Below are 57,671 nucleotides of genomic sequence, written 5' to 3' on the forward strand. Positions count from 1 at the left end.
GCGGCAACCGGGGCGGGGCCCTGCTCACCGCCGTCGCGGCGCTGCTCGCCCTGGTCGCGCTGCTGGTCGGCGTGCCCGCACTCCTGCTCTACGGCACCCAGGCCGTCGCCGCGATGGGCGAGGTCGCGCCGGACGGCGTCGGGCAGGCGCTGACCAGCCCCGACGACGGGCGGCTCTTCCTCTGGCTGCTGGTCGCGGTCGGCTGGCTGGGCTGGCTCTGCTTCGCCGTCTCCGTCCTGCTGGAGATCCCGGCCCAGCTGCGCGGGCGGATCGCCCGGCGGATCCCGGCCTTCGGCTGGAGCCAGCGGCTCGCGGCCGGCCTGGTCGGCGCGGTGATCGCGCTGCTGCCGGTGGCCGGCTCGTCCTTCGCCGCCACCCCCGACCGGGCCCAGGCCACCGCCGCCCCGGCCCAGTTGACCGTCGGAGCGCAGCGCGCCGCCCTGCCGGCCGCCCCGGCCGCGCCGGCCCTCGCGCCCGCCGCCGACCAGCACCCCACCTACACCGTCCGGGACAGCCGGCCCGCCGACAGCCTCTGGTCCATCGCCGAGCGCCAACTCGGCTCCGGAGAACGGTGGGTGGAGATCGCCAAGCTCAACGACGGCCGGGTGATGGACGGTTCGGGCCTCCGCTTCGACGCGGAGCGGCCGATCCAGCCCGGCTGGGAGCTGCTGATGCCGGGCGACGCCAAGGCCGACGCGGCCAAGGCGCCGGCCCCCGCTCCCGCCCCGGTCCCGGTTCCCGCCCCGGCGCCGGGTGCGCCGGGCACCTCGCAGCCGGGTGGCGGCGGGCACGGCACGGTGACGGTGGCGGCCGGGGACAGCCTGTCGGCCATCGCCCAGCGGGAGTTGGGGGACGCCGAGGCCTGGCCGCAGCTATTCGAGGCGAACAAGGGCGCCCAGGCGCCGGACGGGGAACGGCTCACCGACCCGGACGTGGTGGTGCCGGGGATGGTGCTGACGCTCCCGGGGGCACCGGCACCCGCTCCGGTGCCGGCTCCGGTGCCGCCCGCTCCGGCTCCGGTGCCGCCCGCTCCTGCTCCTGCGCCCGCACCACCTTCGGCCCCCGCACCTTCGGCGCCCGCCACCCAGGCACCCGCCCCCGCACCTTCGGCCCCCGCCACGCAGGCGCCCGCGCCCGCCTCGTCGGCCCCCGCCGGCCACGCCCCCGACCCCGCCGCGCACGCCGAGGCGGCCCCGAGCGACGACTACACCGTCGCCCTCGCCGCCTCCACCGTCGGCGTGCTGCTGGCCGCGATGATGGTCGGCACCGTCGCCCACAAGCGCGGCACCCAGCTGCGCGCCCGCCGTCCCCGGCACCGCATCGCCCTGCCCGCCGCGCCGGCCGCCGCCTTCGAGGCCGAGCTGCGGGCCCGCCAGGACGACCGCGGCCTCGACCTGCTCGACCGCGCCCTGCGCACCATGGCCCGCAACACCGTCCGGGGCGGCAAGCGCCTGCCCGCCATCGTCGCCGCCCGGGTCACCCCCGGCCACACCGTCGAGCTCCACCTCTCCGGCCCCGCCACCCCGATCGCGCCGTTCCGCGCCGCGCACGCCCCCAACGTCTGGTGGTGCGCCGCCGACTCCAGCGACCTGCTCTCGCCCGCCCAGGCCCGCAAGTGCGCCGCCCCCTACCCGGCCCTGGTCACCCTCGGCACCGCGCCCGACGGCTCGGTCGTCCTCGCCGACCTGGAGACCGTCCGGCTGCTCCACCTCTCCGGCCACCCGGACGACGCCCGCGACGTGCTGCGCACCCTGGCCCTCGAACTCGCCCACAGCCCGCTCGCCGACCGGCTGCACCTGCACCTGGTCGACCTCGCCGAGGAACTGCCGATCAGCGGACCGGCCGCCGAACGGGTCCACCGCCACCCCAGCCTGGAGGCCGCGCTCGCCGCCCTCGGCCCGCGCACCGCCAAGGCCCGCGCCACCCTGGTCGCCGCCGAGGCGGCCAGCCCCCGGGACGCGCGCAGCCGGGGCCAGGCCGACGAGTCGTGGATCCCCGAGATCGTGCTCTGCGCCCACCAGCCCGGCGGCGACATCCCCGCCGAGCTCGGCCGCCTGCTCGACGCCCGCCCCCGGACCTGCGTCGCCGTGATCACCCGCGCGCCCGAGCGCGGCACCGGCCCGGTCGCCCGCTGGACCCTGCCCAGCACCGGTCAGGCCACCATCCCCGGCCTGCACCTCACCCTGGAGCTGCAGCGCCTGACCGGCCAGCAGTGCGAGCAGGTCTCCGAGCTGCTCCGGGCCGCCGACGACACCACCCAGCACCCCGCCCCCGCCTGGACCCTGGACGGCCCCGGTACCGACCTCGAACCGGCCGAACTCCCCAGCCCCGTACCGGTCCTGGCGGCGGTCGGTGCCGCCGGCGCCGACCCGGACGGGTTCGCGGACGGGTTCGCGGGCGGGTTCGCGGGCGGGTTCGCGGGTGAGCCGGCGGACGGCTTCGCGGGCGCTGCGCTGGGTGGGACCGGTGCGGCGGTCGGGGACGGTGGCGACGGCGCGGCCGACGCGGCCGGGCCGCGGCTGCTCGCCCGGGTCATCGGCACCGGCGCCAGCCCGTTCGCGGGCACCGACCCGGCGGCGACCGCCGCGGGCGGTCCCGCGTCCCGCTTCCTCGCCAACGGCCTCGGCCGACAGGCCGCCGCCCCGGCGATTCCCGCCGTGCCGGTGGTGCCCGCGATGCCGGTCGGCCCGACCGGCCCGGCGGGGCGGTCGGGGCCGGCCGACCCGGAGGCCGGTGCGGGGCCCGGTACCGCGGAGCTCGGTGCCGCGGAGCTCGGTGCCGCTGAGCCTGGCATCCGGGCGGCGGACCTGGACGAGACCACGCAGAACCTCCGTCTCCCGGCCGCCGGGACCGACGTCGTCGCGCCCGTCCAGCCCGTCCAGCCGGTGCCGCCGACCGAGCCCGCCCCCGCCCCCGCGGGCCCGCCCGCGTACGAGCCCGCACCGACGCACGACCCCGCGCCCGCGGTCACCGGCGGCGACCCCCGCGTCCCCGCCCGTCCCCAGCCGCCCGCGGAACCGTCCCCCGAGCGGGCCGCCGAGCGCACCGCCGAGCCGGCCCCCGGCCCCGCCGCCACCGCACCGGTGGCCCGCACCACGCCCGTCCGCAGCGACAGCGACGACCTGCTCGCCATCCTCCGCTCGCCCGAGGCGCACGCCGTCCGCACCGCTCCCCGGATCCGGCTGCTCGGCCCGGTCGACGTGGCCGGCGCCGCCGGCACCGCCGAACCGGCCGCCCTGCACCGGCTCACCGAACTCGCCGCCTACCTCGCCCTGCGTCCCGGCGCCGACCACAACGCCCTCGACCACGACCTCCACCCCGGCGCGGCCCACCTCGACCCGCACCCCACCGCCGCCGACGCCAAGAGCCCGCTCCCGGCCAAACTCGCCGACCTGGCCGCCTGGTTCGGCAGCTCGGCCGAGGGCCGGGCCTTCCTGCCCACCGACACCCCCGACGGCTACACCTTCGCCCCGACCGTCACCTGCGACTGGGACGAGTTCCGCAGCCTCTACCGCCGCGGCATGCGCAGCACCAGCGCCACCGCCGACGCGGCCCTCGCCCACGCCCTCGCCCTGGTCCGCGGCGCCCCGTTCGCCGAGGCCCCGCCCGCCGCCTACGGCTGGGCCGAGGCCGAACGCCAGGACATGATCGCCGCGATCGTCGACACCGCCCACGAACTCGCCGCCCGCCGCCTCCAGTACGGAGACCACCGCAGCGCCGAGGCCGCCGTCTTCCGCGGCCTGGCCGTCGCCCCGAACGTCGAGCTCCTCCACCGCGACCTCTTCTACGCCTACGCCTCCGCCGGGGCGCGCGACCAACTCCTGCGCGCCGTCAACCGCCTCGACGCCCTCAGCCGCCGCACCGGCCGCGAGCTCGACGCCGACACCGTCGCCCTCCTGCGCGACCTCCTCTCCGGAGCGTGACCGGGTATCAGGGAGGAGGTCCGCGACCCGATGCGCGAGGTCGGCTGAGGACGCGTAGGAACACGCGAATCCGGGTCTGGACGCGCACTCGTGTAGGCACCCCGGACCTCGTGAACGCCAGGCAGGTCGTCAAGGTCACCCTCAGGGCGATCGGCGACGCACTGGCGGCGGGAGACCCCGGTACGACTGGCGGACTTCGGCACCTTCAGGGTCCGCGACCTGGCGGAACGGCCTGCCGAGAACCCGGAGACCGGGGAGTCCGTCACCGTCCCGGGTCAGCCGAGCGGTCACGTTCGCCGCTGCTCAGGCGCTCAGGCAGAAGGTCAACGACGATGCGTCCGAGTAGGAGCTTCGCAGCTGCACGACCAGGACCGTCGGCCCACGACAGCCTGATCACGGCCGCCCTCGTCGAGCCGCCCTCGCCGCCGCCCTCGTCGTCTGACAGCGCATCGGGAAGGCATCCGAACGGGTCGGCTGACCGCCGGCGCACTGCCCAAGAAGGCCAGGGACAGTGCGCCGCGTCGACGGTCTCGTCCTACGCGTCCTCTCCGGTGTAGAGCGGCTCGCCGTCGCTGGTCCGTCCGGCGCCGAGAACGTGCCGTCCCATCTCTTCGTCCAGTGCGCCAGTGGGCTCGTCGCAGAAGCCGACCGGTGGGGAATCGACCTTGAGTTGGGCGGGTTCGGCGGCCACCGCCGCCGTCTGGCGTTGCACCGGCTTCGTGTGGTCCATCGCGTCAGGCATGAGGCTCTCCTTGTGTCAGGGATGCGACCCGCGACGGTATCGTTATTGATGATGAGCAGTCAGCCGATCGCCTGACTCTCTGCTGCCGGTGCGCACATCATGCGGTTCTGGCGTTCGTGCAGGAAGCACTGCGTTCCCCCGTCGGGCGCCGTCCACGGGGACGGTTCCGGCTCAGCCTTCCGGGGAGCGGTGACGCTGGGTGTCGGCCTCGGTGAGGGGGCGGCGCGCATCGCAACGAGATGGCGGCTGTCGGTAGCTGTTCGGCGAAGGTCCGCCGTCGTCGTCCGTGACCCCGCGGACCCGCGGGCGCAGCACCACCCGCCGTCCCGCAGCGGAAGGCCGGTGCCGGTGCGTTCACCCTTCGGCCGGGCGGCCCGACGGTGACCGTCGGTGCGGCGGAGGCCGCCTGACCCGGCGCCACGTGGTGACGGCCGATGGCCGGCGACCGGGTACCGGCTGCCGGCCCCGTCCTTGATCACCGCCCCGGCCTGGCTCGGGCGTGCCGGGATCTCGTAGGGTGGCGCACACGGCTGTGGTGACAGGCACCACGGGGCAGGGCAGTCAGACGCCGCTGGGCGGCGGGGCGGGGCGGTGACCAGAGATGGCGGAGACGACGGCTGTCCCCGGCGGTCCCGATCACGTGGCCGACGCGATTCCCCGGGACGCCGTGCCGCCGAACCACGCGCGCAACGCGTACGAGGAGCACCCGCCCGGGCCGGCCGCGCTGTACGAGCCGCCGCCGACGCCGGTGCCCGCGCCGGTACCGGCCCCGGTCCCGGCCCAGCCGTCCGTGCCGGGGGCAGGGCAGACCCCGGGGCCCGGTCCCGCGCCCGTGCCCGCCGCGCCGATGGCGCCGCCGACCGGATGGACCGTCACCGGCATGCCCGCCGTGGCCCCGCCGCCGTCCGCCACACCGCTGCCGTTCCCCGTACCCGGGACCACCCCCGTTCCCGGGACCACCCCCGCGCACGGCATCCCCCTCGGCGCGTCCGGCCCGGGCGGCCTCGGGTCCGCGCCGCGCGGTCGGATCCTGGTCGTCGAGGGCGGCTACGGCACCTCCGGCCGCCGCACCTGGGGACGCGGCGGACCGACCCAGGCACCCGTCCTCTCCGCGATGCTCGCCGCCGTCTCCCCGCAGGTCCTGCTCGCGGCCGACGCCGTCGACGCCGTGCACCTCCCCGGTGCCAGCGACCCGCACACCGTGCTCGCCCACCTCCGGGCCGCCGCCCGGCACCCCGGGCCGCTGCTCGTCCACCTCGGCGGCCACCTGCTCGCCGACAAGCGCGGCGGCCAACTGCACCTCACCCTGCGCGACTCCAAGCCCGGCAGCGTCCGGCAGGACGGCCTCGCCTGGCAGTCCGTCGCAGGCGAGCTGCGGCACCGGCCCGCCGAGTGGCAGACCCTCGTGATCGCCGACCTGAGCGCCGACCAGAACGCCTGGCCGTTCCTCCAGGGCACCGTCTCCCCGCTCGCCGACGGGCTCCCGCTCTGGGCCGTGGTCAGCCCCGACCCGGAACAGATCGGCACCTTCACCCGCGCCCTGATCGAGGCCCTGCACGGCGGCCGCCCCGGCGCCGACGCCGTCCTCGCCCCCGAACAGCTGCGCCAGCAGGTGTACTCGGTGCTGCGGCCGGACGTGATCATCCTGGCCACCCACGCGCCGAACCGCCCGTTCTTCCGCAACACCGCCCGCCGCACGGACGGCGTGGTGGACACCGTCCCCTACGACGGCCCGCTCCCCGCCGCGCTGCTGCCCCGCCCGGCGGCGGCCCGGGACGCGGGGATCCGCGACGCCGGGACGCGCGACGGTGCGCCGCGTGATGCGGTGCCGCGTGATGCGGTGCCGGTGCGGCGACCCCTGGTCACCCTGGACAAGCCCGCGGCGGCGGCGTTCGCCTCGGCGGCGGTCTCCGGGGCGGTCCCGGGCTCGGTCGCGGGTTCGGTCCCGCAGGTGTCCGGGCCGACGCCGGGGTCCGTGGTCGCGGCGGCGGCGTCGTCCGACGGCCCGGTGAACCTGCTCAAGCCCAGCGTCCCGCCCACACCCCCGCCCCCGGCCCGGCCCGTCGACCTGGTCAAGGCCTACGCCTGGCGCCCGACCCTGGACGGCGCGGTCACCCTCACCAAGTCCGCGGCGGCCGCTGCGGCCCCCGAGACGCCGAGTGCCGCGACCCCCGAGGACACCATCCCCGAGGACGCCGTTCCCGAGGACACCGTGCCCGAGGACGCCGTGCCCGAGGACGCCGTGCGGGAGAGCGCGGTGCGGCAGGACGCGATCCCCGAGGACGCGATCCCCGAGGACGCCGCGCGGGAGGAGGCGGTGCCCGAGGACGAGGCTCCCGCCTCGCCCGAGCCGGACGCCTCGCAGCCCCGGGCGGACTACCGCGAGGTGATCGGCCGGATCGTCCGCAGCGCCGACGCCGGGGACCACGCCGCCGCCACCGACCTCGCCTTCGCCCTCGAACTGGAGGCGATCGCCGAACACGGCGCGGTTTCCGAACCGGTCCTCCAGGTGCGTCAGGTCCGCGCCCACGTGTGCCGCCTCGCCGGCAAGACGATCGAGGCGGCGGACATCTACCGCGAGGTCGCGCTGACCCTGCTCCGCTCCCAGGGCCCGGACCACCCCGAGACCCAGCAGGCGGCCACCAACGCCGAAGCCTGTTGGCGGGCGATCCCGGACCGCGCGGAGGCCATCCGCATGGCCCCCGAGATCATCGAGCTGCGCGCCTACCTCCCCGGCCCCGACGGCCGCAAGCTCCGCGCCGCCGAACGCCACCTCGCCCACCTCGCCGCCACCCCCACCCGATCCGACCCCTCCTGACACCCCGCGCCCTGCACGGGAAGTCGGCCGGGCCGACCTCCCGTGCTGCGGGCCGGGCGCCCGCGTGGCCCGGCGTGGGAAGTCGGCGGGTCCGACGTCCTGTGCGGCCGCTGGGCCGGCCGGGTGTGCGCGAGGGGAAGCCGGGCGGGCCGGCTTCCCCTCGGTGGTGGTGCGGCGGTCAGCGGCCCGCGATGGCGTGGACGAACTTGGCTCCGTCGATGGTGCCGAGGCCGCTGGCGAGGTCGTAGCCCTTGGCGGCCTGGTAGCCCGTCACCTTGTCCCAGGAGTTGTCGCCGTCGGTCACGTCGACCAGGCCGCTCCACTGCTGCGGGAGCAGGTTGAGGCCGTAGAGGCGCCAGTTGAGCTGGCCGAGGCGGTGCCCGGCGAGCTGGTCGGCGAGGGCGACGACGCCGGAGAAGATCGGCGTGGCCTCGCTGGTGCCGCCGGTGAGGTGCCAGCCGACGGACGTGGGGTCGTAGGACTCGTACGTCCAGGCGGCGCCGTCCACGGCGGCGCTCATGCTGATGTCCGGCGTGCCGCGGTGGTTGCCGGTGACCCCGGCCACGCCGGTCTGGTACCAGGGCCGCTCGAAGACGCCGGAGACCCCGCCGCCGCCCGCGCCGTACTTGTCGTGCCAGACCTTGTCCGGCGCGGTGCGCTTGCCGGCGTCGTCCAGGCTGAGCTGGGTGCCGCCGATCGAGGTGACCAGCGGGTCGCTGGAGGGCCAGGAGTTGACCCGGTACGGGTACAGGTCCTCGCCGTTCTCCTGGGCGTCGGTCGCGCCGTCGTCGCCGGAGGCGGCGAGCACGGTGACGTCGTGGGCGGCGGCCTCCTTGAAGGCGTACCGCAGGTCGGTGAGCGACTTGAAGTCGCCCTTGGCGAAGCCGGGGAAGGTGTTCTCGGTGGCGCCGAAGCTCTGCGAGATCACGTCGGCCTTGCCGGCCTTGATCAGGGCCTTCTCGGCGTCCATCATCTCGGGCAGACCGGTGGTGCCCTCGGTCTCGGCCACGCCGGTCTCGACCAGGATGATGTGCGCGTCGGGGGCGATGGCGTGGGCGTACTCGACGTCGAGGGTGGTCTCGCCGGCCCAGCCGGTGTGCTCCGGGTTCTTCGGGTCGAACTCCGGGACGTTGCCCCACTTGACCACCTCGACCTGGGTGTCGGGGATGCCCCACTGCTTGTCGAAGACCTCCAGGTCGTGCTGGATGGTCGGGGAGCCGAACGAGTCGACGATGACGATGGTCCGGCCCTTGCCGGTGATGCCCTCCTGGTACAGCGGGTCGAGGTTGTAGGCGGTCCGGTACTGGAGCGGGGAGTAGCAGTGGATGCCGATCTGGCTGACGCACTGTGAGGTGGGCAGCGGCGCGGTGCGTCCGGTGGCGCTGATGTGACCGCTGGAGGCGGGGCGGACGTGCACGCCGGCCAGGCTGCCGGAGGCCGCGGTGGCGCTCACGGTCGGGACGGAGAGCGTGCCGGCGGCGAGGGCGGTGGCCCCGGCGGCGAGCACGGACAGGGCGCGGCGGAGGGTGACGGGGCGGCTGCCCATGGGACTCCTTGGGACGCAGGGCCCGACCTGGTCCGGTCGGGTCGGTCCGGCCATCCCATCGAGTGCCGCATGATCATGCCATAGTCATTTCGTACTGTCGGCATGGTCGCGCCTGGCCACCGGAAAAGGTAAAGGCCGTCCCAGGCGAAAGTAACCCATCGCCGGGGACGGCAATCTGACGTGACGTCAGGAATTCGTGAGTGTGGTCAGCGCGCCCCACCGTTGACGTACAGGGTCTGTCCGCTGACGTAGGAGGCGTCCTCGCTGGCCAGGAAGGCGACCACCGAGGCGATCTCCTCCGGCTGGCCGACCCGCCGCAGCGGCGTCCGGGCGGCGACCTCCGTCTGGTGGTCCTCGGCCGTGGCGCCGACCCGCTCGGCGGTGGCGGCGGTCATCGCGGTGGCGATGTAGCCGGGGGCGACGGCGTTGACGTTGATGTTGAACGGGCCCAGCTCGATCGCCAGGGTGGCGGTCAGCCCCTGGATGCCGGCCTTGGCGGCGGCGTAGTTGGCCTGGCCCCGGTTGCCGAGCGCCGAGCGCGAGCTGAGTGAGACGATCTTGCCGTACTTCTGCGCCACCATGTACTTCTGCGCGACGTGGCTGCAGTTGTAGGCGCTGGTCAGGTTGACCGTCAGCACCGCGTCCCAGTCGGACTTGGGCATCTTGAAGAACAGGTTGTCCCGGGTGATCCCCGCGTTGTTGACCAGGATGTGCACGCCGCCGAGATCCTGCGCCACCTGCGCGAACACGGCCTCCACGGCGTCGTAGTCGGCCACGTCGCAGCCGTACGCGCGCGCGGTGCCGCCCTTGGCGGTGATCTCCTCGACCGTGGCGGCGGCGCGCTCGGCGGTGAGGTCGACCACGGCGACGGCCGCACCCTCCTCCGCCAGCCGCCGCGCGGTGGCCGCGCCGATGCCCTGCGCCGCGCCGGTGACGACGGCGACCTTGCCTGCGAAACGAGTCACTGCAACTGCTCCTTGTGCGATGCGAACGTGGGATGCGGACCTGGCGCCGCGAACAGATGACAGCTGACAGCTGACAGATGATGAAAGTTGAAATCTGTCAGCTGTTAGTTGTCAGTCGTCATCTGTCAGCCGTCGCCTGTCAGCGGTCGTCTGTGAGTTGCCGGACGGCCCCTCAGGCCGATTCCACCAGCACGGCCGTGCCCTGGCCGACGCCCACGCACATGGTCGCCAGGCCGCGGCGGGCGCCGCTGCGGCGCATCCGGTGCAGCAGGGTGGTGAGGATGCGGGCGCCGGAGCCGCCCAGCGGGTGGCCGAGGGCGATGGCGCCGCCGGTCGGGTTGACCAGGTCCGGGTCGATGCCCAACTGGTCGATGCTGGCCAGGACCTGGGCCGCGAACGCCTCGTTGAGCTCGGCCTCCTCCAGCGAGCCGACCGACCAGCCGACCCGGCCGAGCGCCTTGCGGGTGGCCGGCACCGGGCCGACGCCCATCACGTCCGGGTGGACGCCGGCCGAGGCGCCCGCGACGTAGCGGCCGAGCGGCTGGAGCCCGAGGTCGCCGAGCGCCTCCTCGCTGACCAGTACCAGGCCGGCCGCGCCGTCGTTCATCGGCGAGGCGTTGCCCGCCGTCACGGTGCCGCCCGCCCGGAACGCGGGCTTGAGCCGGGCCAGCTTCTCCAGGCTGGTGTCCTCGCGGATGCCCTCGTCCTGGGCGACCGTCACCCCGTCCGGCCGCTCGACCGGGATCAGCTCGGCGTCGAAGTGGCCGTCCTTGCGGGCGGCGGCGGCCAGCTGGTGGCTGCGCAGCGCGAAGGCGTCCTGGCGCTCGCGGGTGATCCCGTACCGGGTGGCGACCTCCTCGGCGGTCTCGCCCATGGACAGGACGCCGTGCAGGTCGGCCATCCGCGGGTTGGTGAGCCGCCAGCCGAGCCGGGTGTCGTAGGTCTCGATCCGGTGCGGCAGCGCCTCGTCCGGGCGGGGGAGGACGAAGGGGGCGCGGGTCATCGACTCGCAGCCGCCGGCCACCACCACGTCGGCCTCGCCGGAGCCGATCGCCCGGGCCGCCATGGTGACGGCCTCCAGGCCGGAGGCGCAGAGCCGGTTGACGGTGGCGCCGGGGACGGTGTCGGGCAGGCCGGCGAGCAGGACGGCCATCCGGGCGGCGTTGCGGTTGTCCTCGCCGGCCTGGTTCGCGGCGCCCCAGTAGACGTCGTCGATCCGGGCGGGGTCGAGGGCGGGCAGGTCGGCGAGCAGGGCGCGCAGCACGGTGGCCGAGAGGTCGTCGGGGCGGACCGTGGCGAGCGCTCCGCGCAGCCGGCCGATGGGTGTGCGGCGGGCTGCGGCGAAGTAGACAGGACGCACGTCGTCGGGCTCCTTATCCGGTGGTGGGGGTTTCTGTCACAGGGTGGGTCAGCAATGGTGCCGCGGGCGTGGCTCGTGCCGGCGGGTGCGGCTCCGGGGCGGCGCGGGCGTGGCGAGGGTCGGGTCAGAAGGCGTTGACGCCGGTGAGCGCGCGCCCGATGAGCAGCTTGTGGATCTGGCTGGTGCCCTCGTAGAGGGTCATCACCCGCGCGTCGCGCAGGTACTTGCCGACCGGGTACTCGTCGATGAACCCGTACCCGCCGAACACCTGGAGCGCGTTGTTGGCGGCCCGGACGGCGGCCTCGCTGGCGTAGAGCTTGGCGACGGAGGACTCGGTGGCGAACGGCAGGCCGCGGTCGATGTGGTCGGCGACCTTCCAGGTGAGCAGCCGGGCGGCCTCGACGTCCACGGCGATGTCGGCGAGCAGTTCCTGCACCAGCTGGTGCGAGGCGATGGGCTTGCCGAACTGCTCGCGCTCGCCCGCGTACCGGACGGCGGCGTCCCGGCAGGCCCGGGCGATGCCGACGCACCCGGCGGCGACCGACATCCGGCCCTTGGCGAGCGCCGCCATCGCCACCGTGAACCCCTTGCCGACCTCGCCGAGCCGAGCGGAGTCGGGCACCCGGACGGCGTCGAAGGCGAGTTCGGCGGTGGCCTGGCCCCGCAGGCCGAGCTTGCCGTGGATCTCGGTGCGGGTGAAGCCGGGCAGCCCGGTGGGGACGAGGAAGGCGGTGACGCCGCGGTGGCCGGCCTCACCGGTGCGGGCGAAGACCAGGGCGACGTCGGCCCAGGTCCCGTTGGTGATGAACATCTTGGCGCCGCTGATCAGCCAGTCTCCGCCGTCCCGGACCGCCCGGGTGGTGAGGTTGGCGGCGTCCGAGCCGGTGCCGGGCTCGGTGAGCGCGAAGCAGCCGAGCGCCTCGCCGGAGGTGAGCCGGGGCAGCCACTCGCGCTTCTGTTCCTCGGTGCCGTGGCTGTTGACCGACTTGGCGACCAGGCCGAGCGAGACCGAGACGATGCCGCGCACGGCCGAGTCGCCCCGGCCGAGTTCCTCCAGGGCCAGGCAGTAGGCGAGGTGGTCGCCGCCGCTGCCGCCGTACTCCTCGGGGAGGGTGAGACCGAGCAGGCCGAGTTTGCCGAGCTTGCCGATGATCGCGCGGTCGACGGACTCGGCGCGGTCCCACTCGGCGGCGTACGGGACGATCTCGCGGTCGGTGAAGGCGGCCGCGAGGTCGCGGAGCGCGGCCTGCTCCTCGGAGAGCTCCAGGTTCATCGACACCCCTTCTGTCACACCCCGCCGGAGCGGCGCCCGATGGCGCGACCGGGCAGCGGTGGGGCCGGTGGCCGAAGCGATCCACCGATAAACTAGCGCTGCAAGTTTTACCGGGACTGTAGCCCCGACCGGCCCACGCTGGGAAGGGGCACCTGCCAGAATCGGTCCCCACCCACCCGACCGGAGGAACCACGACGATGGCCCGCCCGCGCACCCCCCTGCTCAGCCGCGAGCGCATCGTCACGGCCGCGCTCCAGCTCGTCGACGCCGAGGGTCTGGCCGCGCTCTCCACCCGCCGGCTCGCCACCGAGCTGTCGGTCAGCGGGCCCTCGCTCTACAACCACTTCGCCACCAAGGACGAGCTGCTGGACGCGGTGGTGGACGGCGTGATGGGGGAGGTCGACCTGTCGATGTTCGCCCGCGGCCCGGCGGGCGCGGCCGTGCCCTGGCCGGAGGCGCTGCGCGACTGGGCCCGCTCCTACCGGGCCGCCCTGGCCGCGCACCCCAACATCGTCCCGGTGCTCGCCCAGGGCCCCGGGCGGCGGCCGAACGCGCTGCGGCTGGCCGACGCCGTCTTCGGCTGCCTGGTGGAGGCCGGGTGGCCGCGCGGACAGGCCACCCGGATCGGTGCGCTGATGCGGTACTTCGTGGCCGGCTCGGCGCTGGCGTCGTTCGCGGCGGGCTTCCCCGAGGACGCCGGGGTGTACGACGCCACGGACTACCCGCACCTCGGCGAGGCGCACCGGCTGGCCGAGCACCGCGGCGCGATCGACGAGGGCGCGTTCGAGACCGGACTGGAGGCGCTGCTGGAGGGGCTCGCCCTACGGTACGAGCGGACGGTCCGGGGCGCCGGAACCGGCGGGACCGCCGAGGCCACGGGGTCCGTCCGGACCACCGGCGCCGGGACCGGGCGGACCGCCGAGGCCCCGGGGACCGGCCGGACGACCGGCGCCTGAACCGGCGGGACCACCGGCGCCTGAACCGGCCGCGCCACCGGCGCCGACCGTACCGTCCCCGCGGATCACCACGGTTCGCGGGCGACGAAGGCGGGCCGCAGCGAGGGGTCCACCGGGTCGTAGTACCGGTGGTAGACGGGGGTCAGCCCCCCGGAGACGGGCGGCACGATCCAGCTCCAGTCGGCCGGGGTGGGCCGCCCGAGCCGCTTCTCCTGGGCGACGTGCTTGAGGAACCGCTCCGACTCGGTGTGGTGGTCGGCCATCGTCACCCCGGCCTCCTGGAACGAGTGCAGCACCGCCACGTTCAACTCCACCAGCGCCCGGTCGCGCCAGAGCGTGCGGTCGCTGGAGGTGTCCAGGCCGAGCCGCTCGGCGACGGTCGCCAGCATGTCGTACCGGTCGGCGTCGGCGAGGTTGCGGGCGCCGATCTCGGTGCCCATGTACCAGCCGTTGAACGGCGCGGTGGGGTAGCGGACGCCGCCGATCTCCAGCGTCATGTCGCTGATCGCGGGCACCGCGTACCAGCGCAGGCCCAGCTCGGCGAACCAGTCGTGGTCGGGGTGGACGAGCTCGACCTCGAGCGTGCTGCCGTCCGGCAGCTCGTACCACTCGGGGCGTTCCCCGGGGCGTTCCTGGACCAGCAGCGGCAGCACCTCGAACCGCTCCTCGCCGCACTTCCAGCCGAGGTCCCGGGCCCGGGCGGCGAGCCGGGCCCCGGCCGGGTCGCCGATCCAGGCGCCGTCCGGGCCGGGGTGTCCGGCGTAGCGGACCAGCTGCTGGTTGAGGATGCGGGCGGCCGGGCGGCCGGGCCGGTCGGGGGCGAACACCGAGATCACCGGGCGGATCCGCCCGCCGTTGCCGGCCAGCCGCAGGTGCTCGAAGCACTCGGCGGCGATGTCGTCGGCGGCGCCCAGGTGCCGCAGGTCGCGGACGACCAGGCTGCGCCAGTACAGCCGGCCGATGCAGCGCGCCGCGTTGCGCCAGGCGAGCTTGGCGCCGTACGCGAGTTCGGCGGGGGTGTGCTCGTAGGTGCCGGTGCGGTCGATCTCGTCGAGGACGGCCCGCAGTCGCGCGGCCGGGTCCCCGGCGGCGGGCTGCTCGTGGTGGAACTGCCGGACGAAGTCGGCGGCCTGGTCGGGATCGGTGAACGGGACGGCGGCCGCGTCCACGGTGCCGGCCCGTGGCGCGGCGGCCTCCTCCGGCGCGTCCGAGGGCCGGTCCGCCTCGCCGGCCGGGTGCTGGTGCCGGCGCTGGTGCTGGGACTGGTGCTGGTGCGCGAGCGGACCGGTGACGTGCTCGGTCGGCCGCCCGGCGGGCTGCCCGGCGGCCCGGGGGCCCGGGGCGGCGGCGTCCCCGGCGGCGGCCCCGGCGGGGGAACCCACGGCCGCGGAACGCGCGATCCCGGGAAAGGCGGACGCGGGCGGGGGCGTCGGCGCGGGGTGAGCGTGGGCGTACGGGCAGCCGGTGGCCGGTGCTGCCACCACTCTGCGGGCGGTGCGGGCGCGAAGCCGGTTGAAGATCAAGGACTCATCCCTCCTGGCCACCAGGAGTACCGGAGGCGTGCGCGCCGCCGCAGGGAGTGAACGATTCGGCCCCCGCACCGGCGCCGGGGACGCTATGGTGCGGGGGCCGAAGGTCCGACCGTCGGATCAGCCCATGTCCTCCAGGCGGACGCCCTTGGTCTCCTTCATGAACCGTGCCACGAAGAGGATCGACAGCGCCGCGAAGCCCGCGTAGACCAGGTACGTCGCGGACAGGTTCGAGCGCGAGAGCGAGGGGAACGAGACGGTGATCGCCCAGTTGGCGATCCACTGCGCGGAGGCGGCGACGGAGAGCGCGGCGGCGCGGATGCGGTTGGGGAACATCTCGCCGAGCATCACCCAGACGACCACGCCCCAGGACATCGCGAAGAACAGCACGAAGGCGTTGGCGGCGATCAGCGCGACGGTGCCCTGGAGGTCCGGGAGGGTGACGTCGGCGCCGCTGCCGGTGGCGGAGGAGAACGCCCAGCCACAGGCGGCCAGGGCGACGGCCATGCCGGCCGAGCCGATCAGGGCGAGCGGCTTGCGGCCGATCCGGTCCACCAGCAGGATCGCGACCACGGTGCCGAGGATGTTGATGACCGAGCCGATGAAGCTGATCAGCAGCGAGTTGCTCTGGTCGATGCCGACCGACTGCCAGAGGATCGACGAGTAGTAGAAGATCACGTTGATGCCGACCAGCTGCTGGAAGACCGAGAGGCCGATGCCGACCCAGACGATCGGCAGCAGGCCGAAGCGCCCGCCGAGCAGGTCGCGGAAGCGCGGGCGGTGGTCGGAGGCGATCAGGGCCTGGATCTCGGCGATCCGGGCGTCGGTGTCGGAGTCCTTGCCCTCGACCTCGGCGAGCACGCCGCGGGCCTCGTCCAGCCGGCCGGCCGAGATCAGGTAGCGCGGGGACTCCGGGATCATCGAGGAGAGCACGAAGTAGACGACGGCCGGCAGGACGCAGATGCCGAGCATCCACTGCCAGGCCTCCAGGCCGAGCAGGTGGCCGCGGGTGTCGCCGCCGGCGGCGTCCGCCAGCACCCAGTTGACCAGCTGGGAGATCGCGATGCCGAGCACGATGGCGGCCTGCTGGAAGGAGGCCAGCCGGCCGCGGTAGCGGGTCGGCGCCACCTCGGCGATGTAGGTCGGGGCGATCACCGAGGCGATGCCGATGGCCGCGCCGCCGAGGACCCGCCAGCAGGCGAGGTCCCAGGCGGAGAACGGGAGCATCGAGCCGATCGCGCTGACCGCGAAGAGCAGGGCGCCGGCCTTCATCACCTTGATCCGGCCGTACCGGTCGGCGAACCGGCCGGCCAGCGCGGCGCCGACGGCCGAGCCGAGCAGCGCCGAGGAGACGATCAGACCGGTCACGCCGTCGCCGACGCCGAACCGGTCCTGGATCCCGGAGACGGCGCCGTTGATCACGGAGCTGTCGTAGCCGAACAGGAAGCCGCCGAGGGCCGCGGCGGCGGTGATGAAGACGACGAAGCCGAGGCGGTCGGAGGACCTTGCCTCCTCCGCCGCCGGCCCCGTCTTCTGCTGGGTGACGCTCACGATCTTGACTCCTGGTACTCAACGCTGAGCTTGGTAGCCGCTTGGTAGTCGAGATCGTAACCCGGCAATGTTCAAGTGTTGTACGTGGGATGTCCTTCAAATCCCTTTGCTCATTAGTAAGGTGAAAAATCAAATAGGCTCGGCCAGCGACAGCCCGAACCGCCCCTCCTCGTCCGTCCACCAGTGGGACAGCCGCAGGCCGGCCGCGGTCAGCTCCTCGGCGACCCGCTCCCGGCGGAACTTCGCCGACACCTCGGTGCGCAGTTCCTCGCCCGCGTCGAAGTGGACCGGCAGGTCCAGCGCCGGGATCTTCACGGTCTGCGCGCGCAGCGAGCGCAGCCGCATCTCGATCCACTCCTGCTCCTGGTCCCAGAGCGCCACGTGCTCGAACGCGTCCGGGTCGAAGTCGGCGGACAGCTCCCGGTTCAGCACGTTGAGCACGTTCCGGTTGAACTCCGCGGTCACCCCGGCGGCGTCGTCGTAGGCGGCGACCAGCACCTCCGAGTCCTTGACCAGGTCGGTGCCGAGCAGCAGGAAGTCGCCCGGGTCGAGGGCGGCGCGCAGGCCGCGCAGGAAGGCGGCGCGCTCGGCGGGGAGCAGGTTGCCGAGGGTGCCGCCGAGGAAGGCGACCAGGCGCGGCCCGCCGTCCGGGGGCAGTCCGGGCAGTCCGGGCCCGACGGTGAAGTCGGCCAGCACGCCGTGCACGGCCAGCCCCGGGTACTCCTCGGTGAGCGCCTTGCCGGCGGCGGTCAGCGCGCTCTCGCTGACGTCCACCGGGACGTAGGAGTCCAGGGTGCCGAGGTCGCGCAGGGCGTCCAGGAGCAGCCGGGTCTTCTCGGAGGAGCCCGAGCCGAGCTCGACCAGGGTGCGGGCCCGGGTGGCGGCGGCGATCTCGCCGGCCCGGGCGGTCAGGATGGCCCGCTCGGCGCGGGTCGGGTAGTACTCCGGCAGCCGGGTGATCTCCTCGAACAGCTCGCTGCCCCGGGCGTCGTAGAACCACTTCGGCGGCAGCCACTTCGGTTCGGAGGTCAGACCGTGCTGCACGTCGTGGCGCAACGCGCTGCTGAAGTGGTCCGCGGGCAGCAGTCGGGTGAGATCGAACGTGCTCATGGCAGATGGGTCCTCGGTTCAAAAAGTGAAGGATTGAGCGGGGAGAGGCTCGCAGTGACGGGGCTCGGTGTCAGGACTCGGTGGCGGGGCTCGGCGGGCTCGGTCGCGGGCTCAGAGGCGGCTCGGTCGCGGGCTCAGAGGCGCCGGACCGTGACGCCGTCCGGTCCGGCCAGCAGCAGCGAGCGGTCCGGGACGGCGTTCCAGTCCGGGTGGTCGTCGTACGGCTCGGAGGCGACCACGACGCCGAGGCCCGGCAGGGTCCGGTGGTGCAGGGTGTCGCCCCAGGCGGTCGCGGCCAGCGCGCGGCCGTCCGTCAGCAGCAGGTTGAGCCGCCCGGTGGTGCGCGCGGCCACGTCCGCGACCGTGCCGGCCAGCGCCTCGCCGAGGCCGGCGCCCGCCCGGAGCCGGTGCAGCGCCAGGCCCCAGAGCAGCGCCGAGTCGGTGCGCGCCACCAGCTCCAGCAACTCGGTCGGCGGCAGCAGCCCGGCCAGGGTGTCCAGCTTCTCCGGCCAGCCGGACACCGCGCCGTTGTGGCTGAACAGCCAGCGTCCCGCGGCGAACGGCGCGGCCGCCTCCTCGCCCGCCGCGCAGCCCTCGGTGGCCGAGCGGACGGCCGCCAGCAGCGCCCGGGTGCGGATCACCCGGGCGAGGTCGGCGAAGGTGGCGTCCGCCCAGACCGGCCCGGCCCGCCGGTGGCGGGCCGGCACCTCGTCGCCGTCCGCGTACCAGCCGAGGCCGAAGCCGTCCGCGTTGACCGTGCCGTACTGCTGGCTGCGCGGCGCCCAGGACTGCCGGTAGAGCCCGAACGGCGGCTCGACCAGCAGCTCCTGCGGCTCCACCGGCTCGCCCAGGTAGGCGAGGTGGCGGCACATCAGCCGGCCTCCACGTCGGCGGCGGTGCGGAACCCGGCGAAGATCTGCCGCCGGATCGGGTAGTCCCAGTTGCGGAAGGTGCCCCGGCAGGCGACCGGGGCGACGGCGAAGCAGCCACCGCGCAGCACCTTGTACTCGGGCCCGAAGAAGACCTCCGAGTACTCCTTGTATGGCCAGGCCCGGAAGCCCGGGTAGGGGCGGAAGTCGCTGGCCGTCCACTCCCACACGTCGCCCATCAACTGCCGTACGCCGTACGGGGATTCGCCGCCGGGGTAGCTGCCGGCCGGGGCCGGGCGGAGGTGGCGCTGGCCGAGGTTGGCCTGCTCGGGCCCGGGCGTCGCGTCGCCCCACGGGTAGCGGCGGGAGCGGCCCGAGGCCGGGTCGTGCCGGGCGGCCTTCTCCCACTCCGCCTCGGTCGGCAGCCGCCGCCCGGCCCACCGGGCGTACGCGTCGGCCTCGTACCAGCTGACGTGCAGCACCGGCTCGTCGGCCGGGACGGGCTCCAGCACGCCGAACCGGCGGCGGAGCCACTGGCCGCCCTCGCGCCGCCAGAACAGCGGGGCGGTCAGCCCGGCCTGCTGCCGGTGCGCCCAGCCCTCGGCCGTCCACCAGCGCGGGTCGTCGTAGCCGCCGTCGGCGATGAAGTGCTGGTAGGCGCCGTTGGTGACGGGCGTGGTGTCCAGCCGGAAGGCCGGCAGCTCGACCCGGTGCGCCGGGCGCTCGTTGTCCAGCGCCCAGGGCTCGGTGTCGGTGCCCATGGTGAACGGGCCCGCGGGGACGAGCACGTCGGCGGGCAGCGCGGCCGCGTCCGCCGGGGCGGGCGGCGGCGGGGGAGCGGCCAGGGCCGGCTTGCCCTTGCGGAGCTGATGGGTGATCAGCATCGTCTCGTCGTGCTGCTGTTCGTGCTGGGCGATCATCCCGAAGGCGAACCCGGCGTCCAGCAGCGGGGCGCCCTCCAGCGGGCTGGCCCCGAGCAGGTCGAGCACCCGGCCGCGCACCTCGTGGGCGTACGCGCGGGCCTCGGGCGGCGGCAGCAGCGGCAGGCTGGGCCGCTCGGCGCGCGGGTGCTCGAACGCGTCGTACAGCGGGTCGATCTCCGGGTGCATCGGGTCCCGGCCGCCGACGTTGCGCAGCAGCCAGAGCTCCTCCTGGTTGCCGATGTGCGCGAGGTCCCAGACCAGCGGGGACATCAGCGGGGAGTGCTGGGCGGTGAGGTCGTGGTCCTCGACGCAGTCGGTGAGCGCGGCGGTCCGGGCGCGGGCGGCCAGCAGCTCGGCGGCGATCGTCTCGCGCAGCGTCTCCAGGGGGAGGGTGTCGAGCCGCGGGGTGTCGAGCCGCCGGGTGTCGCGTGGCGGGGTGTCGCCCGGGTGCTGCTGGTCCGGGGTCGCGGGGGTCGCGGTGGGGGCGCCGGCCGGGCGGGCGTCGTCGATCATGGTGCGGCCTCCTCCGGGGGAGTGCGTCGGGTGCCGGAGCGCAGTGCGTCCAGCTGGTCGTCGGCCGGGCAGCGGCCGCGCGCGGGGTAGCGCTCGGCGAACTCGGCGACGGCGGTGCGCAGCCGCTCGGCGCCGGGCAGGCGGCCCAGCGCGGCGTCGGCGGCGGCGAAGCAGGCGAGGGCGGCGCGGCGCAGTTCGGGGTCGGCGACCGCCAGCGTGGCGGCGCGGCGCCAGGCCTCGCTGCGCGGCGGGCGCGGGCCGTCGGCGCACTCCAGCGGCTCCAGCGCGGCCAGCGCGGCGTCGGCGGCCACCGGGTCGTCCAGCAGCGCGGTGACCAGGGCGGCCGGGACGATCCAGCCGTCGCCGGGCTGGGCGTCGATCATCCGCAGCTCCAGGTGGCCGCGCGGGCGGACCGGCGGGAACAGCGTGGTGCGGTGGTAGTCCAGGTCCGCCAGGGTGGGCGGGCGCTCGCCGGCGCCGCGCAGCCAGTCGGCGAAGGTCAGCCCGGCCGGCGCGGTCCACGGCCGCCCGTCGGGGCGGCGGATGCAGAGCACCTCGGCGTCGAGCACGTACCGGCTCCAGGCCTCGCGCGGATCGCCGTGGTCCGGGGCGGGGGCGAGTGTCCGGGTGGGGTCCATCCGGGACCAGACGGTCTGCCGGGTGGACCGGTGGCCGGTCGGCTTCCCGTCCAGCAACGGGGAGTTGGCGAAGGCGGCGACCAGCACCGGACCGAGCCGGTGGGTCAGCTGCCAGCGTCGGGCCAGCGTGTGCGGGCTGCTCGCGGTGCCGTTCCTCCCGGCACCCGGACCGGCGCCCGGACCGGCGCCCGGACCGGTATCGCGTCCGGCGTCCAGCCCGGCGTCCAGGCAGACCTGGACGGAGGCGGTGCCGGTCATCATGATCCGGCCCCAGGGACCGGCCGAGTTGAAGAACCGTTCCATCGCCAGGTAGCGCGGGTGGTCCAGCACCATCCGGCGCGGACGCGCCAGCGGATCGGTGCCGGTGCCGGTGAGTCGCAGGCCCTGGGCGGCGAAGGCGGCCCGCAGGGCGGCGAGATCGCGTCGGGTGTCGTCGACGCAGGCGACGAGTCCTTCGGCGGGCGGGGAGCTGAGCTCGACCTGTCCGCCGGGTTCGAGGGTGAGGCGGGCCCCGGAGGGGAGCGACGTCCCGTCCGGACCGCCGAGGGGCAGTGCGTCCAGTGCGGCGTGCAACCGCTCCGGTAGGACGGGGGTGCCGGGACATCGGTCGTCGTGGACGAACCACTCGACCTCGACGCCGACCAGCCGGGGCGGGCCGATCTTGAAGCAGACGCCGGACATGTGGCTGCGCGCGGCCGACTCGGTCAGCGGCGTGACCCCGCCGGACGGCGGATCCGTGCTGGGTCGGGCGGTCGGACTGGTCGGTCGAACGGGTATCACCGGACTCACCATCCTCGGGATCACGATTGCGGCCCGGTCTACCTTGCCCAGTCTGCTACGGACCATGCCGGGGCGCTCCGCAAACATCTGGTGAAGAGGAGTCTTCGCAGGTCAGGGGCGGTTCAAACGGGTGACACCCGGGGCTCGGCCCGGCGCAGCCGCTCCAGCACGGTCGCCAGCACCGGGGTCGGCAGCGCGTAGTTGAGCCGCAGCGAACCGCGTCCGCCCGGCCCGAAGTCGGCCCCGTCCGAGGCCTCCAGACCGCACCGCTCCAGCAGCGCCGCCCGCGCCCCGTCCGGCGGCAGACCGAGCGCGGCGGCATCCACCCAGAGCAGGTAGGAGGCCTCGGGCACGGACCGCACGGCGCCGCCGAGCAGACCGGTCAACCGGTCCCGCGCGGCCGCCAGGTGCGCCAGCAGCGCGTCCAGCCACGGGCCGCCCTCCCGCAGCGCCGCCTGCTGGACCACCTGCTCCAGCAGCCCGCCCTCCCACAGCCCGTACCCGGCCATCACCCCGACCAGCCGCTCGCGCAGCGCGGCGTCCGGGACGAGCGCGAAGCAGCTCGGGATGCCGGAGGCGTTGAAGGTCTTGCCGACCGAGTTGAGCGTGACCGTCCGCTCCCGGTCCCGGCCCGCCACCGCGACCGCCACCGGATGCCGGTGACCGGGGTGGGTGAGGTCGCCGTGCACCTCGTCCGAGACCAGCACCGCGCCGGCCCGCGCCACCACCTCGGCGAGCGCGGACACCTCCGCCTCGGACCACACCCGCCCGGACGGGTTGTGCGGACTGCTCAGCAGCACCGCGCCGTCCCGGCACCCGGCGAACGCCGCCACCGGCAGCCGGTGACCCGCGGCGTCCCGGACCAGCGGCACCTCCCGGAACGGCAGGCCGGCCGCCCGGCAGAGCTGGGCGAAGCCGCCCCACTCGGGCGTCGGGAACAGCACCTCGCCGGCCGGGCGCACCGCCTCCAGCAGCAGCCGGACGGCCGTCCGCGGCCCGAACGGGAGCAGCAGCACCCAGGACGGGTCCACCTCCACGCCGTGCCGGTCCCGGTACCACCGCGCCACCAGCTCCCGCCCGGCCGGATCGCACACCGTGTACCCGTACGCGCGGTGCCGCGCCCGCCGCGCCAGCGCCCGTGCCACGGCCGGCGGCCCCGGCAGGTCCATGTCGGCCAGGCCCATCGGGATCACCCCGCCCGCCCCGCCGCCGGCCCGGGCCCACTTGCCGCTCCCGGTGCCGCCGCGGTCGAAGGGCCGGTCGAAGAGCCGGTCGTAGGGCCCGCCGGATCCGGGGCGCGGCCCGTTCGGCGCGGTCGTCATGGCGGGCCTCCCGGGGCGTCGCGTCGGTCGGGGGATCGGCGGTCCGCAGCCACCATAGGGCGCGTCCCACGAGGCGGGCAGGCAAAGCGCGGACGCCGGGCGGGGCCGTACGCTGCGGGGCGGGTGCGACCGGCGGCGACGCACGGGAAGGGCGGGACGCATGACGACCACGGCACACGACGAGGCGGCCGGGCGCGGGCGGACGGGCGAGGACGAGGTCACCCTCTTCGTGGCCCGCCGGGTGGAACCCGGGTACGAGGAGGCGTTCGAGGCCTGGGCGAAGGAGATCCTCGCCGCGGCCGCCGCGCACGAGGGCAACCTCGGCACCGGACTGTTGCGCCCGGCCGGCCCGGACGACCCCTGGCACCTGCTGCTGCACTTCCGCGACGGCGGGGCGTTCGGCTCCTGGCAGGCGTCCCCGGCCCGGGCGGCCTGCTTCGCGGCGGCGGACGGCCACCACCACGAGGTGCACCGGCACGAGATCCTCGGCATGGAGGGCTGGTTCGCCACCACCAAGGCGGCCGAGCCGAGGGGCCGCCCGCCCGTGCGCTGGAAGATGGCCGTCGCCTCGACGCTCGCGATCGCCCCGCTCACCGTCACCGCGAGCGTCCTGCTCAACCCGCACCTGGCCGGCCTGCCGACGGCCGTCCGGCCGCTCGTCACCGCGCCGCTCATCAGCGCGCTGATGACGTACGCGGCGCTGCCGGTGGTCACCCGGCTGCTGCGGCGGTGGCTGTTCCGCCGGTGACGGACGACGGACAACTGGCGGCGAACAGCCTGACGACTGACAGATGACAGATAACAGCGAACAACTAACAGATGTTGAAATCTGTCAGCTGTCAGTCGTTCGCCGTCAGGTACGCCGCGAGCCCCCGCCGGCCGCGCCGCATCAGCACGGCGTGGTTGGCGCGGAAGAGCGGGTGCAGGGGGAGGGCGAGGCGGCGCAGCAGGGGTTTGCCGGGGCGGGTGTCCTCCTCGAAGAGCACCCGGCTGCCGGTGCCGTCCGCGCTGACCGTCCAACGGGACCAGCCGGTGAGGTCCCCGGACATGGCGGCCTCCAGGACGCCGGCCGCTGGGTCCCGCCGCACCGTCTCCAGCCCGATCACCAGCTGGTACGGCAACAGCGCCCGCACCAGCACTTCGCCGCTGTCGGAACCGGTGCCCGTCTGCCGGACCGCGCGGATCTCGGGCCACCAGAGCGGGTACCGGCGCACGTCCTCGAGCGCCGCGTACACGGCGGCCGGTGGCGCGGGCAGGCGCCAGGTGTCGCGGAACCGGTAGTGGTTGGGGTCCACGCCCCGCACCCTACTCCGGCTCGGCCAGGGTGAAGGCCGTGTTGACCAGCGCGACGTGGCTGAACGCCTGCGGGGTGTTGCCGAGTTGGCGGCGGGCGCGCGGGTCCCACTGCTCGGAGAGCAGGCCGAGGTCGTTGGCGAGCCCGACCACCCGGGTGAACAGGTCGTGCGCCTCGGACCGCCGCCCGGTGGCGGCGAGCGCGTCGGCGAGCCAGAACGAGCAGGCCAGGAAGGCGCCTTCGCCGCCGGGCAGGCCGTCGGTGCGCTGGTGGGCCTGGTACCGGCGGACCAGGCCGCCGTGGTCGAGGCCGTCCCGGACGGCGTCGACGGTGCGGATCACCCGGGGGTCGTCCGGCGGCAGGAAGCCGCTCTTGACCACGAACAGGGTGGCCGCGTCGAGCCCCTGCCCGCCGTAGTGCTGGACGAAGACGCCGCGCCGCCGGTCGTAGCCGTGCGCGCAGACGTCGGCGTGGACGGCGTCGCGCATCGCCCGCCAGCGGTCGACGGGGGCGGGCAGGCCGGTGGCCTCGGCGAGCCGGACGGCGCGGTCGGCGGCGACCCAGGACATCACCTTGGAGTGCACGAAGTGCCGCCGCCCGCCGCGGACTTCCCACAGTCCTTCGTCGGGTTCCCGCCAGTGCCGCTCCAGGTACGCCATGAGGGTGCGGAGCAGGGTCCAGACGTGCCGTTCCATCGGCAGGCCGGCCAGCAGGGCGAGGTGCAGGGTGTCCACCACCTCGCCGTAGACGTCGAGTTGGAGCTGGTCGACGGCGGCGTTGCCGAACCGCACCGGCCGGGAGCCTTCGTAGCCGGGCAGCCAGTCGGCGACGGTCTCGCCGAGGACGCGCTCGCCGGCGACGCCGTACACGGTCTGCAGGTCGCCGGGGTCGCCGGCGATGGCGCGCAGCAGCCAGCGGCGCCAGGCGGCGGCCTCCTCGCGGAAGCCGCCGCGGAGCAGGGCGGAGAGCGTCATCGAGGAGTCGCGCAGCCAGCAGAACCGGTAGTCCCAGTTGCGCATCCCGCCGATCCGCTCGGGCAGTGAGGCGGTGGGCGCGGCGACGATCCCGCCGGTGGGCGCGTAGGCGAGCGCCTTGAGGGTGATCAGCGAGCGCAGCACGGCGTCCCGCCACTCGCCGCGGTAGCGGCAGCCGCCCGCCCAGCGCTCCCAGTCGCGGAGGGCGGCGAGTAACGCCTCCTCGGGGTCGGTGCGCGGGGTGGTGGGCAGGTGGGAGGGCTGCCAGGTGAGCACGAAGGCGACCCGGCGGCCGGCGGTGACGGTGAAGTCGGAGGCGGTGACGCCGTCCACGCCGTAGGTGTGCACCCCGGGCGGGACGCGCAGCCAGGCGGAGTCGGGTCCGGCGACCGCGACCCGGTGGCGGCCGGTGCGGCGGACCCAGGGTTCGATCCGGCCGTAGTTGAAGCGCAGCCGCAGTTCGCCGCGGACCGGGACGGTGCCGTCGAGGCCCTCGACGATCCGGATCAGCTGCGGGGTGCGTCGGCCGTCCTGCCCGCGCTGCGGCATGAAGTCGGTGACCCGGACCGAGCCGCCGGGGGTGTGCCAGTCGGTTTCGAGGACGAGGCTGTCGCCGCGGTAGCGGCGGGTGGCGCACCGCGTGCCGCCGACCGGGGCGAGCCGCCAGGCGCCGTGCTGCCGGTCGCCGAGCAGGCCGGCGAAGCAGCTGGGGGAGTCGAACCGCGGCAGGCACAGCCAGTCGACCGATCCGTCCCGGCCGACCAGGGCGGCGGTCTGCAGGTCACCGATCAGGGCGTAGTCCTCGATGCGTCCGGCCATCAGCTCCATTCTCGGCCGACACCGCATCCTCGGCAGAACTCGTCAGAACTCGGTAGAGCTCGGCGGAACCCGGTAGAACTCTGCAGAAAACAGCAGAAACCATCAGAACTCGGCAGGATGGGGCAGAAGGTCACCAGGTCCCCCGGGGACCAGCGGCCCGCGCCCCCGGCGCACCGGCGCGGTCACGTCCCGCCGGCACCCCCACCCCACCCCCCGTCGGAGCGGAGCCGAGGCCTCCGGAGGATGGGAGAACTCCGCTTGCATGCGTTCGGCGTGCAAGGGAGGATCTTTTGTGCTTGTAGTCTCAGCAGTCGCAGCCGTCCCTCCGGACAGCTGGCTTCCCGGAACCGGAGCGAAGGAGTCCTCAGGATGCGGCGACCGAACTGGGTACCGGAAGGCACGGACCTGGACAAACCGAACGCCGCGCGGGTCTACGACTACTACCTCGGAGGTTCGCACAACTTCGAGGTCGACCGGGAGATGGCCCGCAAGGCGATCGCCCTCTGGCCGGAGCTGCCCCAGATCATGCGCTCCAACCGTGCCTTCCTGCGCCGCGCCGTGCAGTTCGTCGCCGAACGGGGCATCACCCGCTTCCTGGACATCGGCTCCGGCATCCCCACCTTCGGCGCCGTGCACGAGATCGCCCGCGAGATCCGCCCCGAGGCCGAGGTGGTCTACATCGACCGCGACCCGGTGGCCGTGGCGCACAGCCGGCTGCTGCTGCAGGACGACCCGAAGAGCTCCGTCGTCCAGGCCGACCTGCGCGACGTCGACGACCTGCTGGCCCGCCCCGAGGTGACCGCCCTGCTGGCGGCCGGCGAGCCGGTGGCCGTGCTGCTGGTCGCCGTCCTGCACTTCGTCAGCGACGCCGAGGACCCGTGGAAGCTGGTCGCGGTGCTGCGCGACGCGCTCCCGCCGGGCAGCGCGCTGGTCCTCTCGCACGCCTCCCTGGAGGGCCGCCCGGACCAGGCCGAGGACCACCAGAAGCTCTACCGGATGACGCCCACTCCGCTGACCATGCGCACCCACGAGCAGATCACCGCGATGTTCGCGGGCTTCGAGCTGGTCGAGCCCGGCGTCGTCTACCTGCCGCAGTGGCGGCCCGACCAGCCGGAGGCCGTCGGCCAGCACCCCGAGCGGATGACCGGGGTGGCGGGCGTTGGGTTCCGCCCGTGAACGAAGCGCCGGTGCCGAGCAGCGCCGAACGGTTCCACGAGGACTGGGCACGGCTGCTCTCCGGTGACCACGGCACGGCGGTCCACCCCGGTCTGCTCGGCAGGCTGGTCTCCCGGACCGCCGCGCTGCTCCACCGCGCCCAACGGGAGCAGCCGTTCGAGCCGCACCTGGCCGCCCAGGCCGGCGCGGAGCTCGTCGACGCGCACTTCACCGACCCGGTGGTGCTGGCGCGCGCCGTCGAGCTGCTCCAGGAACAGCCGGTCACCGACGACCGCGGGCCCGCGCTGTGCGGCGCCTTCGCGGCCGGCTGGGCGGCCGCGCTGCGCGAGCGCACCCTGCGCGAGCAGGAGGCCATCCGCACCGCCGCCGACGTGGCCCGCAAGGAGGCCGAACGGGCGCTGCGCGCCTCCGAGGCCCGGTTCCGCGCGCTGTTCGAGAGCGCGGCGATCGGCATCGGCATCGGCGACACCGACGGCAACATCCTCGCCGTCAACAAGGCGCTCCAGGAGCTGTTCGGGGCCGGCCCGGAGGACATGCAGGGCCGCCGGGTCGGCGACCTCGTCCACCCCGAGGACACCCCGGGCGTCTGGGAGGCGTACGAGGAGCTGATCAGCGGCAAGCGGGAGTACTTCCAGTTCGACAAGCCGTACTACCGGGCGGACGGCGAGGTGGTCTGGACCCACCTGACGGTCTCGTTGATCCGCGACGACGACGGCCGCCCGCAGTACCAGGTGGCGATGCTGGAGGACATCACCGACCGCTACCGGCTCCAGGAGCGGCTGCGCCACCAGGCCACCCACGACCCGCTGACCGGCCTGCCCAACCGGGCGGCCTTCTTCGAGCGGCTGGAGAAGCTCTTCGAGGAGCCGGACCCGGGCGCCCGGTTCGGCCTCTGCTACGTGGACCTCGACGGCTTCAAGGTGGTCAACGACAGCCTCGGCCACGACACCGGTGACCAGCTGCTCTCCGCCGTCGCGGCCCGGCTGAAGGCCGCCCTCACCCCGCTCGGCCACCTGGTCGCCCGGCTCGGCGGCGACGAGTTCGTGGTGCTGCTGGAGAACTGCCGCGGCGAGCAGGAGGCCGTCGCCGCCGCCAAGACCGTGCTGAAGGCGCTGGCCGGGCCGGTCCTGATCGGCGATCACAAGCTCGCCGTGGGAGCCAGCGTGGGCGTGCTGGAGCGGCGCGTCTCCACCACCACGCCGGGCGCCGCCGTCCGCGCCGCCGACCTGACGCTGTACCGGGCCAAGGAGGCCGGCCGCGGCCGCTGGACGCTCTTCGACCCCAAGGAGAACGCCCGCGCGGTCAGCCGCTACGCCGTCTCGGTCCGGATGCCGGCCGCCCTCGACCGCGGCGAGTTCTTCATCGACTACCAGCCGTTGTACGCGCTGACGGACGGCCGGCTGGCCGCCGTCGAGGCGCTGGTGCGCTGGCGCCACCCGCAGCTCGGCGTGCTCGGCCCGGACGAGTTCGTCACCACCGCCGAGGAGACCGGCCTGATCATGCCGCTCGGCCGCTGGGTGCTGGAGCAGGCCTGCGGCCAGGCGGCGGAGTGGATCAAGCGGTTCGGTGACGACGCGCCGCAACTGAACGTCAACCTGGCGGTCCGTCAGGCCCGCAGCGCCGCCCTGGTGACCGACCTCGGCCGGATCCTGGACGCCACCGGCCTGGACCCGGCCCGGCTCCAGCTGGAGATCACCGAGTCCACCGTGGTCGGCCCGGAGGACGAGGCGCTGCGCACCCTGCACGGGCTGGTTGACCAGGGCGTCTCGCTCGCCGTCGACGACTTCGGCACCGGCTGGTCCAACCTGGCCTACCTGCGCGACCTGCCGGTCTCCGGGCTGAAGATCGCCGGTTCGTTCGTCGGCGACCTGCACGACCCGGCCAAGGACGAGGAGACGGGGTGGCGGATCGTCAGCGGCCTGGTGTCGATGGCGCACGCGCTGGGCCTGACCGTCACCGCCGAGGGCGTGGAGACCCGCAAGGACGCCGAGCGGCTGCGCGCCATCGGCTGTGACTGGGCGCAGGGCTGGCACTTCGGCCGCCCGGTGCGGCCCGCCGAGATCGCCCGTCGGATCGCCGAGGAGCCGGAGGGCCGCCCGGTCGGTGGCTGAAGGGCGGCCCGGTCAGGGCCGGGCCGCCGCGCGCGGGCGGTGTGAGGTGCCGCGCGTAGGCGGCGCGCGACCCATCGTGAAATCGTAAAAAACCGGACAAACCCCCTTGACGTGACTCTCCGTACGTGTGCACGATGAGGCCCTGGCACAGACCGCACCCCCGGTGCGGGACGAAGGTTCAGGCCAGTTCGACAGACCGGCGCTTCGGCGCCCGGGAGCCCGCGGCGCGCACCCCCATCCGGCCGCCGGTCGCTCCCCGTAGTTCCGGCAGTCCCCGTCCGGAAGTCCGCGCGGGAACTGTGTTCCGGGGCCCCGCCCCCCGCGCATCCGTCGCGCACCCGGGCCCGCCCCGTCACACCAGGGGCCGCGCCGCCTTCCGGCGCCGCCCGCCGCCTCCCCCCGAGAGGCCGCCCTCGATGAGCACCATCCTGCCCGATGACGTCCGCCCGAATCCGTCCGAACGCCCCGAACGCCCTGAGCGCGACGGGCTCATGCGCCGGGCCACCGACCGGACGACCGCCCGGCGGACCGCGACCCGCGGTCCGCACCCGGCCGCCCGCGGGCGCGGCGTCAGCCTGATCGTCCCGGTCCGCCGGGATGCCGACGAGGTCCCCTGGGTGTTCGAGCAGATCCCGCGCTGCGTGGACGAGGTCATCCTGGTCGACGTCACCGAGCCGGTCGGCGCCACCGGGGCCGCCGCGCCCGACGACCACGCCACCGGCACTGCCGACGACGCCACAGGCACCGGCACCGGTGACCTCACCACCGGCACCACCGTCACCGAGGACGGTCGCGCCGCCGACGACCCGGACGCGGCCGCGGGCCGGCACCGCCGGCCCGTCGTCCGCAGGGTCCGGCAGAGCGCACCGGGCAAGGGCAGCGCCCTGCGCGCGGGATTCGCCGCCGCCACCGGTGAGTACGTCGTGACGATGGACGCCGACGGTTCCATGTGGCCCGGGGAGATCCCGCACTACCTGCACTTCCTCGACAACGGCTACGACTTCGTCAAGGGCTCGCGCCGCATCGCCGGCGGCGGCTCGCTGGACCTCGGCCGGGTGCGTTCGCTGGGCCACCGGGCGATGGTCGTCCTCACCAACCACCTCTACCGCACCTCCATGACGGACCTCTGCTACGGCTTCTACGCCTTCCGCCGCGCCGTCCTGAACGCGCTGGACCTGCGGTCCTCCGGTTCCGAGATCGAGACCGAGATGATCGCCCACGCCCTGCGCGCCGGCCTCCGGATCGCGGAGGTGCCGAGCCTGGAACTTCCTCGCCGCAGCGGCCGCTCGCGCCGCCAGGCCGTCTCCGACGGCACGGCGGCGCTGCGCGTCCTCGTGACCGAGCGTCCCGGCGCCAAGGCCGCGGTGACCGCAGCCGCGGGGGAGCGATGATGAAAGGCCCCGACCGGCGCACCGCAGCTGCCTGTCCGCGCCCTGCCGTTCGTGACTCGCTCTACACCACCCTCCGGATCGTCGCACCGGGGCCGGACGAGCGGGGCGGCCTGTGCCCGCCCCGCGGTCCCGGCGCCGCCGGCCCGGACGGCCGCGTGTTGGCGTTGGTGCGGCTGCACGGACACCTGCTCGGCTTGGCCCCGGCCACCGGAGCGGCAGGCGAGCCCGCCACGCCGCCTCGGGCGCTGGTCGACGCCCCCTCGGTTCCCGGCCACCCGGGCCCCCTCACCCGGTACCGCTCACCCGGTACCCACCGACCACCTACGGCGGGCCCGCGTCGGCCCGGCCCGCCGCCTCCGGGCACCGGACCACGACCGGTGCCACCACCGGGGCCTCCGGGCGCGTCGAGTCGGGTCGGCCGCCTCGGAGGCCCCGGTCGGTCCGGCCGGCCGTCGAGCCGGACCGGCGGGGACGATCCCCACGGACCACCCCGGACGACCGATCACCTGCCGTGAACCACCCCCGGTGAACCACCCCCGGTGAACCACCTCCGATGAACCACCCCCGATGAATCGCCCGCCATGAACGAAACACTCGTGATGAACCGTTTGCGCGCCCCACCCAGCACACCCGGACGACCGGAAGGACGGACGAAGGCCATGGAGAGCCACAGCGCCACCGCCCTCACCGGCGGATCCCCGGCCAGGCCGCGCCCCTTCGCGGCCGTGCTGCGCGACCTGCTCGCGGGCGCGGCCTGCCGCCTGGCCGCGGCGCCGCACCTTCCGGGACAGCCCCACCGGCCGCCGCGAGCCCGGCACCGGAGCCTGCCATGACCGTCGTGCCGGTCTTCCAGTACCACTCGGTGTCGAACAACCCGCCGTCGTGGATCTCCCCGCTCACCGTCACCCCGGCCGTCTTCCGCGAGCAACTGGACCGGATCGCCGGCAGCGGCCTCGAGGTGGTGCCGCTGCGCCGCCTGGTCCTGGCGCAGCGGGGCGGCCCCCCGGTGCCGTCCAACGCGGCCGTGCTCACCTTCGACGACGGCTTCGCCGACTTCTACTGGACGGTCGCGGAGGTGCTGACCGAACGCGGGCTGCCCGCCACCCTGTACGTGACGGTCGGCGCCGTCCACCCGCCCGGCGCCGCCGGGTCCGGCAGCCTGCTGCCGCCCTCCGACATGCTGAACTGGCGCCAGGTCGCGACCCTGGACAGCCTCGGGGTGGAGATCGGCGGCCACTCGATGACCCACGCGGAGCTGGACGTGCTCGGCGGCGGCCGCTGGCTGCCCGAGATCCTCGACTGCAAGCGCCACCTGGAGGAGGTGCTGGGGCACGAGGTCGGCTCCTTCGCCTACCCCCACGGCTACTCCAGCCCGCCCGTCCGGCGGGCCGTCAGGGAGGCGGGGTGGACCTCGGGGGTGTCGAAAGGCAACGCCTTCAGTTCGAGCACCGAGGACCCTTTGCGGATCTCCCGGCTGACCGTCCGCGCGGACACGCCGCCGCAGCTCTTCCAGATCTGGACCGAGCTCCGCGGCGCCCCGGTGGCGCCCCCGGCCGAGGGCCTGCAGGTGCGGCGCAACCGGCTCTACCGCAGACTGCGCGCGGCGACCGGACGCCTGCTCCCGTCCTGACCCCCAGGACACGCCGTCCCGGCCCCCAAGACCCGCCGTCCCGACGCCACGGGACACGCCGTCCCGGCCCCCCAAGACTCGCGCCCGACGCGCGAGACACGCCGTCCCGACCCCCAAGACGGGCCGACCCGGCGCCGTACCGCCCGGAGAGGCACAGCACGATGACCACGACCGCACACCACGCCACGGCTCCGCGGCCCGGGCCCGGCCCGGACGGCCGGCGGACCATCCTGCACGTCGCGCAGTCCAGCGAGGGCGGGGTCGCCCGGGTGGCCGCCGACCTCGTCGCGGGTCAGTGCGCCCGGGGCGACCGGGTGGTCGTGGCCTGCCTGCCCGGCAGCCGGCTGCACCGGGCGGCCGAGTGCTCCGGCGCGCACGTCGTGCCGTGGGAGGCCGGTCGCGCTCCCGGCCCCGGGCTGGCCCGCGAGGTGGCCGCGCTGCGCCGGGTGGTCCGGTCGGCGCGGCCGGACCTGGTGCACCTGCACAGTTCGAAGGCGGGCCTCGCGGGCCGGCTGGCGCTGCGGGGCCGGCTGCCCACGGTGTTCCAGCCGCACGCCTGGTCGTTCGACGCGGTGCCGGGCCCGCTGCGGGTGGCGCTGGCGCAGTGGGAGCGGGCCGGGGCGCGGTGGGTGCACCGGCTGGTGTGCGTCAGCGAGGCGGAGCACCTCCAGGGCCGGGCGGCCGGGGTGCGGGCCCCCTACGTGGTCGTGCCGAACGGCGTGGACCTCGCCTACTTCGCCGGTGCGAACGGGTCCTCGCGGCAGGCGGCGCGCGGCCGGCTCGGCGTGGACGACGCGGTGCCCCTGGCGGTGTGCGTGGGACGGCTGTGCCGTCAGAAGGGCCAGGACGTGCTGCTCGGGGCGTGGCCCGGCGTCCGGGACCGGGTGGCCGGGGCGCAGCTGGTCCTGGTCGGCGACGGGCCGGACCGCGCGGCGCTGGCCGCCCGGGCGCCCGAGGCCGTCCGGTTCGCCGGGGACGTGGCCGATCCGCGCGACTGGTACCGGGCGGCGGACCTCGTGGTGCTGCCCTCCCGCTGGGAGGGGATGGCGCTCGCTCCGCTGGAGGCCATGGCCTGCTGCTGCCCCGTCGTGGTGACCGACGTGCCCGGCGCCCGCGAGAGCCTGCCCGCCCCCCAGTGGCCGGTGGCCCTCGTCCCGCCGGACGATCCCGGCGCGCTCGCGGCCGCGGTGAGTGCGCGGCTGGCCGACCTCCACGGCTGCCACCGGCTGGGCCGGCGGGCGCAGCGGCACGTCTGCCGGCACCACGACGTGCGCCAGGTCGTCGAGCACATGTACACCGTCTACGACGACGCCCGCCGGGCGTGGGCGGCGCACGGCTGACCGGCGCACGGCTGAGCGGCGGCGCCCGGCTGAGCGGCGGCGCCCGGCAACCGGCCGTCGAGGCGTCAGGAACTGCCGGCGCCCGCCAGGAACTGCCGGCACCCGTCGGCCCCCGCCGGCGCCCGCCAGGAACTGCCAGCATCTGCCACGAACTGCCACGGACTGCCCTGAGCTGCCACGAACTGCCAGCACCCGCCGGCACCCGCCGAACCGCCGTCAGGAACGCCGATCCGCCGTCAGGAACGCCGGGCGCTGCCCAGCACCGCGTGCAGGGCCGGGCGGAGCTTGGGCACGGCGCCGCTGACCCGGCGCAGCGCCGGATAGGCCCGGCTGGTCTTCAGCCGGAACGTCGCACCGGTGTCCGTGGAGTTGACGTCGACGCGCGGGACGGCGTACCGCCCGTCGCCCTCGTGCACGCTGAAGGCGACCTGGAAGCCGGCCGCGGCCACCGCGCGGCGGGCCCGGGCGTCGTGCGTGCCGTAGGGGTAGGCGTAGGCCCGGGGGCGTCTGCCGAGCAGGTCGGCCAGGGCCTCGGCGGCGCCGGCGACGTTGCGGTCCAGGCCCTCGGGGTCGGTTCGGACCAGGTCGCTGTGGTCCCAGCCGTGGCACTCCACGTCCAGCCCGGCGCGCGCCAGTTCCCGGACGCCGGCGGCGTCGAGCAGCGGCTCGTCCGGCATCCGCGCCATCCACCGCGAGGTGCCGTCGAGCAGCCCGGGGAGGACGAAGACCGTGGCGGGCACCCGCAGCCGTCGCAGCAGGGGCAGCCCCTCGTCGAGCATCGACCGGTACCCGTCGTCGAAGGTGACCAGCACGCTGCGCCGCGGGACGTCCCCGTTCAGGTACCGGTCGAGGGTCAGCGGCGTCCAGCCGCGTTCGACCAGGGTGGTCAGCTGCCGTTCCAGCCCCTCCGGCGGCACGAACAGGTTGTACGGATCGCGCTCCGCGGGGCGGCTGCCGATGCCGTGGTACATCAGGACCAGCGGTCCGCGGGCGCCGGGCCGGCGGCCCGGTCCAGGTGTGGTGCTCATTCTCGCCTCGCCATTGTCCTGAGGGTGAGGTAGCGGACCAGGAAGCCGACCCAGCCGGCGACCAGGACGGCCGCCGCGATCGTGATGAGCCACAGCAGCGTCCGGGACGGCTTGGTCTTGACGGATCCGAGGTCCGCCCGGTCGGTGACGTCGCCGGCGATCAGCGGGTCGGAGGCCGCGGATCTGGCCACGATGTCCGCGATGGCGTTGACCGCGGTCGCGGCCTGCCGGGCGTCCTTCAGCGACGCGGTGATGTCCAGGTTGGCGGTGAGCGGCTGGACGGCCACCGCCAGGCCGGAGCGCAGCTCGTGCGGTGTCAGCGAGCTGGCGGCGGCCGCCTCGGCCACCGTGCTGGTCGAGCCCGCCACGACCGCGTACCGGCTGGCGGCCAGTTGGACGACGTCGGCGTTCACGGAGGTCACCCGCGGCGAGAAGGAGAGCGTGCTGGTCGCCGCGTAGCGCTTGTGGACGGTCCCGATCACGGCCAGCCCGGCGCCGAGCACGATCGCGCCCGCCAGCAGGGCGGCCAGCAGCGCGCGCAGGTTCGGACGGGGGGACGTCCGGGCCGGCCGCTGCGCCGGCTCGAGCTCCTGGACCTGTTCTGTCATGGCGCGAACCTCGGGATCTCGGGGGCCGGTCGGCCCGACCGGGTGCGGGCACAGGCCGCCAGCAGGCCGATGACCAGCCAGGTCAGGGCGTCGGTGATGGGGTTGCGCAGCGGGTAGTCGACGATTCCCTGGCCGATCACGGCGGCCAGCGCGGCGGCGGCTCCGGCCGAGACGCCGCGCACCACCAGGTCGGTGGCCGGCCCGGGTGAACTGCCGTCGGTCGGCCCCCGCTTCGGGGGCCGCGCGTTGCGCAGTGCCTCCCAGGCCCCCACCGAGACCGCCGCGATCAGCCCGGCCGCCCCCAGCACGCCCTGCTCCGCGCCCACCGTGAGCAGCAGGTTGTGCGCGTGGTCGGCGTCCCGCGCGGCGGTGAAGTTGGCCAGGTTCGCCCGCGCGGCCGCGGGGAAGGCCCGGGGCCCGGAGCCGAGCAGGGGACGCCGGCCGAGCTGGTCGAGCGCCTCGGCCCACACCTCGGGGCGGACGTCGTAGGGGTTGCGCTGCCCGTTGAAGAGGGTCAGCAGCCGCTGGGTGACGACGTTCGCGGTGGTCCGCAGGACGACCAGCTGGACGACCGCCACGGTGACCAGGGCGGCGAGGCCCGTCAGCAGCGGCCGCCGGGCCTCGCGCAGCAGTGCGGCCAGCACCACCAGGCCCAGGGTGGCACCGATCCAGGCGCCCCGGGACAGGCTCAGCAGCAGGGCGACGAGGGCGAGCGCCGCGGTGGCCGCGCAGAGCGCGCCGGTCGTCCGGCGGCGCTGGCGGAACGCCAGGACGGTGATGGCGATGCTGAAGCACAGGGTCATCGCGGCGGCCAGGCCCAGCTCGTTGGGCTGCGCGAAGACGCCGATCGGCCGGTTGCTGACCACGGTCGCGTTGTTGCGCGCCTCCAGGTCGGCCGCGGAGGTGAGCGCGCTGACGCACAGCACCGCGCCCGAGAGGGTGATCACCGTCGCGAGCAGCAGCAGGTCGGTGCGGTCCACCGTCGCCGCGACCACGGACGCCGCCAGGGCGAGTCCGACCAGGTAGTCGGCGTCCTGGAACAGCGACCTGGCCGGGTCGAGGCTGGTGGCGGTGGACAGGAAGGCGCAGGTGATCAGCAGGGCCAGCGTGGCCAGCAGCGGCGACCAGCCGATCCGTCGCCCGCGCCCGGCCATCCGGGCGAACAGGACGAGCACCGCGGCCAGGACGCTGGTCAGTTTGGCCAGGTGCTCCACCAGGGGCACCGCGACGTCCCCGGCCACCAGCAGGGCCGCGGCGGCGGCCGGGGCGAGGACGGGCCGGCGCACCGCGAAGGTGGCCGCGGCGGCCAGCAGTCCCACCGCCAGCAGGGCGAGCAGGCCCAGCGGCAGCCGGCCCGCCGCCACCAGCAGCAGGACGCCGAGGAACACCACGCACGAGGCGCCGACCCCCAGCCCGCGCTGCAGCACCGCCGCCCGGTTCATGACGCCCCGTCCGTCCGGGGCCGGGACGCGCGGCTCCGGGCCGCGCGGCTCCGGCGCGTGCCGGCCCCGGCCGTCCGGGACCCGGTCCCGCGGTCTCCCGGCGCGCGGCCCGCGGACGCGCGGCCCGCAGACTCCGGGCCCCCGGTCTCGCGGCCCGCGGTCTCCTGGCCCCCGGTCACGTGGCCCCCGGCGCTACGGCCCCCGGCGCCACGGACCGCGGCCGGGCCCGATCGCACCCGGCCGGCCAGGCCGTGCGCGGCCCCCGCCACCTTGGCCAGGTCGCGGACGGCCGCGGCCACCGGGACGGCGGGCAGCGAGGCCCAGCGCCGGGTGCGGACGGCCCGGGCCAGCGGCACCGAGAGGTAGCAGGCGGCCCCGGCCGCCGCGACGGCCCGGCCGCGCGGCCCGCGCGCCGCGAGGGATCCGGCGGCCGCGTACCCGGCCGCCCGCAGCACGTCGCGCCCCAGCAGACGGGCGTCGGCCGCCCGGCCGCCGCCGTCGCCGTAGCGGAAGTACATCACCGCGGTCCCGCGCAGGGTCGGCCGCTGCTCCCAGTCGACCTCGGCGCCGGCCACCAGGACGGCCTGGTGCCCGGCCGCGGTCACCGCCCGGCCGAACAGGACGTCCTCGCCGGTGCGCAGTCCCTCCGGGAATCCGCCGGCGTCCCGCCAGGCCTCGCGGGTGAAGGCCATCGAGCGGCCGGTCGGCATGTCGGCCTCGAACCCCCGGCCCAGGAGCCGGCAGTAGAGGCGGGTCCACGGCCCCGGGTGGCGGGCCTCCTCGGGGACGGGGTAGCCCACCACCGCCATCGCGCCGGAGAGCACGCCGTCGCCGCCCACCCGGTACACGCCGGTCAGCAGGGCGGCCGGATCGGGCTCGGCGGCGGCCGCCCGCAGCCGGGCCAGCCAGTGCGCGTCGGGGGCGCAGCCCGCGTCGGTGCACGCGATGAGGTCGTTGCGGGCCTCCCGGACGCCGGCGTTGCGGCCGGCCGAGATGCCCGCGCCGGGGACGACGTGCACGCGGATCCGGGGGTCCCGCGCCGCCCCGGCGCGGGCCCGGGCCGCCGTGTCGTCGGCGGAGCCGCCGTCGACCACCACGATCTCGTCGCCCGCCACCGTGAGCTGGGGCAGCAGCCGGCGCAGCAGCCGGTCGACCGCCGGGCCCTCGTCGAGGACCGTCGTCACCACCGACACGGGCGCCGTTCCCACCAGACCGGTGCCGGGGAGGCGGGCGGCCTCGGACAGCGCCTGGGCCAGCTTCGCGGCGCAGACGGCGGGCCCGGGGGCGGCGGCGGTCCGCTGCCGCCCGGCCCGGCCCATGGCCGCCCGGGTGTCCGGGTCGGTGAGCCGTCGCAGCGCGCCGGCCACTTCGGCGGGGTCGGCCGGGCGGACGGAGATTCCGGCGGGCCCCGCGGACTCCGCCGGGCCGGCGGGCCCGGTGACCCGCTCGGTGATCGAGCCGGGCGTGGTGATCACGGGTACGCCGGCGAGCATCGCCTCGACGGCGGTGCCGGCGAAGGCCTCCTGGCCCGGTCCGGTCGGGTCGGGTTTGGTCAGGACGGCGACGGCGTCGGCGGCGGGAACGATGCGCCAGGCGTCCCGGATCCAGCCGGCGAAGTCCACCCGGTGGCCCACCCCGAGGGCGGCGGCCAGCTCGGCGAGGCGCTGCCGCTCGCCCGGTGCCGCCGGGTCGTTGCCGCCGACCACGGCGAGCCGCCACCGTTCGCCGCCCGGCCGGGCGAGCGCGGTGATCGCGTCGTCCACGCCCTTGTACGGGACGAGCCGCCCGGCGGTGAGCAGCAGCAGTTCGTCCGCGTCGACCCGCACCCCGTGCCGGCCCAGCTCGGCGCGGGCCGCGGCGGGCGACAGGGCCGGTCCGTCCGGGGCGGGGACGGGCACCAGGACGGCGCGCGGGTCGTGCGACGCCCGGACCAGGCCCTGCTCGGTGGCCACGCAGCCGTCGGTGGCCGCGGCCAGCAGCCGCATCGGCGGGCCGTCGAAGGAGTGGTCGTGCTTGGCCCACAGGCAGCGCACGCCGGCCAGCCGGGCCGCGGGGGCGGTGACCACCGCGGCCTTGACGCCGTTGGCGAGGACCACGTCGGGGCGGGCGGCGCGCAGCCGGCGGGCCAGCCAGGCGCCGGTGGCGGCGATCGCCGGGGTGGTGCGGCCGGTCGGCCGGACCACGTGCGGCACGCCGCGGTGGGCGAACTCCGCCTCCAGCGGCCCCTCCGCGAGCAGCACGGCGTCCACGGCGAGCCGGTCCGTGGCGTCCAGCAGGGAGAGCAGCCAGAGTTCGGCGCCGCCGACGACCCCGGCGGAGGCGACCACGGTGACGCGCAGCGGGTCGGTCATGCCGTCCTCCCCCGGCGGAACAGGCCGCGCAGGACCTGGACCTGTTTCGGGTCGACGCGACGCGCGGTCAGCGCCCAGCACGGGAGGTAGACCACCAGCGCGGCGAGCAGGGCGGGCAGCAGCGGCCAGGGTGCCAGCAGCGGCACGGCGGCCGCGGCCGAGCCGGCCACGGCGGGCAGGCCCACCCGCCCGACCCGGGGCACGCCCGCCCGGGCGCGGCCGAGCACGATGAGCGTGGCGCCCTGGACGGCGTAGGACAGCGTGGTGGTGAAGGCCGCGGCCGCTCCGCCGTAGCGGGGCATCAGCAGGAGGTTCAGGAGGACGTTCGAGGCCAGCGCGACCAGCGAGCTGACCAGGACGCGTACGGTGGGCCCCGCCGCGAGGATCGCGAAGCCGGCCAGGAAGGCCAGGCCGAAGAGCAGCGGCGCCGGGGCCAGCCAGTCCAGCATGACCGTGCCGGCGTCGGCGAACTCCGGGCCGTACAGCACCCGCAGGATGTCGTGGCCCCGGCAGAGCAGCACCGTCATGTACGGCACGAACGCGGCGGCCAGCACGCCGAAGCCCTGCTCGGTGAGGCGCCGGACCCGCTGGGGCGCGGGGTCGGCCGCCATCTTGGGGAAGATCGCCCGGGTGACCACCCAGCAGACGAACACGGCCGTCTCCAGCAGGCGGTAGGCCGCCGCGTAGATGCCGACGGCCCGGCTCCCGGCGAAGCCGGCGAGCATCACCGTGTCGAGCCGGAACAGGGCGATCAGCACCACGTTGGACAGGCCGATCACCCAGGCGCCCTGGTTGAGGTCCGCCACCTCGGCGCGGGAGAGGGCGTGCCAGTCGGGCCGCACCCCCGCGCGGCGCACCATGAGGGCGGCGAGCACCGGGCCGACGGCGGTGCCGGCGAAGTAGGCGACGCCGAGCCCGAGCAGGCCGGTGTCGGCGAGCAGTGCGGCCAGTGCGGCGGCCGCGGTGAGTAACCGTTGGACGAGGTGGACGACCGCGATGATGCCCTGCCGCTCCATCACGGCGGCGGCCGAGCGGTACGTCTCGGTGAAGGTGTCCAGCAGCGTCGCGGCGATCACCAGCAGCCCGCCCAGCACGTTCCCGCCCCCGCCCGGCGGCGCGAGCCCGACGATCGCGAGGACGACCAGGAACACCAGGACGACGAGGACGGTGCGCATGGCCAGCAGCGCGGCGAGCATGGCGCGCAGCCGCCTCGGCTCGGCGCTGGCCCGCTGGACCAGCGTCGTGTCGTAGGCCCAGAGCGGCACGATCGCGGCCAGCGAGCCGATCGCCAGCGCGTAGGAGAAGACGCCGAAGTCGGCCGGGCCGAGGAGCCGGGCGGCGCCGACGACGAGGACGAGGGTGGAGAGCTTCCCGACGATCTCGGTGGCGGCCAGCACGACGATGGTGCGGGTGGTGCGCAGGGTCCGGTCGGTGACGGGCTCCTGACCCGGCGGCGCGGGGGCCGGAACGTCGGCGCGGGCCGGCCCGGGGGGTTCGGCGGGCCCGCGCGGGCCGGGCGGGTCGGGGCGTCCGGACGGGTCGGGACGTCCGGACGGGTCGGGGGGCCCGGGGCGCTCGGCCGGACCGGGTGGCGGTGGTCCGGGCGGCCGCTGCCGGGCCGGCGGATCGGTGTGCGCGCCGCGTCCGGTCCGCCGGCCCGGGAGCGTCCAGTGGCGCGGCAGCACCCGGCGGCGGCGGGCGGTCATCCGGGTGAGCCGGTGCCCGGCGCGGTGGCCGGGGGAGGAGCGCTCGCAGGCGGGCCGCGTCCGGATGCGGGTCGTGGTGGTGCCGGAGTCCGCTTCGGCCGGGGCCCGTCCCGACGGCCCGGGCGCGGGCCGGAGCGGTGGGTGCCCGGCCGGTGCCCGGTGGCCGACGCCGGCCGTGCGGGGCGCCCGGCCGCGGCCACCGGGGCCGGCTCCGGCGGGCACCGGGGCGGGGCACCCGGGCGGTCCTCCCCGACGGGGGCCGCGGCGGCAGTCCCAGGTCAGACGGCTCAAGGGCACACCTCGTCACTTCCGGCATCCAGGGTTGACCGATGCCCGGACAATCCTTCCGCAGGCCGACCGGGCCCGCCATCGGACGACTCCGCCGGGGCGCGCAGGCACCCGCCCGGTGCGCGGGCTTCCCCGCCCGGCAGGCATAAGGTCGGGACGGAACGGTCGGGCGGCGGGCGCGCTGTGGAGGCGAGGCATGACGCAGGACGCAGGACGCGGGCGCGGCCCGAGCGGTGCCGGCCGTCCGCCGACCCGGTCGCGCGGCGGCCGGGGCCGGCTCAGCCGCGAGCGGGTGCTGGCCGCGGCCCTCGACCTGGTGGACCACGAGGGCCTGTCGGCGCTGAGCATGCGTCGGCTGGCGGCCGAGCTCGGCGTCGAGGCGATGGCCATCTACCGGTACGCGCCCGGCAAGGACGCACTGCTCGACGGGCTGGTCGAGGCGCTGTACATCGAACTGCAGGAGGCCCTGGCCGCGGAGCCCGGCGGCGGGCGCCGGGCGGGCGGGTCGCCCGACTGGCGTACGGAGCTGCACCGGACGGCGCGCGAGACGTACCGGATCTCCCTGTCCCACCCCCACGTCGCGCCGCTGCTGGCGACCCGCATGCTCGCCGTGCCGATGAGCCGCCGCCCGCTGGCGGTGCTGCGCGACCACGAGCGGGTGCTGGCCCTGCTCGACGCGGCGGGCCTCGACGAGGCCGCCGTGGTGGCCGCCTTCCGGGTGTACAACGCCTGGGTGCTCGGCTACATCTTCGAGGCGTTGCGGGCCATGGTCGACAACCCGGACGAGCCCGATCCCGCCTTCCGGCTGGGCCTGCACCTGATGCCCGCCGAGGAACTGCCCGGCCTGCGGGCGAAGGCCCCGGCGCTGCTGGCCCACGGGGGCGAGCAGGGGCTCGCGGCGGGGCTGGACGCGCTGCTCGACCGGTTCGCCCCGGACCGGCCGCCGCCGCGGAAGCTCCCGCACCGGCCGCCGAGGAAGTCCGTGGGCGGCCCCGCGGACGAGCCCCCGGACGGGCCCCCGGAGTAGCCCCCGGTCGAGGCCCTGGGGGAAGGCCCCGGACGAGGCGGCGGGGGAGGCGCCGCGCGAGCCCCCGGACGAGGCGGTGGGGGAGGCCCTGGGGGAGGGCTCCGAACAAGCCCTGCGCGCCGGGCTATTGACCCGCCACCCGATCGGGGGCAAAGTGTACATATACGGCGTAAGCATACGCTGCGACGGCGGATGAGAGCCTCCGGCCGACGGGCTGCCCCCAGGGATCACCACCCGGCACCGGCCGGAGAGGCAGCGACAACGAGCTGCGGTCTCCCTCGTCATCCGTACCGGCGCCGTGCGGTCTCCGTCGCCGTACGGCCAGAGGCAACGGGCACGTTCCTCGGCGCGAGTTTCTGAGCGCGAGTCCCGCGGGGTGGGTTTTCGGCACGGGTCTCCCGGCGCTCTCGCGTACCGGTGTGATGCCCGGCGACGCCTCGACGCCCTTCTGCCTCAGAGAGGCACGCCCACGATGAGAACCACGTCCACCTCCAGGGCCGAGCCCCGGGCCGGCCGAACGCCGTTCACCACCTCCGCGACCTCCGCCCGCCCAGCGGGCGCGCCGCCCGCTGCCACCCGCCCGGAGCAACCGGAGCAACCGGAGCAACCGGAGCAACCCGGGCCGACCGCCCCGGACGGACCACCGCGACCACGACCCCCGAGACCGGCGCCGGTCCGCGCGCCCAGGGCATCCTTCCTCACGGCCGATGCCCTGGCCGCGGCCGGTGCCTCCGCCGTCGTGGTGGCGGCCACCGGCCGGTGGGCCGTGCCGGCCGCCCTGGTACCGCTCTGGCTGCTCTGCCTGGCGACGCAGCGCGCGTACGGCCAGTGGTGCCTGCGCACCGGCCACGGGGAGTTCCGCCGGGTGCTGCGCGCCGCCGGCCTGGCCGTCGTGCTGTCCGCCGCCGCCTGGTGGTTCGCGCCGCACGAGGGACTGCTGCACGACGCGCTGCTCGCGCTCCCCGTCGCCGCCGTCCTGACGATCGCGCTGCGCCGCCTCCTGCGGCGCCGGCTCCGAGCCGCCCGGCGACGGAGCGGCCAGGCGCGCCGGGTGCTGGTGGCCGGCCCCACCACGGCCTGCGCCGAGCTGAGCGCCCTGCTGACCCGGGGAGCGGTCCACGAGTTCGAGGTCATGGGCACCTGCCTGCCGGGGAACCTGCCGAGCGCCGTGTCGCGCCGCGCGTGCGACGCCGTGATCGCGGTACCCGGCCCGGGCCTGGACGCGGCCGAGCTGCGCCGGCTGACCTGGGACCTCCAGGCGCGGGGTGTCGAGCTGCTGCTCGCACCCGTGCCGGCGGACGTCGCCGCCGCTCGGCTCGCCGTGCAGCCGGTGGCCGGGATACCGTTGCTTCGGCTGGAGGCGCCGAGGATCTCGCACACGGCGCGCATCCCCGAGGAGGCGCTGGACCGGCTGGCCGCCGGGCTCGGACTGCTGGCGCTGGCGCCGCTCCTGCTCGTGATCGCCTTGGTGGTGCGGTTGGACAGCCCGGGACCGGCCATCTTCACGCAGCGTCGGATCGGGCGCGACGGCAGGGAGTTCACGTTGCTGAAGTTCCGCACGATGTACCGCGATGCGGAGCAGCGCAAGGCCGAGCTGGCCGCCCTGAACCAGTACGGCGGCGACGGCGCGTTCTTCAAGATCGCCGACGACCCCCGGGTGACCAGGGTCGGCTCGTTCCTGCGGCACTACTCGCTGGACGAGCTGCCGCAGTTGTTCAACGTGCTCACGGGCCGGATGGCGCTGGTCGGCCCGCGACCGCTGCCGCGCGACGAGCTGCTCGCCCTCGACCCGCAGGTGAGGCGCCGTCGGCTGCTGGTGAAGCCGGGCCTGACCGGACTGTGGCAGGTCAGCGGGCGCTCCGAGGTCGCCGCGCAGGAGCGGGTCCAGCTCGACCTGGACTACGTGGAGAACTGGTCACCGGCCCTCGACCTGGAGATCCTCGCCCGTACGCCCTCCGTGGTCATCCATGGCACGGGCGCGTACTGACCCGGACGGCGCCGTGCCGGCGCTCGTCGTCAAGATCGGCCGCTACCCGCAGGAGCACGTCAGCCTCGGAGTCACCCGCAGCCTCGGACGGCTCGGGGTGCCGGTGCACGCGATGGTCGAGGACCGGTTCACCCCGAGCGCCGTCTCGCGGTACCTGACGGGGCGGCTGGTCCTGCCCACCACCGGGTTCGAGGACCAGGAGGAGCTGGTCGCCGCGCTGCTGCGGATCGGCCGCACGATCGGCCGGCGCAGCGTGGCCGTGGCCGTCGGGGACGAGGCCGCCGTCCTGCTGGCGGAGCACGCCGACCGCCTGGCACCGTACTTCCTGCTGCCCCCGGTGCCGTCGGGGCTGCCGCGCAGGCTCGCCAGCAAGCAGGAATTGGAACGGATCTGCCGCCGGTACGGCGTGCGCACGCCCCGGACCTGCACCCCCGGGGACCGGGACGAGCTCCTCGCCCAGGCCCGGTGGCTCGGCTATCCCCTGGTGCTCAAGAACCGGGAGGCGTGGACCAGGCTGCGCGCCCCGGTCGTGCACCACACGACCGTCGTCCGGGACCAGCGCGAGCTCCTCGCGAGCTGCCCGTCCGGCGGATCGCCGTCCGTCGTCCTCCAGGAGTACATCCCGGCCGAGTCCGCGGAGGACTGGTTCACCCAGTTGTACTGCGACACCGCGGGCGTGCCGCGGCTGGTCTTCACCGGTCACAAGCTGCGCTCGTGGCCGCCCGGCGCGGGGGCCGCCTCGCGGGCCAGCGCCCTCCCCAACCCGGTCGTCGCCGACCTCGCCGCCGGACTGTGCCGGAGCATCGGCTACACCGGCATCGCCGACCTCGACTGGCGCTTCGACCACCGGGACGGCCACTACAAGCTCGTCGACTTCAACCCGCGGGTGGGTTCCCAGTTCCGGCTCTTCGAGACCGTCCAGGGCCTCGACGTGGTCCGCGCCCTGTACCTCGACCTGACCGGCGGACACCTCCCGGACGGGCCGCAGCGGCACGGCCGCACCTTCGTCCTGGGCCAGCTCGACGTCCCGTCCGCCGCCGTCACCGCCTGGCGCCTGCGGCGGCTGCCGCCCGCGGTGCTGCCCCGTCCCGGGCTGGAACGCGCCTGGTTCAGCCGGGACGACCCGGCCCCCGCCGCCGCGCTGGCGGTCCGCTTCGCCGGCACCGTGACGAAGCGCCTCGCCAGGCCGCTCACCAGGCCCCTGGCCAGATCCCTGGCCAGATCCCTGTCCGATTCCCGGGCCGATTCCGCCGATGCCGCGGGCGATTCCGCGGCCGGGTCCGGGACCGCGGCCGGGTCCGGGTCCGCCGACGACCCCTTTCGGCCCGGGCCGGACTCGCGGGCCGGCCGTCGGACCGAATAAGGGACGAAACGCCCATCCGCGCCCCTATAGTGAGGGCGCGTTGTGGCAGGAGAACCGGAATCCGTCCGTCGTCGACCGTGAAGGACCGTTCATGCACGTCCCCTTGCGCGTCGAGCCGGGTGCGGGCCGGCGGAACCCCACGACGGGGGCCCGGTGATCAGCTGGTTCCACGCGGCCGTGCTCGGCCTGGTCGAGGGGCTCACCGAGTTCCTGCCGATCTCCTCCAGCGCCCATCTGCGGGTGGTCTCCGCCCTGTTGGGCTGGGGTGATCCGGGGGCGGCGTTCACCGCGGTGACGCAGCTGGGCACCGAGTCGGCCGTGCTGGTCTTCTTCCGCCGGGAGATCGCCGCGATCGTCTCGGCCTGGACCGTCTCGCTGTACCGGCCGGAGCGCCGGGGCGACCTGAACGCCCGGCTGGGCTGGTACGTCATCGTCGGCACCCTGCCGATCGCCATCCTCGGCCTCGCCTTCCAGGACACCATCGAGACCTCGGTGCGCGACCTGCGGCTGATCGGGGCGATGATGATCGTCTTCGGGCTGGTCCTGGCCGTGGCCGACCGCCGGGCGGCGCACAACGTCCGCCCGGTCAGCGCCCTGAACCTCCGGGACGCCCTGCTCTACGGCCTGGCGCAGGCGTTGGCCCTGGTCCCGGGCGTGTCGCGGTCGGGCGGCACGATCAGTGCCGGGCTGCTGCTCGGGTACCGCCGGGAGGCGGCGGCGCGGTACTCGTTCCTGCTCGCCGTCCCCGCGGTGCTGGCCTCGGGCCTGCTGGAGCTGACCAAGATCGGCAACGGCCCGGCGCCGGCCTGGGGGCCGACGCTGCTGGCCACGGCCATCGCCTTCGTGGTGGCCCTCGCGGTGATCGCCTGGTTCCTGAAGTACATCTCGCACCACAGCTTCATGCCGTTCGTGGTGTACCGGGTGCTGGTGGGCGTGCTGATCATCGTGCTGGTGGCGGCCGGCGTGCTGGCGCCGCTCGCGGCCGCGCGGGCGTAGCGGCGGGTGGGCTTGGTGGGGGGTGGGTGTGGCGATGGGCGGCGGGCGTTGCGGCGGGCGTTGCGGAGGGTGCGGCGGTGCGCGTGGGCGGGTGTGTGAGCGTCGGGTGTGGCGGCGGGTGGGTGTGGCGGCTCAGGGGCGGGTCGAGCCGCCGTTCGCCCTCAGCACCCCCGCGGTGACCCGGCGGGCGGCGAAGCCGGTGCCGCACACGAACCGCAGGACGGGTCCGAACGTGGGCGCGGCCGCGAGCCCCGTGAAGTACAGGCCGGGCACGGACGATTCGAGGAAGGCGTTGAGCAGCGGCCCGCCGGCCGACTGCCGCACCGCCCGCCGCAGTTCCGGGCCGAGGATCTCCAGCCGCCCGACGTCGGTGCGGTATCCGGTGGCCGAGAGGACGTGGTCGGCCTCCAGGACCACCGGCCGGCCCGCGCCGTCGCGCAGCGTCAGGCGGACGCCGCTCCCCTGCTGGGCCAGCCGGTCCAGGGTGTGCCCGGTGAGCATCGGGACGCGGCCCTCCACCCGCTCGCGCAGCCACCAGGCGCCGGCCGGCCCGAGCACCGTGTGCACCAGCCTCTCCCGGGTGCCGGCCGGCAGGTGGCGGAAGGCCCGCGGCCCGTACGCGTAGCCGAGCACGCGCCAGCCGGGCCCCAGCGGGGTGCCGGGCGCCCTGAGCCGTTCGGTCAGCGGGCGGTCGCTGCTGCGGTCGGTGCTGGGCGGCGGGTTGAACACCGGCCGCCTGGTCCGGGCCACCAGCGTGGGTTCGGCGCCGGCCTCGTGCAGCAGGGCCGCGCTCTCCAGTGCCGACTGCCCGGCACCGATCACCAGCACGCGTCGGCCGGCGAAGGCCTGCAACCGGGCGTGGTCCGACGTGTGCGAGACCAGCCCGGATTCGGTGAGCCGGGACAGCTCCGCCGGGACGTGGGCGAACGGGGGAAGCCCGGTCGCCAGCACCACGCAGCGGCTGGCGAACTCCTCGCCCGACTCCAGTGACACCCGGAAGCCGTTCGGGTCGGGGCCGATCGCCTCCACCCGGGACCGGTCCACGGAGGGCACGCAGCGCTCCTGGAACCATTCGCCGTACCGGATGAACTCGTCGATCGGCACCGGGTGGAGGTCCCCTCCGTCGGGCAGCCCGTGCGCCGCGCGGAACGCCGAGAGGCTGTACCGGGAGGACGGATCGGCGATCGAGGAGGCCGACGGATTGGACTTCAGGAACATCCCCGACGGCATCCGGGAGCGCCAGGTGTCCATCGGCTCACCCAGCACCCGCACCGCCAGCCCGTGCGCCTGCAGGTGTGCGGCGGCCGACAGCCCGTACGGACCGGCGCCGACCACCGTGACGGCGGTTCGGCCGCGCGTGCTCGCGTTCATCGGGCTTGCTCCTCCCTGGCGGGGGCATGAGCGGTGGCGGGGCAGCCGCTCCGGGTGGCGCAGCCGCCGTGGCGGCCGGGGGCAGCCCGGGCGGCGGGCGGGACACCCGTCACCCACCAGACTGCACCGCTCGACGGGACCGCGCCGCTCGGCGGGACCGCGTCGCCCGGCGGGACCGCGTCGCCCGGCGGGACCGTGTCGCTCGGCGGGACCGTGTCGCTCGGCGGGACCGTGTCGCTACGCCGGATCGCGTCGCCCGGCGGGACCGCGTCCGGCGAGGGCAGGGGGGCGCGCGCCGGCCGTCCGGCGCGATCGACGTACTGGCGCCGGGCCCGGTCGACTTACCGGCCGGTACGGCCGACCATGTGCAGTAGGAGGATCCGGGGCACTCGGGTGCTGGGCACTTCGGCGGCGGTGCTGGTACCGGGCCCGCCATCGGCACCTCCCGATGCCGGTACCTTCCGACGCCGGCACCTCGGCGATGCCGGTACCTCCGCGCCGACGGCACCTCCGCGACGCCGGTACCTCCGCGACGCCGACACCGGCGTCCGCTGCGGGAGGTCCGCCGCACGAGCTGCGAGGCGATTTCGAGGCGATATGCCGTACTCCGAACCCCGGCTGGACCGTGAGGTCCCGGCGCTGCTGGTCAAGGTCGGGCACTACCCGCAGCACCACGGCGCCCTCGGTGCGGTGCGGAGCCTCGGCCGGGCGGGCGTCCCGGTGTACGCGATGGTGGAGAGCCGCAACACCCCCACCGCCGTCTCCCGGTACCTGGCCGAGGCCTTCGTCCGGCCCAGCAGCGGACGGGAGGACGTCGGCGAGCTGGTGGCGCGCCTGGTCGAGAACGGTCGGGCCATCGGACGCCGCAGCGTCGCCATCGCCACCGACGACGAGGCGGCCGTCCTGCTCGCCGAGCATGCCGACGAACTCTCCGAACACTTCCTGCTGCCGCCCGTCCCGGCCGGCCTCCCGCGGCGCCTGGCCAGCAAGGAGGGCCTGCGTCTGATCTGCGGCGAACACGGCGTGGCGACACCCCGGGCCCGCGTACCCGGCTGCCGCACCGAACTGCTGGCCGCCGCCGCCGAATGGGGCCTCCCGCTGGTGCTGAAGAACCTGGAGGCGTGGACCAGGCTGGAGCGGCCCGCCGTCACGCACAACACCGCGGTGGTGTCCAGCGAACGGGAGCTGCTGGCGATGTGGGAGGCCGGTCGGTCGGCCCAGCACGCACCCTCGCTGCTCGCGCAGGAGTACCTGCCGCCGGAACACTCCGAGGACTGGTTCACGCATCTGTGCTGCGGCCCCGGAGGAGAGCCGCTGGTGGTCTTCACCGGGCTCAAGCTGCGCTCCTGGCCGCCGACCGCCGGGATCACCACCCGGGCCCGTGCCCTGCCCAACCCGGAGCTCGCCGAGCTGGCGGTGCGGCTGTGCCGGCGGATCGGCTACAGCGGCGCGGCCGACCTCGACTGGCGGCTGGACCTCCGCGACGGCCGGTACAAGCTGGTCGACTTCAATCCCCGCACCGGCGCCCAGTTCCGGCTGTTCGAGACGGTCCACGGGGTCGACGTGGTCCGGGCGCTCCACCTGTCGCTGACCGGACGACCGGTGCCGCCCGGGCCGCAGGTGGTGCGCAGCTTCGGCCTCGGCCAGCTGGACCTGCCGTCCGCCGCCGTGTGGACCTGGCAGCAGCGGGCCCTGCCGCGGGACGTCGCGCCGCGGCGCGGCACCGAGCGGGCCTGGCTCTGCCGCGACGACCCGGTGCCCCCGCTCGTCGAGCTCGGCTGGTTCACCGCGATGGTGGCGCACCGGCTGAGCCAGCCGCTGCGGCGGGCCTGAGCCGGTACCTCCGGTCGGTCCGCCGGCGTCCGCACCGTCGCCCGCCGTCGTCGGCCGCCGCCCGTCGGCGCCCGCCGCCGTCGGCGTCCACCGTCGTCCACCGTCGTCCACCGGCCCGGGCGGTTCGGCCGACCGGGGGCTCGGTCGGCCGACGAGGAGCCCGGTCAGCCGACCGGGGCCGTTCAGCCGACCAGGCGGGACAGCTCGATCGAGTGCCCGGTCCGCTCGACCTTGGCGCGCAGGTAGCGGACGTTGCTGGCCGACAGGTGCACGCCGGTCGGCACCCGGCGCTCGACCGTGATCCCGAGGGCGGACAGCTGGGAGGCCTTGTCCGGGTTGTTGCTGAGCAGGTCGATCCCGGTGGCGCCGAGTGCGGTGAGCATCTGGGCGGCGGCGGTGTAGTCCCGCCCGTCCTCGGGCAGGCCGAGCGCGGTGTTGGCGTCGTAGGTGTCCAGGCCGGCGTCCTGGAGGGCGTAGGCGTCCAGCTTGTTGTAGAGGCCGATGCCCCGGCCCTCCTGGCGCAGGTAGAGGAGGTAGCCGCCCGCCTCGGCGATCCGCTCGACGGACTCGCGCAGCTGCGGGCCGCAGTCGCACCGGTCCGAGCCGAAGACGTCGCCGGTGAGGCACTCCGAGTGCAGCCGCACCAGCGGCGTCCGGGCGCTCGCGGTCACTCCGCCCGCGACCGCTGCGTCCGCGGCCGCTGCGCCCTCGACCGCTGCGTCCGCGACCGCTGCGCCCTCCACCGTTCCGTGCGCGGTTCCTCCGTCCGCGACCGGGCCGAAGGCGAGCGCCAGGTGCTCGGCGCCGTCGCTGAGGCCGTGGAAGGTGAAGACCTCGGCCTCGGCGCGGTAGCCGTCCGGGAAGGTCAGCGGGATGCGGACCCGGGAGCGCACGGTGGCGCTGCCCGGGTGCGGTGTGGCGGGATGCGGCAGCTGCGGCATGGACGGGGCCTCCGTTACCGGTGTGGTGGTCGGTTCTCGACCGTACTAGGTAGTTCCAATTTGAACAACTGCGGTTCGGGGGCCGCGATGGTGGGTCGGGTGGTCGTTGCTGTCGGTGGTGCGGTTGTGACGGTGGAGGATCGGAACGCCGTGGGGTCGCCGGATCTTCCCGCCGTCCACCTGGTGGACCGGAGCCGGTCCCGGCGCGGGTCGCGATCACGTCACGGCTCCCGTCCGCTGCTGCCGCCGCCCCGGGGCGCGCCGCGGATCGGCCGCTGCCGTGGTCGTCGCTGCTCCCGGCTGGATGACGGCCTGTCAGATGTGCGATGCCGCCCCTACGTTCAGAGTTCATGACCATGCCGCGCAGGACGATCATCAAGGGGATGGCCGCCGCGCCCCTCGCGGCGGTGGCCGGTGCGGTCTTCGCCCCCGCGGTGGCCGAGGCCGGGACGCTCACGCCCGGCCAGTTCACCCTGGCCGAGCGGGTGGGCAACAGTCACGGCAGGTACGTGGACCTCGTCGCCGGACTGGCCCGGGCGCCGCCCACGGCGACGGTCGCCGACGTGCTGGCCGGCGCGAACCGGGACGCGCGGCACTTGGCGGCGCCGCCGAGCGGGGTCGGGGCGTTCCAGGACGGCTTCGCCTGGAACCCGGGCGACCAGGGCGTCGAGGAGTGGGTGCCGCAGGGCGTCACCACCAGCGCGGACGCACTGGGTTCCGGTGGGTGGAGCGGCAAGCGGGTCGTCCTGGTGTCCTGGTACGTCGACACCGACCCCAACGGCGACGGCACCCCCGACTTCCCGGTCACCAAGGGCGTCCGGGTCTCCTTCGTCGACTGCCGCGGTGCAGCGGCACGCGGGCGGCACCTCCGGTTCACCAGGACGACGAGCGCGGTCAGCAGCGCGGCCGGCACCACGCCGGTCCTCAGCGCGTCCGGGGCGCGGTGGAGGAACTCGGTGAGCACCGGACCGCTCGCGAACAGGGCCGCCGCCAGGGGAAGGACCAGCGCGGTGGCGCAGACGACGAGGAACAGGCACACGAAGAGGACGATCAGCCGCCGAACGTCCCTGCCGCTGAGACTGAAGGCGGCGCTGGACCTGCCGGTGTAGAGGTCGGCGTGGAACGCGCTGTCCTTGACACCGAGCTCGGTGGCGACCGCACTGATGAAGTTCCTGCGCAGCGGGTTCGGCGTACTTGAACGCGTCGAACCGAACGAAGCTGTATCCCGACTTGCCGCGCAGCCGGTTGGACAGGAGATTCGCGATGCCGCTCTTCCTGGACCCCCACGGGCTACAGGGCGATGTTGGTGGGGGTCGGGACGGTAGTGACGAGCTGTTCCAGCTGGTCGGCCATGTGCTCATGGGCCAGTTCGTCATCGTCCAGGACTGCGACCTCGCGGTCCTGAGGGTGCAGGGCGTCTGCCGTGACGGTGACCCGGTCAGGTCGTAGGCTGCTGCGTGCCAGAGCCGTGCCAGAACGGGTGGTGAAGGACGGGCAATGGCGGTCAGCGCAGGGCGTCCGAAGGGCTGGCTGCGCGGGTATTGCCGCAGGTCAGGGATGATTTATGGCCTGGAGGCCCAAAGATTCCACAGTTCGGCCACCACCGGCTGGGCGTACGCCGAGTCGGTGATCTGGAACCTCAGCGAGTACGCCGGGACCAGGTACGTCTACGCGGTGCGGGCCGACGGCTCGTGACCGGCTTACCGGGCCCGCCGCACCCCGACCGGAGCGGGCACAGGAAGTCGGGTGCGGCAAGGTGGGTCCTTCCTGCGGTGGTGATCAATGAGCCCTTTCCGGGCGGCCATCGATCGCGTTCCTACCGCCACCGGTGGGTCTGGTGGCAGGAACCCCCGGTCCGCTCCTGCCGGTTCAGTCGTTCAGCTACGGAGGTTGACCTGCACGACGGCATGCCGGCCGTTCGTGCGCCATGGCGTTCTGGCGCTGTCGAGTCGGGCGACGGTGGTGGCGTCGATGCCGACGATCACGTCGGATTTCAGCGTCCGCAGGGCTGCTACGGACGAAGGGAAGTGCTTCGCCGCATCGGTGAACGGGGTGGTCGGTGGCCAGAGCTGGTCACCGACGAGGCGGCGGTAGTTGAGGTCGCCCTTGAGGATCGTCATCGCCGCGTCGGCGAGCTCGCCCCGGAGGCCGGCGGGCATGGCGTGGAACGGCAGTGGCGCGCAGAAGAACGGGTGCGTGCGGACCACGAGCGCGCCGCTGTTCATCGCCTTCCACAGCCGCCCGCCGACCGCCTCGGCGGCGTGCGAGGGCGCGGTGCACAAGCGCTCGACCGAGGCGAGAACGTCGGCCGTCGTCGCGTCCGACACGTAGTACGGCTGCGGCTTCACGTACAGGACGACCTGCGCCGCCAGACCGCCGGCCAGGAGGTGGTCGACCAGCACGAGGTCCGGCAGCAGCTCCCGGCCGGCGTTGTCCGCGATGAGGCAGATCCGCCCGCCCTTCGCTCGTTCCAGCTCGTCCCAGAGCGTCGCACTGTCGTCGGCGACCAAGTCGGACGCAGCGGTCCCGGCGGCCACTGCGGCCTCTGCGGTGATCTGGAAGCTCAGGTCCGCGCGGTTGCCCCACAGGGCGGAGGACAGGAGCACCTCGGCCCGTCCAGCCTCCGAAAGATCGTCGAGCTTGCTCAGCGCGGCCAGCTCGTCGTCCACGGCCGCCCCGGCCAGCTCGGCGTTCTTGAACGGCGCGAACGGGTCGATGCCCTGCCACGCACCGGGCCGGAAGTACCCGGTGGCGTCGAGCAGTCGACGGTAGAAGTAGCTTTCCGCCCACAGGAACGGCGCCTCGCCCCAGGGCCTGCCCCACAGGCCCTCGCCCCACTCCAGCCACTGAGCGGCGTCCGGAGCGTCCGACCTCAGCGGCTCCAGGACGCCGGTGGTGCTCTCGACGAGCAGTCGCTCGACCGCCGCCCGCTCGGCTGGGCCGTACGGGAGCGCGTCGAGGACCCGCTGGATGAGCTTGGGGTGGCGCTCATGGAAGACGCCCCAGGCGAAGGACCCGGGGATGTCGCTGCGGATCACGGGTGCGTTCGGCACGATGGGGCTGCTTTCTGGTCATCAGCGGGCTGCGGGCCCGTCGCTGGCCTCACGGTGGTCACCGGCAAGGCTAAGGGCAGTTCATCGCCCATCTGACCGGTCATGCGGGCCGACTGCCGATGGCCGCCAAGCGAGTACGCCGGGACCAGGTACGTCTACGCGGTGCGGGCCGACGGCTCGTGACCGGCTCACCGGGCCCGCCGCACCCGACCGGAGCGGGCACAGGAAGTCGGGTGCGGCAAGGTGGGTCCTTCCTACGGTGGTGATCAATGAAGGGAAGGACGGGGCGCAGTGCTGGAGCACCTGAACCGGGCGATGGAGCGCATCGAGGAGGCCCTCGGGGCCTGTCCCGACGCGGCGGTCGACGTGGCCGAGCTGGCGCGGATCGCGCTGACCTCGGAGTACCACTTCCGGCGGATGTTCTCGGCGCTGGCCGGGATGCCGCTGTCGGAGTACGTGCGGCGCCGGCGGCTGACCGTCGCCGGGGCCGAAGTGCTCTCCGGCGAACGGACGTTGCTCGAGGTGGCGGTCCGCTACGGCTACACCTCGGGGGAGGCGTTCGCCCGGGCGTTCCGGGCCATGCACGGCGTCGGGCCGGGCGAGGCCCGGCGCGCGGGGGCGACGCTGACATCCCAGCCCCGGATGTCCTTCCGGCTCGTCATCGAAGGGAGCAGCAGTATGGAGTACCGAATCGTCGAGAAGCCCGCGTTCCGGATCGTCGGCCGGCGGGCCCGGGTCCCGCTCGTCCACGAGGGGGTCAACCCGGCCATCGCCGAGTTCATCAAGGGGCTCGGCCGGGAGGTCGTAGACCGGATCTCGGCCCTCTCGGACGGGGAGCCGGACGGCATCCTCTCGGTCACCGAGTTCTTCTCGGACAGCCGCGAGGAGGGCGTCGAACTCGACTACTACCACGCGGTGGTGGCGGGTGCGGACGCCGTCGTGCCGGACGACCTGGACGTGCGCGAGGTCCCGGCCGGCACCTGGGCCGTCTTCTCCAGCACGGGGACCTTCCCGAAAGCCCTCCAGGAGATGTGGCGGGACGTCTACACCCAGTGGTTCCCGTCCAACCCGTACGAGACCCGCCCGGGCCCGGAGATCCTGCGCACCCGGTTCCTGCCCGAGGGGGAGGCGGAGGCTCAGCTCTGGATCCAGGTTGAGCGGGCGGCGCGCTGAACACCCCCTGAGTTATTGGTGATTGACGGTCCGTCTGACAGTGTGCCCCGGGTTGGTTCGGCCGGCCCGGGGGCCTGTAGGGTCCCGCGCATGATGAAGCGCGTGCCCTTCCAAGGGGCGGAGAAGGAGAGCCTGTTCGCGGCTCTCGACCGGCACCGTGACGCCGTGCTGTGGAAGTTGGAGGGCCTGGACGACGAACAGCTCCGGCGGCCGATGACCGCCTCGGGAACGACGCTGCTGGGGCTGGTGAAGCACCTCGGCGGCGCCGAACTCGGTTGGTTCTGCCGGACGTTCGGCCACGAGACCGGTCCGCTGCCGTTCGACCTCGACGAGGACGAGGAGTCCGACCTCAAGATCCGGCCGGACGAGTCGACCGCCGACATCCTCACCTTCTACGCCCGTGCCCGCGCCGCCGCCGACCAGGTCGTCGAGGAGCAGGAGCTGGACGACCTCGGCCGCGCCTGGTTCGGCGACGAGGTCTCTCTGCGCTGGGTCCTGATCCACATGGCCACCGAAACCGCCCGCCATGCCGGGCACATGGACATCATCCGCGAGCTCCTGGACGGCCGGACGGGGGACCACAACCGGGGGTGATCCGTGAGCGGGGATGGGGTGAACGGCTGACAGCTGACAACGAACAGATAACAGATGACAGATTTCATCATCTGTTATCTGTTCGCCGTCGGTTGTCACTGTCAGCTGTTCGCCGCCCGCCCGTTCGGCGCCACCGGCGGGCCGTGGCCATCGGTGGCCCGCATGCTGGGGCGGGGGAGAGGGCCGCCCAGCGAAGGAGTGGATCGAGGATGGCCAAGGCGTTCGGGTTCGTCGGGTACGGCGGGCCGGAGAATCAGGAGTTCCTGGACCGTCCTGTGCTGGTGCCCGGGCCGGGCCAACTGGCGATCGTGGTGCGGGCGGCCGGGGTGAACCCGGTGGACTGGAAGATCCGCCGCGGCCTGTTCGGGCAGGAGCGGGAGCTGCCGGCCGTGATGGGCCAGGAGGCGGCGGGGGTGGTCGAACGGATCGGGCCCGACGTCACGGGGTTCACTCCGGGCGACGAGGTGTTCGGGGTGACGGCGACGGGAGCCTTCGCCGAGCAGACCCTGCTCGTCGCCGCCGCCAGCGCGGTCAAGCCGAGCGGTCTCGGGTTCGCCGAGGCGGCGACGCTGCCGGTGGCGGCCGCGACCGCCGACGACGGGGTCCGGGACGTCGGCGTCGGCTCCGGGCAGACGCTGCTGATCCTCGGCGTGGCCGGGGGCGTGGGCAGCGCGGCCGCGCAGATCGCCCGCAGCCGGGGCATCCGGGTGGTCGGCACGGCGAGCGACGCCAACCGCGGGTACGTGGAGTCGCTCGGCGCGGTGCAGGTGCGCTACGGCGAGGGCGTGGCCGGGCGGATCAGGGCGGTCGCCCCGGACGGGGTGGACGGCATCCTCGACCTGGTCGGCGGGGACGATCTGCGTGCAGCCGCCGAGACGCTGGCCGACCGGTCGAAGCTGGTCTCCACCGCGGACCCGGCCACCGCGGCCGAGCTGGGCGGGCGTTACATCACCCGCTCCACCACCCCGGCGACGCTCGCCGCGCTGGCCGACCTGGTCGCCGTCGGCGAGCTGGACGTGCACATCACCGGCCGTTACCCGCTGGCCCACGCCGCCGAGGCGATGAGCCTGGTCGAGTCGGGTCACGCGCGCGGAAAGCTGGTCCTGGAGATCGGCTGAGCGGGCATCGGACCACCAACCCACCACGCTGCGGGAACCACGAAGCACCGAGCGGGAAACAGACGAGACGGGAAACAGGGAGCACGGTGAGATGAAGCAGAACACGGTGACCACCGGCGGGCCCTGCTGGGTCGAGCACGGCAGCGCGGACCCGGCGGGGGCCAAACGGTTTTACGGCGAACTGTTCGGCTGGGAGCCGGAGACCGACGAACGGCCGGAGGCCGGCGGCTACACCTTCATGAAGCTGGCCGGCGCGGTCGCCGCCTCGATCACCCCGCTGTACGGGGAGAGCCAGCCGACGGCCTGGAGCGTCTCCTTCGCGGTCCCCGACGCGGACGCCTCCGCCGCCCGGATCACCGAGGCCGGCGGGAGCATCGTCGTCGCGCCGATGGACGCGCTGGACTTCGGGCGGTTCGCGATCGCGGCGGACCCGGGCGGCGCGGTGTTCGGGCTCTGGCAGGCGGGCCGGCTGACCGGCGCCGAGGTGCTGAACGCGCCCGGTGCGCTCGGCTGGGTGGAACTGCTCACCCGTGACCCGGAGGGCGCGAAGGCCTTCTACCCGGCGGTGTTCGGCTGGACGGTCAACCCGTCCGAGCAGTACACCCAGTGGGGCCTGGACGGCGACGACTTCGGAGGCATGCTGACCATGGACGACCGGTTCCCGCCGCAGGTGCCGCCACACTGGCTGCCGTACTTCGCGGTCGCGGACGTGGACGTGACCGCGTTCCGGGCCGGGAACCTCGGCGCGGACGTGCTGATGGCACCGACCTCGGTGCCGAGCGGCCCGCGGATCGCCGTTCTCCGGGACCCGGTCGGTGCGGCGTTCGGCATCTACCGGGCGGACACGGAGGGCTGAGCCACCCGGCCACGCATCCACCCGGCCACGCACCCACCCGGCCGCGCCCCCGCCCGGCCACACACCCCGTGCCGCGCCCGGCCGACCAGCCACGCAAGGCCCGCGTCCGCGGGCCTCACCGCTGCGGGGAGCCGCCCCCCGGACGCTGCCGCCACGCCACCGCCGCCGCGCCGGCCGTCACAAGCAGCGCGGCGACCGGCACCACGTCGCCCACCCGGTCGTACCAGGTGAGCGTGGACGGCTCGGTGAGCGGCAGCCGGACGGTGAGGGCGCCGGTGCGGTCGGTGCCGAGCCGGGCCAGTTCGCGGCCCTGCGCGTCGAAGGCGGCCGAGACGCCGGTGAGCGAGGCCTGCACGGCCGGCCGGCCGGTCTCGGCGGCGCGG

43 protein-coding genes and 1 pseudogene (1 of these 44 running past the window's edge) are annotated in these 57,671 nt (G+C 75.1%); 21 read left to right on the forward strand and 23 right to left on the reverse strand.

Translation table 11 applies throughout. The features are described from left to right. A partial coding sequence (locus ACFVHB_RS13105; RefSeq protein WP_380319693.1) for a BTAD domain-containing putative transcriptional regulator occupies positions 1-3,923 on the forward strand: 3,923 nt, incomplete at its 5' end. Positions 3,924-4,100: 177 nt separating this feature from the next. Next, a pseudogene (locus tag ACFVHB_RS13110) lies at positions 4,101-4,316 on the forward strand (HU family DNA-binding protein); the annotation flags it as partial. A gap of 142 nt (positions 4,317-4,458) precedes the next feature. Here ACFVHB_RS13110 and ACFVHB_RS13115 read toward each other — a convergent pair. Then, the gene (locus ACFVHB_RS13115; RefSeq protein WP_380319696.1) at positions 4,459-4,665 is read right to left on the reverse strand and encodes a hypothetical protein; all 207 of its coding nucleotides are present in this window, start codon (positions 4,663-4,665) and stop codon (positions 4,459-4,461) included. Positions 4,666-5,266: 601 nt separating this feature from the next. On the opposite strand from ACFVHB_RS13115, the gene ACFVHB_RS13120 reads away from it, so the two are divergent. After that, the gene (locus ACFVHB_RS13120) at positions 5,267-7,483 is read left to right on the forward strand and encodes a hypothetical protein (RefSeq protein ID WP_380319699.1); all 2,217 of its coding nucleotides are present in this window, start codon (positions 5,267-5,269) and stop codon (positions 7,481-7,483) included. 178 nt (positions 7,484-7,661) lie between these two features. Here the strand turns inward: ACFVHB_RS13120 and ACFVHB_RS13125 are convergent, their stop codons facing one another. From ACFVHB_RS13125 to ACFVHB_RS13140, 4 genes are all read right to left on the reverse strand, one after another. Continuing rightward, complete coding sequence (locus ACFVHB_RS13125; RefSeq protein WP_380319702.1) at positions 7,662-9,029, reverse strand: S8 family serine peptidase; 1,368 nt, start codon at positions 9,027-9,029, stop codon at positions 7,662-7,664. Between the two features lie 206 nt (positions 9,030-9,235). Beyond that, positions 9,236-9,994: a 3-oxoacyl-ACP reductase FabG gene (gene fabG, locus ACFVHB_RS13130; protein WP_380319705.1), complete on the reverse strand. Its 759-nt coding sequence runs from the start codon at positions 9,992-9,994 to the stop codon at positions 9,236-9,238. A gap of 172 nt (positions 9,995-10,166) precedes the next feature. Further along, positions 10,167-11,354: a thiolase family protein gene (locus ACFVHB_RS13135; RefSeq protein ID WP_380319707.1), complete on the reverse strand. Its 1,188-nt coding sequence runs from the start codon at positions 11,352-11,354 to the stop codon at positions 10,167-10,169. A 124-nt stretch (positions 11,355-11,478) separates the two neighbouring features. Next, on the reverse strand, positions 11,479-12,627 hold the full coding sequence (locus ACFVHB_RS13140; protein ID WP_380319710.1) for an acyl-CoA dehydrogenase family protein: 1,149 nt from the start codon (positions 12,625-12,627) through the stop codon (positions 11,479-11,481). A gap of 197 nt (positions 12,628-12,824) precedes the next feature. Here ACFVHB_RS13140 and ACFVHB_RS13145 point away from each other — a divergent pair, with 197 nt between their 5' ends. Next, positions 12,825-13,583, forward strand: coding sequence for a TetR/AcrR family transcriptional regulator (locus ACFVHB_RS13145; RefSeq protein WP_380319713.1), 759 nt, complete (start codon positions 12,825-12,827; stop codon positions 13,581-13,583). Between the two features lie 65 nt (positions 13,584-13,648). On the opposite strand, the gene ACFVHB_RS13150 is transcribed toward ACFVHB_RS13145, so the two are convergent. The 7 genes from ACFVHB_RS13150 to ACFVHB_RS13180 form a co-directional block, all read right to left on the reverse strand. Beyond that, on the reverse strand, positions 13,649-14,752 hold the full coding sequence (locus tag ACFVHB_RS13150; protein ID WP_380319950.1) for a nitric oxide synthase oxygenase: 1,104 nt from the start codon (positions 14,750-14,752) through the stop codon (positions 13,649-13,651). Positions 14,753-15,232: 480 nt separating this feature from the next. Beyond that, positions 15,233-16,663 carry a sugar porter family MFS transporter gene (locus ACFVHB_RS13155; RefSeq protein WP_380319716.1) on the reverse strand — a complete coding sequence of 477 codons (1,431 nt, stop codon included), beginning with the start codon at positions 16,661-16,663 and terminating at the stop codon, positions 15,233-15,235. A 129-nt stretch (positions 16,664-16,792) separates the two neighbouring features. Further along, entirely contained in the window at positions 16,793-17,773 is a 981-nt protein-coding gene (egtD, locus tag ACFVHB_RS13160; protein WP_380319719.1) for an L-histidine N(alpha)-methyltransferase, read from the reverse strand. A 134-nt stretch (positions 17,774-17,907) separates the two neighbouring features. Next, the gene (egtC, locus tag ACFVHB_RS13165) at positions 17,908-18,645 is read right to left on the reverse strand and encodes an ergothioneine biosynthesis protein EgtC (protein ID WP_380319722.1); all 738 of its coding nucleotides are present in this window, start codon (positions 18,643-18,645) and stop codon (positions 17,908-17,910) included. Continuing rightward, a complete protein-coding gene (gene egtB / locus ACFVHB_RS13170) occupies positions 18,645-20,078 on the reverse strand; it encodes an ergothioneine biosynthesis protein EgtB (protein WP_380319725.1) in 1,434 nt (477 codons plus the stop codon). The genes egtC and egtB overlap by 1 nt, the downstream gene beginning before the upstream one ends. Continuing rightward, a complete protein-coding gene (gene egtA / locus ACFVHB_RS13175; RefSeq protein WP_380319728.1) occupies positions 20,075-21,496 on the reverse strand; it encodes an ergothioneine biosynthesis glutamate--cysteine ligase EgtA in 1,422 nt (473 codons plus the stop codon). Before egtA ends, egtB begins: the two co-directional genes overlap by 4 nt. Positions 21,497-21,618: 122 nt before the next feature. Then, positions 21,619-22,818 (reverse strand): aminotransferase class I/II-fold pyridoxal phosphate-dependent enzyme, encoded by a 1,200-nt coding sequence (locus ACFVHB_RS13180; protein ID WP_380319731.1) that lies wholly within the window; start codon positions 22,816-22,818, stop codon positions 21,619-21,621. 160 nt (positions 22,819-22,978) lie between these two features. Between ACFVHB_RS13180 and ACFVHB_RS13185 the strand changes: the two genes are divergently transcribed. Then, positions 22,979-23,566: an antibiotic biosynthesis monooxygenase gene (locus ACFVHB_RS13185; protein WP_380319734.1), complete on the forward strand. Its 588-nt coding sequence runs from the start codon at positions 22,979-22,981 to the stop codon at positions 23,564-23,566. A gap of 91 nt (positions 23,567-23,657) precedes the next feature. Here the strand turns inward: ACFVHB_RS13185 and ACFVHB_RS13190 are convergent, their stop codons facing one another. Together ACFVHB_RS13190 and ACFVHB_RS13195 are read right to left on the reverse strand one after the other, a co-directional pair. Continuing rightward, positions 23,658-24,113: an SRPBCC family protein gene (locus ACFVHB_RS13190; protein WP_380319737.1), complete on the reverse strand. Its 456-nt coding sequence runs from the start codon at positions 24,111-24,113 to the stop codon at positions 23,658-23,660. 10 nt (positions 24,114-24,123) lie between these two features. Continuing rightward, positions 24,124-25,905, reverse strand: a complete 1,782-nt coding sequence (locus ACFVHB_RS13195) for a glycoside hydrolase family 15 protein (protein ID WP_380319740.1) — start codon at positions 25,903-25,905, stop codon at positions 24,124-24,126. Between the two features lie 369 nt (positions 25,906-26,274). Here ACFVHB_RS13195 and ACFVHB_RS13200 point away from each other — a divergent pair, with 369 nt between their 5' ends. The 6 genes from ACFVHB_RS13200 (at position 26,275) to ACFVHB_RS13225 (ending at position 33,553) form a co-directional block, all read left to right on the forward strand. Further along, a complete protein-coding gene (locus ACFVHB_RS13200; RefSeq protein WP_380319743.1) occupies positions 26,275-27,081 on the forward strand; it encodes an SAM-dependent methyltransferase in 807 nt (268 codons plus the stop codon). Beyond that, complete coding sequence (locus ACFVHB_RS13205) at positions 27,078-29,192, forward strand: putative bifunctional diguanylate cyclase/phosphodiesterase (protein WP_380319746.1); 2,115 nt, start codon at positions 27,078-27,080, stop codon at positions 29,190-29,192. Before ACFVHB_RS13200 ends, ACFVHB_RS13205 begins: the two co-directional genes overlap by 4 nt. A gap of 416 nt (positions 29,193-29,608) precedes the next feature. Next, positions 29,609-30,583, forward strand: coding sequence for a glycosyltransferase family 2 protein (locus ACFVHB_RS13210; protein ID WP_380319749.1), 975 nt, complete (start codon positions 29,609-29,611; stop codon positions 30,581-30,583). 659 nt (positions 30,584-31,242) lie between these two features. Further along, complete coding sequence (locus tag ACFVHB_RS13215) at positions 31,243-31,416, forward strand: hypothetical protein (RefSeq protein ID WP_380319752.1); 174 nt, start codon at positions 31,243-31,245, stop codon at positions 31,414-31,416. Further along, a complete protein-coding gene (locus ACFVHB_RS13220; RefSeq protein WP_380319755.1) occupies positions 31,413-32,213 on the forward strand; it encodes a polysaccharide deacetylase family protein in 801 nt (266 codons plus the stop codon). The genes ACFVHB_RS13215 and ACFVHB_RS13220 overlap by 4 nt, the downstream gene beginning before the upstream one ends. Before the next feature lie 161 nt (positions 32,214-32,374). After that, positions 32,375-33,553 carry a glycosyltransferase family 4 protein gene (locus ACFVHB_RS13225; RefSeq protein ID WP_380319758.1) on the forward strand — a complete coding sequence of 393 codons (1,179 nt, stop codon included), beginning with the start codon at positions 32,375-32,377 and terminating at the stop codon, positions 33,551-33,553. A 236-nt stretch (positions 33,554-33,789) separates the two neighbouring features. Here ACFVHB_RS13225 and ACFVHB_RS13230 read toward each other — a convergent pair whose 3' ends face one another. Genes ACFVHB_RS13230 through ACFVHB_RS13250 form a run of 5 tightly spaced genes read right to left on the reverse strand, consistent with a single transcriptional unit; the run spans position 33,790 to position 40,688 of the window. Beyond that, positions 33,790-34,581, reverse strand: coding sequence for a polysaccharide deacetylase family protein (locus ACFVHB_RS13230; protein ID WP_380319761.1), 792 nt, complete (start codon positions 34,579-34,581; stop codon positions 33,790-33,792). Next, positions 34,578-35,189 (reverse strand): hypothetical protein, encoded by a 612-nt coding sequence (locus ACFVHB_RS13235; RefSeq protein ID WP_380319764.1) that lies wholly within the window; start codon positions 35,187-35,189, stop codon positions 34,578-34,580. Before ACFVHB_RS13235 ends, ACFVHB_RS13230 begins: the two co-directional genes overlap by 4 nt. Then, entirely contained in the window at positions 35,186-36,631 is a 1,446-nt protein-coding gene (locus ACFVHB_RS13240) for an O-antigen ligase family protein (RefSeq protein WP_380319767.1), read from the reverse strand. Before ACFVHB_RS13240 ends, ACFVHB_RS13235 begins: the two co-directional genes overlap by 4 nt. Beyond that, positions 36,628-38,982, reverse strand: coding sequence for a glycosyltransferase (locus tag ACFVHB_RS13245; RefSeq protein WP_380319770.1), 2,355 nt, complete (start codon positions 38,980-38,982; stop codon positions 36,628-36,630). The genes ACFVHB_RS13240 and ACFVHB_RS13245 overlap by 4 nt, the downstream gene beginning before the upstream one ends. Then, a complete protein-coding gene (locus ACFVHB_RS13250) occupies positions 38,979-40,688 on the reverse strand; it encodes an oligosaccharide flippase family protein (protein WP_380319773.1) in 1,710 nt (569 codons plus the stop codon). Before ACFVHB_RS13250 ends, ACFVHB_RS13245 begins: the two co-directional genes overlap by 4 nt. 484 nt (positions 40,689-41,172) lie before the next feature. On the opposite strand from ACFVHB_RS13250, the gene ACFVHB_RS13255 reads away from it, so the two are divergent. The 4 genes from ACFVHB_RS13255 to ACFVHB_RS13270 all read left to right on the forward strand — a co-directional run bounded on the left by ACFVHB_RS13255 (position 41,173) and on the right by ACFVHB_RS13270 (position 46,349). Then, positions 41,173-42,003, forward strand: coding sequence for a TetR/AcrR family transcriptional regulator (locus ACFVHB_RS13255; RefSeq protein ID WP_380319776.1), 831 nt, complete (start codon positions 41,173-41,175; stop codon positions 42,001-42,003). A 739-nt stretch (positions 42,004-42,742) separates the two neighbouring features. Further along, positions 42,743-43,990: an exopolysaccharide biosynthesis polyprenyl glycosylphosphotransferase gene (locus ACFVHB_RS13260; RefSeq protein ID WP_380319779.1), complete on the forward strand. Its 1,248-nt coding sequence runs from the start codon at positions 42,743-42,745 to the stop codon at positions 43,988-43,990. Beyond that, positions 43,971-45,353, forward strand: coding sequence for an ATP-grasp domain-containing protein (locus tag ACFVHB_RS13265; RefSeq protein WP_380319782.1), 1,383 nt, complete (start codon positions 43,971-43,973; stop codon positions 45,351-45,353). The genes ACFVHB_RS13260 and ACFVHB_RS13265 overlap by 20 nt, the downstream gene beginning before the upstream one ends. Before the next feature lie 156 nt (positions 45,354-45,509). Then, a complete protein-coding gene (locus ACFVHB_RS13270; protein ID WP_380319953.1) occupies positions 45,510-46,349 on the forward strand; it encodes an undecaprenyl-diphosphate phosphatase in 840 nt (279 codons plus the stop codon). Between the two features lie 132 nt (positions 46,350-46,481). Here the strand turns inward: ACFVHB_RS13270 and ACFVHB_RS13275 are convergent, their stop codons facing one another. Beyond that, on the reverse strand, positions 46,482-47,720 hold the full coding sequence (locus tag ACFVHB_RS13275) for an FAD-dependent oxidoreductase (protein ID WP_380319785.1): 1,239 nt from the start codon (positions 47,718-47,720) through the stop codon (positions 46,482-46,484). Between the two features lie 597 nt (positions 47,721-48,317). Between ACFVHB_RS13275 and ACFVHB_RS13280 the strand changes: the two genes are divergently transcribed. Next, positions 48,318-49,553 (forward strand): ATP-grasp domain-containing protein, encoded by a 1,236-nt coding sequence (locus ACFVHB_RS13280; protein ID WP_380319788.1) that lies wholly within the window; start codon positions 48,318-48,320, stop codon positions 49,551-49,553. 182 nt (positions 49,554-49,735) lie between these two features. Here ACFVHB_RS13280 and ribA read toward each other — a convergent pair whose 3' ends face one another. Next, positions 49,736-50,494: a GTP cyclohydrolase II gene (ribA, locus tag ACFVHB_RS13285; RefSeq protein WP_380319791.1), complete on the reverse strand. Its 759-nt coding sequence runs from the start codon at positions 50,492-50,494 to the stop codon at positions 49,736-49,738. Positions 50,495-50,844: 350 nt separating this feature from the next. Here ribA and ACFVHB_RS13290 point away from each other — a divergent pair, with 350 nt between their 5' ends. Next, positions 50,845-51,603: a hypothetical protein gene (locus ACFVHB_RS13290; protein WP_380319793.1), complete on the forward strand. Its 759-nt coding sequence runs from the start codon at positions 50,845-50,847 to the stop codon at positions 51,601-51,603. A 768-nt stretch (positions 51,604-52,371) separates the two neighbouring features. On the opposite strand, the gene ACFVHB_RS13295 is transcribed toward ACFVHB_RS13290, so the two are convergent. Beyond that, on the reverse strand, positions 52,372-53,547 hold the full coding sequence (locus tag ACFVHB_RS13295; RefSeq protein ID WP_380319796.1) for a damage-control phosphatase ARMT1 family protein: 1,176 nt from the start codon (positions 53,545-53,547) through the stop codon (positions 52,372-52,374). Between the two features lie 291 nt (positions 53,548-53,838). Here ACFVHB_RS13295 and ACFVHB_RS13300 point away from each other — a divergent pair, with 291 nt between their 5' ends. From ACFVHB_RS13300 to ACFVHB_RS13315, 4 genes are all read left to right on the forward strand, one after another. Next, a complete protein-coding gene (locus ACFVHB_RS13300) occupies positions 53,839-54,720 on the forward strand; it encodes a GyrI-like domain-containing protein (protein ID WP_380319799.1) in 882 nt (293 codons plus the stop codon). Between the two features lie 90 nt (positions 54,721-54,810). Then, the gene (locus tag ACFVHB_RS13305; protein ID WP_380319802.1) at positions 54,811-55,314 is read left to right on the forward strand and encodes a DinB family protein; all 504 of its coding nucleotides are present in this window, start codon (positions 54,811-54,813) and stop codon (positions 55,312-55,314) included. A gap of 209 nt (positions 55,315-55,523) precedes the next feature. Next, positions 55,524-56,432: an NADP-dependent oxidoreductase gene (locus tag ACFVHB_RS13310; RefSeq protein ID WP_380319805.1), complete on the forward strand. Its 909-nt coding sequence runs from the start codon at positions 55,524-55,526 to the stop codon at positions 56,430-56,432. 91 nt (positions 56,433-56,523) lie between these two features. Then, positions 56,524-57,288 carry a VOC family protein gene (locus ACFVHB_RS13315; RefSeq protein ID WP_380319808.1) on the forward strand — a complete coding sequence of 255 codons (765 nt, stop codon included), beginning with the start codon at positions 56,524-56,526 and terminating at the stop codon, positions 57,286-57,288. A gap of 115 nt (positions 57,289-57,403) precedes the next feature. Here the strand turns inward: ACFVHB_RS13315 and lnt are convergent, their stop codons facing one another. Continuing rightward, positions 57,404-57,671, reverse strand: partial view of an apolipoprotein N-acyltransferase gene (gene lnt, locus ACFVHB_RS13320; RefSeq protein ID WP_380319811.1) — the final stretch only. The gene runs 1,301 nt beyond the window's last position; the window shows 268 of its 1,569 coding nt (coding positions 1,302-1,569); its start codon lies off the right edge, out of view — the gene reads right to left on this strand; it ends in the stop codon at positions 57,404-57,406.

This window comes from Kitasatospora sp. NPDC127111 (assembly GCF_042677465.1).
Classification (GTDB): domain Bacteria; phylum Actinomycetota; class Actinomycetes; order Streptomycetales; family Streptomycetaceae; genus Kitasatospora.

Bases quoted from the DNA above. Each gene is read 5' to 3' on its own strand.
- ACFVHB_RS13305 (WP_380319802.1), top strand. From the start codon at position 54,811: ATGATGAAGCGCGTGCCCTTCCAAGGGGCGGAGAAGGAGAGCCTGTTC.
- ACFVHB_RS13210 (WP_380319749.1), top strand. From the start codon at position 29,609: ATGAGCACCATCCTGCCCGATGACGTCCGCCCGAATCCGTCCGAACGC.
- ACFVHB_RS13255 (WP_380319776.1), top strand. From the start codon at position 41,173: ATGACGCAGGACGCAGGACGCGGGCGCGGCCCGAGCGGTGCCGGCCGT.
- ACFVHB_RS13195 (WP_380319740.1), bottom strand. From the start codon at position 25,905: ATGGCCGGACGCATCGAGGACTACGCCCTGATCGGTGACCTGCAGACC.
- ACFVHB_RS13145 (WP_380319713.1), top strand. From the start codon at position 12,825: ATGGCCCGCCCGCGCACCCCCCTGCTCAGCCGCGAGCGCATCGTCACG.
- ACFVHB_RS13310 (WP_380319805.1), top strand. From the start codon at position 55,524: ATGGCCAAGGCGTTCGGGTTCGTCGGGTACGGCGGGCCGGAGAATCAG.
- ACFVHB_RS13315 (WP_380319808.1), top strand. From the start codon at position 56,524: ATGAAGCAGAACACGGTGACCACCGGCGGGCCCTGCTGGGTCGAGCAC.
- ACFVHB_RS13200 (WP_380319743.1), top strand. From the start codon at position 26,275: ATGCGGCGACCGAACTGGGTACCGGAAGGCACGGACCTGGACAAACCG.
- ACFVHB_RS13140 (WP_380319710.1), bottom strand. From the start codon at position 12,627: ATGAACCTGGAGCTCTCCGAGGAGCAGGCCGCGCTCCGCGACCTCGCG.
- ribA (WP_380319791.1), bottom strand. From the start codon at position 50,494: ATGCCGCAGCTGCCGCATCCCGCCACACCGCACCCGGGCAGCGCCACC.
- ACFVHB_RS13220 (WP_380319755.1), top strand. From the start codon at position 31,413: ATGACCGTCGTGCCGGTCTTCCAGTACCACTCGGTGTCGAACAACCCG.
- egtD (WP_380319719.1), bottom strand. From the start codon at position 17,773: ATGAGCACGTTCGATCTCACCCGACTGCTGCCCGCGGACCACTTCAGC.
- ACFVHB_RS13215 (WP_380319752.1), top strand. From the start codon at position 31,243: ATGGAGAGCCACAGCGCCACCGCCCTCACCGGCGGATCCCCGGCCAGG.
- ACFVHB_RS13265 (WP_380319782.1), top strand. From the start codon at position 43,971: ATGGCACGGGCGCGTACTGACCCGGACGGCGCCGTGCCGGCGCTCGTC.
- ACFVHB_RS13185 (WP_380319734.1), top strand. From the start codon at position 22,979: ATGACGACCACGGCACACGACGAGGCGGCCGGGCGCGGGCGGACGGGC.
- ACFVHB_RS13115 (WP_380319696.1), bottom strand. From the start codon at position 4,665: ATGCCTGACGCGATGGACCACACGAAGCCGGTGCAACGCCAGACGGCG.
- ACFVHB_RS13275 (WP_380319785.1), bottom strand. From the start codon at position 47,720: ATGAACGCGAGCACGCGCGGCCGAACCGCCGTCACGGTGGTCGGCGCC.
- ACFVHB_RS13225 (WP_380319758.1), top strand. From the start codon at position 32,375: ATGACCACGACCGCACACCACGCCACGGCTCCGCGGCCCGGGCCCGGC.
- ACFVHB_RS13250 (WP_380319773.1), bottom strand. From the start codon at position 40,688: ATGACCGCCCGCCGCCGCCGGGTGCTGCCGCGCCACTGGACGCTCCCG.
- egtB (WP_380319725.1), bottom strand. From the start codon at position 20,078: ATGATCGACGACGCCCGCCCGGCCGGCGCCCCCACCGCGACCCCCGCG.
- egtC (WP_380319722.1), bottom strand. From the start codon at position 18,645: ATGTGCCGCCACCTCGCCTACCTGGGCGAGCCGGTGGAGCCGCAGGAG.
- ACFVHB_RS13230 (WP_380319761.1), bottom strand. From the start codon at position 34,581: ATGAGCACCACACCTGGACCGGGCCGCCGGCCCGGCGCCCGCGGACCG.
- ACFVHB_RS13180 (WP_380319731.1), bottom strand. From the start codon at position 22,818: ATGACGACCGCGCCGAACGGGCCGCGCCCCGGATCCGGCGGGCCCTAC.
- ACFVHB_RS13120 (WP_380319699.1), top strand. From the start codon at position 5,267: ATGGCGGAGACGACGGCTGTCCCCGGCGGTCCCGATCACGTGGCCGAC.
- ACFVHB_RS13290 (WP_380319793.1), top strand. From the start codon at position 50,845: ATGACCATGCCGCGCAGGACGATCATCAAGGGGATGGCCGCCGCGCCC.
- ACFVHB_RS13125 (WP_380319702.1), bottom strand. From the start codon at position 9,029: ATGGGCAGCCGCCCCGTCACCCTCCGCCGCGCCCTGTCCGTGCTCGCC.
- ACFVHB_RS13245 (WP_380319770.1), bottom strand. From the start codon at position 38,982: ATGACCGACCCGCTGCGCGTCACCGTGGTCGCCTCCGCCGGGGTCGTC.
- ACFVHB_RS13235 (WP_380319764.1), bottom strand. From the start codon at position 35,189: ATGACAGAACAGGTCCAGGAGCTCGAGCCGGCGCAGCGGCCGGCCCGG.
- ACFVHB_RS13280 (WP_380319788.1), top strand. From the start codon at position 48,318: ATGCCGTACTCCGAACCCCGGCTGGACCGTGAGGTCCCGGCGCTGCTG.
- ACFVHB_RS13240 (WP_380319767.1), bottom strand. From the start codon at position 36,631: ATGAACCGGGCGGCGGTGCTGCAGCGCGGGCTGGGGGTCGGCGCCTCG.